Genomic DNA, 57252 nt, shown 5'->3' with positions numbered 1-57252 from the left:
GGACGCGCCCGCGGAGGCCATCCAGCCGCTGCTGGAGGCGGGGCAGGCGGCCGTCGAGGCGGAGGCGCTGCTGGAGGCCACGCTGCTCCTGAAGGAGGCGGCGGCGCTCCTGGAGTCCGCGCCGGACTACCCCGGGCGCTCGGAGCAGCTCCTGCGCACGTGGGTGTCGCTGGTGGAGGTGGGCTACTCCAGCGACCCGCCGACGTCGGTGGCGTACGCGGAGCGGCTCTTCGCGCACTGGGACGCGACGGTCGACGTGGCGGCCGGACGCAGCGAGGCCCTCTCCCGGCTTCAGTCCGCGCGCGCGGCCACGCCCGCGGAGCGCGCGGAGCTGCTGATCCCGCTCTTCCGAGAGGTGGCGGCGGACTCGCGGATGACGCCGGTGGACGTCTTCTGGAAGCGCTCCGAGCTGCAAATCCTCCAGGGCATGGCGCTGGCCATCCTGGGGCGCACGGAGGCGCTGGAGGCGCTCATCGCGCGCGTGGTGGTTGAGCACCCGGAGGACTCGCCGTACCGGGCGGGGCTGTCCGTGGCGCGCTCGACCTTGTGCGCGTACACCGGCCGCTGGTCGGGCGGGGTGGAGGATCAGCGCGAGCAGGTGCGGCGGCTGCGCGAGTTCCGCGACGCGGTGGGGCGTCCGCCGCGGCGGCTGGCGTGGGCGCTGGGCATGGGCGGCTACCTGCTCAACGTGAACCTGGCCCTGCGCGGCGAGCCGCTGGACGAAGCGCTGCTGCAGGACGGGCTCAAGCTGGCGGAGGGACAGGGCTTCACCGACGTGCGCGCCTACCACCTCTTCGCGCAGGTGGTGCGCGCGGCCTTCACCGGCGACGGCTCCGCGTTCGCGTCCGCGCTCGCGCAGAAGACGGAGCTCATCCGGCGGCTGGGCAACCCCCGGCTGATGGAGCGCAACCTGGCCCTCTTCACGCCGCCGTACTACCTGGAGCGCGGCGAGCACGAGCTCGTCGCCGCGGTGGTGTCGCGCGGCGAGGCGCTGTCGCGCGTGCTGCCCGAGGACCGCTGGCTGCGCGCGCACGTCCAGGTGTACCAGGCGTGCCGCGACGTGCTCTTCGAGGACGCGGCCGCCGCGCGCGAGTCGCTGCCCCGCGCCCTGGAGGCCGCGCGGAAGGGCGGGCTGCGCATGGAGACGCTGGTGCACGTGTACCAGTCGCGCTTCGAAAGGGAGCAGGGCCGGCTGCCCGCCGCGCTCGCCGCCGCCGAGGCCGCGCTGGAGCGCGCGCTGGACCCCCGCTTCGCCAACCCCTGGGATGAAATCCTGGCCCGCCGCGCCCTGGCGCCGCTGGTGTCCCAGGAGGAGGGGGACGCGCACCTGCGCCGCGCGCGCCTGCTGGCGGAGTCCACCGCCAACGTGCTCCAGATGGGCCTCGTGTACATGCAGCACGCGGAGCGGCACGGCACGCCGGAGGAGGCGATGCTGGAGCTGGAGATCGCCGAGCGGGCCTTCGCCGCCGCCCGGGCCACGCACCTGCAATCGCTTGCCCAGTCGCTGCGCGGCCCGCTGTCGCGCCAGAGCGAGGATGTGAAGCAGAGCGCCTGACGGCCGGGTCGTGCATAGGATGGGGGCCATGGCCTCCTCCCCCCTGCGCTTCTGCCTGGACTACCTGTCCCCGTACGCCTACCTCGCCTGGCTCCGCATGCCCGCCATCGCGGCGCGGCACGGCCGGACGGTGGAGCCCGTGCCGGTGCTGCTCGCGGGGCTGCTCAACGCGGTGGGCTCCATTGGCCCGGCGGAGATTCCCGCCAAGCGCGTCTATGTCTTCAAGCAGACGTTCCGCATCGCGCACGAGCAGGGCGCGCCCTTCACCCTGCCGCCCTCGCATCCGTTCAACCCGCTCTTGTCCCTGCGCGTGACGGCCGCGGTGGACGACGTGGCGGAGCGCTCCCGGCTCACCACCGCGCTCTACGCGGCCGCGTGGGGCCAGGGCCGGGGCATCGAGACGCCGGAGCAGGTGGGCGCGGTGCTGACGGAGGCCGGCTTCGACGCGCGGGCCTTGCTCGAGCGCGCGCAGCTTCCGGAGGTGAAGGACCGCGTGCGCAAGAACACGGAGGACGCGCTGGCCCACGGCGCCTTCGGCGTGCCGTCCGTGCTGGTGGACGACGAGCTGTTCTGGGGCGTGGACTCGCTGGGGCACCTGGAGCTCTACCTGGAGGGCCGCGACCCGCTCACCCCCGCGGACCTGGCGCGGTGGATGGACCTGCCCGCCACCGCCAACCGCCGCCCGGACGGAAAGCCGCGCCCGTGAACGTGCTCGGGCAGCTGGGGGTGGCCGTCGCGGGGCTGGTGCTGGCCGGCGTGCTCCTGTTCCTCAACTTCTGGCGCGCGGTCCTCTACCTCTTCCCCCACAGCGTCCGGGTGGAGCCGGAGGCCCCCGCGGACCAGATGGACCTGCCGGATTCCTTGCGCCCCCTGGCGGGCCAGCTCCAGGCGCTGGGCTTCACGCCCCTGGGCAGCCACGAGGAGAAGCCGCGGCTCCAGAAGGCCACCCGCTCCTACGACTGGGCGCACGCGGACGAGCGCGTCTTCGCCACCCTCTACGAGGGGAGCGACCTCCTGCCCCGGCTCTACCTGCTCACCCCCCTGGCCTCCGGAGGCTTCGTCGTCACCGCCAGCTACCGGCGCCCCGCGTTGGAGCTGCCCGGCTACCGCTCCGGCTCGCTGGAGGACGCCGCACCGGAGCGCCTGTTGCGCGCGCATGTGCGACGCCTGGAAGGGCTGGACCGGGCGGGCCCGGAGGGGTTCACCTGGGAGGGGCGGGTCCAGACGGCCAGGGCCTGGTACGAGGGGTTGGGCCGCAAGGAAATCCGCCGGCAGAACCTCCAGGGCCTGTTGTGGACGGCCATCGCGCTTGCCATGGTCGCCAGCGCCTTCCTGGGAAGGCGCGCGGGCTGACAGCCCCCCGGATGCTTCTTCCACGTCACGTCATGCGTGCACCGCGCGCCCTGGAAGAGTAGGGAGACGAGCACCATGAAGAGCGTGTCCAAGAACGAGGAAATCTACTTCCTGTCCGGCAAGCGCACCCCGTTTGGGACCTACGGCGGCAGCCTCAAGGACCTGAGCGCCACCGACCTGGCCGTGGAGTCCGCCAAGGCGGCCCTCGCCCAGTCGGGCGTCTCCCCGGAGCAGATCGAGCACGTGGTGTACGGCAACGTCGTCCAGACGAGCGCGGACGCCATCTACCTGCCGCGCCACGTGGGCCTGCGCACGGGCGTGCCGGTGCCGGTGCCCGCGCTGGGCGTCAACCGGCTGTGCGGCTCCGGCTTCCAGGCCTTCGTCACGGCCGCGGAGATGATGCTGACGGGCGGCGCGGAGGCCGTCCTCGCGGGCGGCACGGAGTCCATGAGCCAGGCGCCCCACGTCATCCGCGGCGCGCGCTGGGGCCTCCCGCTGGGCAAGGGCGGCCTGGAGGACATGCTCTGGACGGCCCTCACGGACAGCTACACGGGCAACGCCATGGCGCTCACCGCCGAGCAGCTGGCGGTGGACTACGGCATCAGCCAGGACGACGTGGACCAGTACGCGGTCCTCACCCAGAAGCGCTTCGCCGCGGCGCAGGAGGCGGGCCGGCTGGCGGATGAGATCGCGCCGGTGACGCTCAAGGGCAAGAAGGGCGACACGGTGGTCTCCAAGGACGAGCACAACCGCCCGGAGACCACGGTGGAGGGCCTGCGCAAGCTGCCCAAGGTGTTCAAGAAGGACGGCGTGGTGCACGCGGGCGCGGCCAGCGGCATCTGCGACGGCGCGGGCTCCATGGTGATGGCCACGCGCGGCTTCGTGGAGAAGCACGGCCTGAAGCCCGTGGCGCGGCTGGTCAACTGGGGCATCGCCGGGTGCGATCCGCGCATCATGGGCATTGGCCCGGCGCCGGCCATCCGCAACCTGCTCAAGCGCGCGGACGCGAAGCTCTCCGACGTGGACCTCTTCGAGGTCAACGAGGCCTTCGCGCCCCAGTACCTGGCGGTGGAGAAGGACCTGGGCCTGCCACGCGACGCCACCAACGTCAACGGCGGCGCCATCGCCGTGGGCCACCCGCTGGGGGCCTCCGGCGCGCGCATCACCATGACGCTGGCGTACGAGCTGAAGCGCCGGGGCGCCCGCTATGGTATCGGGTCCGCCTGCATCGGCGGCGGCCAGGGCATCGCCGTGCTGATCGAGGCGCTCTAGGCGCGCGGGCGACGGGGTACGGGGCAGACGACTTCCGGACGGGACGTGAGATGAGCAACGAGGTGGACGCGAAGACGGCCCGCGAGCGGGCCAAGGCCATCGCCGAGCAGCGCCGCGCCGAGCGCCGCAACCGCAAGCGCCGCTGCGTGGTGTGCGGCGTGGAGGAGAGCGACAAGACGCCCCTGACGGCCCACCCGGAAGGCATTGGTCCCGCCTGCAAGGACGAGGTCAACTGCCAGGCCCGGCGCGCCGCCGCCGGCCGCTGAAGCACCGGGCCGAGCGCCCCCGCCCCCCGCCGCACTGTCGGCGGGTGGACGGTGGCCGGGCCGGTGCTGCGTCAGCGGATGCCCGGCGGGGTGGGACACGCGTCCGGGGCCGGATTGTCGGGCCCGTTTCTTGATGGCGCCCCCGACTCGGGGTAAACATTTGTAATCTCTGGTGACACGAGGGTTGGAATGGGCGTTATCAGCTTCACGGGAGTCAAGGTGTTCTCCACCACGCTCGCGCGCGATCGCGAGAACATGGGTGAGAACATCACCAAGTGGCTGAAGGAGAACTCCTCCGTGGAGGTCGTGGACAAGATCGTCACGCAGTCCTCGGACAAGGAGTTTCACTGTCTGACCATCACGCTCTTCTACCGCCACAAGGCCTGACGGCCTGTCGGCCGGACCGAAGAAGGCGTGGGATGCGAGGGCGCTTCTCCCGGGTGACACCCGGGCGGGGCGCCCTTCATCGTTTCAGGATTTGGGGTTGCGGACCGGGCGGTGTTCCACCACCTTTGGGCCTCTATGCGACCCATGCGGGGCTACAACCGGGGTGGAGGCGGCTTTGGCGGCGGCTTCCCCGGCCTGGATTCGATGGCCGCCAAGCTGGCGGTGGCGCTGGTGGCGTTCTCCGCCCTCTTCCTGGCGACGCAGCAGGGGCAGGGCGTGCTGTTGCTGCTCAACCCGAGGGACGTGCTGAGCCTGCGCGTGTGGCAGTTGCTCACCTACGCGTTCGTGGCCGTGGATCCGCTGGGCATCATCTTCGGCGGCATCATCATCTGGTCCATTGGCGGCTTCCTGGAGTCCACCTGGGGCTCCAGGCGCCTGCTGATGGCGTCGGTGGGCATCACGGTGCTGGCGGGCCTCATCACGGTGCTGCTGTCGCTGGTGATGCCCATGGGCAGCCACTACGCCGGCGGCACGGTGATGACGACGGTGCTGTGGGTGGCCTACGGCCTGGTGATTGGCCGGGGGCAGACGAACTTCTGGGGCATCCCGCTCACGGGCAACTGGTTCGCGGCCATTGGCGCGGGCTTCACCGTGCTGCGGCTGCTCACCGTGCCGGCCTGGCAGCTGCTGGCCCCGGAAATCATCAGCCTGGTGCTCGTCTTCGCGTACGTGCGCGGCGCGAGCCCCAGGCGGCTGATGCTCCACTTGCAGCACTGGCGCCTGCAGCGGCAGCTGCGCGGCCGCTCCAAGCACCTGCGCGTGGTGGACCGCAACCGTCCGCCGGACCGCGACCAGTACCTCAACTGAAGAAGGACCCCGAGGGGCCGCGCCCGCTTCAGTGCGCGGCCTCCGGGTGGCCGTACTGCTTGAGCTTCCGGTAGAGCGTGGCGACGCCGATGTCCAACTGCTCCGCGGTGCGTGAGCGGTTGCCGCCGTTCTGCGCCAGCACCGCGAGGATGTACTCCTTCTCCATGTCCTCCAGCCGGCGCGGGTTGCCGGTGGGCGTCAGGCTGGGCGGCGCGGCGCGCACCTCCTCGGGCAGGTCGTCGCGCTCCACGCGCGGGCCTTCGCACAGCACCACCGCGCGCTCGATGGCGTTGCCCAACTCGCGCACGTTGCCGGGCCAGGGGTAGCGCAGCAGTTGATCCGCCGCGTCCGGGGACAGGCCGTTCACCCGGCGCCCCAGCCGCTCTCCGGCCTCCGCGAGCAGCAGCCGCGCGAGGGGGAGGATGTCCTCGCGGCGCTCGCGCAGGGGCGGGATGCGCAGCTCGATGACGCGCAGCCGGTAGAAGAGGTCCTGGCGGAAGCGGCCCAGGCGGACCTCCTCGGCCAGCTCGCGGTTGGTGGCCGCCACCACGCGCACGTCCACCTTGCGGCTGGCGTTCTCCCCCACGCGGCGCACCTCGCGCTCCTGGAGCACGCGCAGGAGCTTCGCCTGCATGGCGGGAGGCACCTCGCCCACCTCGTCCAGGAAGAGGGTGCCGCCGTGCGCCGCCTCGAAGAGGCCGGGCCGGTCGTGCGTGGCGCCGGTGAAGGCGCCCCTGGCGTGGCCGAACAGCTCGCTCTCCAGCAGGCTCTCCGTCACCGCGGCGCAGTTCACCGCGATGAAGGCCTTGGGGGCGCGGCCGGACTCTTCATGGATGAGCCGGGCGATTCTCTCCTTGCCCACGCCGCTCTCGCCGGTGACGAGCACCGTGGTGTCCACCTTGGCCGAGCGCCGCGCCAGGTTGAGCACGCGCTGCATCGCCTCCGAGCGGGCCACCATGCCCGCCGGGTCCTCCGTCACGCCGGACACGCGCGCCAGTGACTGGCGCTTCGCGCGCAGCTTGCGCTCCGCCTGCCGCAGGGCCTCCGTCACCTGCCCGAGCACGCCCTCCATGCACTGCGTTTCATAGAAGCGCAGGAACTCCGTGCACTCGGTGCTCCACTCCTCTTCGGGGCGGCCCACGATGTGGCAGAGGGCGTCCCCCTTGCCCACGCACTTGAGCTCCGTGCAGTAGATGGGCTTGCCGTTGCAGTAGCTCAGGTAGCCGGACGCGAAGCCGGTGAGGCTCCAGCAGACGGGCTCGTCCGCCTGTCCCAGGTGGAGCAGGTGCTGCTCGGCCTCATAGGAGTCGCTCCACTGGGCCTCCGCGAAGGGCTCCGGGCCGTCCTTGTCCGTGCGCTCGATGCGCTCCACGCGCACCTGGCCCATCAGCGTGTGCAGCCGGCCGCCCGCGCGGCGCCACTCCGCTTCGTCGTTCCACGGCACCGCGGACTTCATCGCCTCCGCCGTGCGCCAGCCGTGCGCGTAGCCCAGCCGCGTGAAGATGCCGCGCGCGGCCGTCATCCCCAGCATCCCGATGAGCTCCTTGCGCAGGAGCCCCAGCGCCACCGGGTCCATCAACAGCGTCCGCTGCCCCGCGAAGCGGATGACCCCGCCCTTCGGCTCGAACGCCAGCAGCTCCCTCAAGTCCAACGCTTCCAGACCCGCCAAGGTGTCTCCCGTTGCCTTTCAGACTGATTCACCTCTCTATCAATCTGAGAGGGTTTTCGCAGGGCTGTAACGCCAATCCTCGTTATTTCAGGGGGTTGTCATGTCCGCTGCGCTGGTCCCGGGGTTGCAGTACAAGGCGCCACGATGGCTTCCGGGGTGGACAGACGCAGGGTGCTGCAAGGTGCCGCGGCCGCTGGGGTGGTGGGGGTGATGGGCGCCGGGGCCTCGGTTGCCCGGGAGGTGGCTCCGGCCCTGTTCGTGTCGCACGGCTCGCCCATGACGGCGCTGGACTCGGACGCGTATCCGCAGGCGCTCCGGCGCTTTGGTGACGGCGCGGGCGCGGTGAAGGCGCTGGTGGTGGTGTCGGCGCACTGGGAGACAGACTCGCGCGTGCACGTCACGGCGATGGACGCCCCGCCGCTCGTCTACGACTTCTACGGCTTTCCCGAAGAGATGTACCGGCTGCGGTACGCGCCGCCGGGCGCGCCTTCGCTGGCGCAGGACGTGGTGGCGCGGCTGTCCTCGGCGGGCGTGCCCGCGGTGACGGACGGTGCGCGCGGCCTGGACCACGGCGTCTGGGTGCCCTTGCTGCATGCGTTCCCGGAGGCGCGCGTGCCCGTGTTGCAGGTGGCGCTGCCGGCGGACGCGACGCCCGCGCAGGTGGCGCGCATGGGCGAGGCGCTGCGGCCGCTGCGCGCGGACGGCGTGCTGCTCATGGGCAGCGGCGGCGTGGTGCACAACCTCCGCCGGGTGAATTTCAGATCCAAGCTGGCGTCCGTCGAGCCATGGGCCGCCGAGTTCGACGCGTGGGTCGCCGGAAAACTTGCCGCACGTGACTTCCTCGGGCTTCAGTCCTGGATGGATGCACCGAATGCGCGGGTCGCGCATCCATCGCCCGAGCATTGGTTGCCCATCTATTTCGTCCTCGGAGCCGCCCTCCCCGAGGACCGCATCACCCCCGTGTTCGAGGGCTTCCATCACGGAACCTTGTCCATGCGCAGCTTCGCGCTGCGCGCCTGAACCTCGCAGTCCGCAATCTCAAGGAGTCCACACCATGAAGATGTCGCTCAAGTCCGCCATCACGCTGCTCGCCGTCGCCGCCCCCTCGTTTGCCTTCGCGTCCACGTGGGAGCTCGACTCGGCGCACTCCAGCGCGCAGTTCGCCGTGAAGCACATGATGGTGTCCACCGTGCGTGGCGCCTTCAGCAACGTGAAGGGCACCATCAACCTGGATGACAAGGACATCACCAAGTCCACCATCGAGGCGACCATCGACGCGAAGACCATCAACACCAACGAGCCCAAGCGCGACGAGCACCTGCGCAGCGCGGACTTCTTCGACGTGGAGAAGTACCCGACCATCACCTTCAAGTCGACGAAGGTGGCGAAGGCCGGCAAGGACAAGCTGAACGTCACGGGCGACCTGACCATGCACGGCGTGACCAAGCCGGTCGTGCTGGCCGTGGAAGGCCCGACGGCGGAGACGAAGGACCCGTGGGGCAACGTGCGCCGCGGCGCCACGGCGACCACGAAGATCAAGCGCAGCGACTTCGGCCTGACCTGGAACAAGGCCCTGGAGGCCGGCGGCGTGGCGGTGGGCGATGAGATCACCATCACCCTGGACCTGGAGACCACGAAGAAGGCCGAGGCGGCTCCGGCGGCCAAGGAGACGAAGTAGTCTTCGTCCGCGTGTTGAAATGAAGAGAGGGGCCTCGGGTGACCGGGGCCCCTCTTTTTTGTGCGGGGGCGGAGCGGGCGGTGCCGCTCCCTCGCGATGAGGCTCAGCCCTCGGCGACGGCCTGCACGCTGGCGCGGTAGATGAAGATGCGCGCGGTGTTGGTGCGGGTGTCGGCGGGGATGACGAAGAAGCCCGGGGTGGGGCCCTTGAAGTCCTGGGAGAAGCCGGCCACCTGGCGGCCGTCGTTGAAGGTGACGCGGATCTTCGAGCCCTCCGCCTGCGGCTGACGCGCGCCCGCGGCGAGCATGAAGAAGATGGCCTTCACGCGCTTGCCGGGGATGCGCTCCGGGGCGAAGCCGCTCTGCTGCTCCAGGGAGATGGTGTCCTCCAGGAGGTCCGCGTCGCGGATGGTGCCGCGCTTCACCTGGCCTTCGACGGTGTGGATGATGACGCGGTGCTCGCCTTCCACGAAGGAGTTGGTGGAGGGCGTGAAGCCGCCCGCCGGCATGTCGAAGAGCGCATCCTCCGCGGGGCGGAGGTGGTTGGCGGCCACGGGCGCGGCCTTGAGCGGCGCGGGGGAGACCGCGGGAGCCGGGCGGAGGGGCGGGCTCGCGGGCGCGGCGGGCGTGAGCCGGGCGATGGGCTGGGAGGGGGCGGCGGAGAGTGACAGGGCCGGCGGGGGCGGCGGAGGCGGAGGCGGAGGCATGACCGCGACGGGCGGGGCGGGCAGCTCCTCGACGAGCTCGATGTCGGCCACGGGCTCGGACTCGGGCATCACCTCTTCGACGTCGAGCGCGGGCGTGGCGTCGAGCTCCTCCGCGTCCACGTCCACGGCGGGCTCTTCCCAGCCGGCGGACGGGGTGGGGGCGGTGATGTCGGTGAGGGAGACCTCTTCCTCGGCGACGGGCTCGCTCCACTCAGCGGCGGGGGCCGGGGGCGCCTGCCAGGTGGACGGGGCGGGGGCGGCGTCGGCCATCCAATCGGGCTGGGCCTCCTGGGGCGCGCCCCAGGCGGAGCGCGCGGCGGGGGCCTGTGGGGAGTTCCATTCCGGCGCGGCGGGAGCGGACTCCCAGGTGGAGGCGGACGCTTCGGCCGGGGCATCCCACGGCTGCTGGGCGTCGGCGGCCGGCTGGGCCCACGCGGCTCCGGCCGTGGTGTCCGCGGTGGCGGCCCAGCCCGGCTGCGCGGCGGCGTCCGTGGTGGACCACGGCTGATCCGCGTCCGGAGTCACGGCCTCCGGCGTCGCCCATTCCGGCTGGGCTTCGATGGGGGCTTCTTCCGCGGCGGCCCACTCGGGCTGGGCTTCGATGGGCGCGCCTTCTTCCGTGGCCCACTCGGGCTGCGCCTCGATGGGGGCGGCCTCTTCGGACGCGGACCATTCAGGCTGCGCGGCGACGGGAGCGGCTTCCTCGGTGGCCCACTCGGGCTGTGCTTCGATGGGCGCGGCTTCGCCGGAGGCGGACCACTCAGGCTGCACGGCGACGGGTGCAGCCTCCTCCGTGGCCCACTCCGGCTGGGCTTCGATGGGGGCTTCTTCCGCAGCGGCCCACTCCGACGAGGCTACGCCAGGCGCGGCGGCTTCGCCGGTCGCGTTCCATTCGGGCTGAGTGGCGACAGGCGCAGCTTCCTCCGTGGCCCATTCCGGCTGGGCCTCGATGGGAGCCTCTTCGGCGGCGGCCCACTCCGACTGCGCGACGGCGGGTGCGGCGGGTTCTGCCGCCGTCCACTCGGGCTGCGCGGCGACGGGGGCAGCCTCCTCGGTGGCCCATTCAGGCTGTGCCTCGACGGGCACGGCTTCTTCCGTGGCCCATTCAGGCTGTGCCTCGATCGGCGCGTTTTCGGCCGTCGCCCAGTCGGACTGCGCGGCGACCGGTGCCATGGCTTCCGCGGCGGACCACTCCGGCTGCGCAGCAACGGGCGCGGCCTCTTCCGTGGTCCATTCCGGCTGCGCCTCGATGGGCGCAGCCTCTTCTGTCGTGGCCCACTGAGGCTGAGCCGCAACGGGGGCGGCCTCAGACGTCGTCCACTCAGACTGAGCAGCGACGGGCGCGGCTTCCTCCGTGGCCCATTCCGGCTGGGCCTCGATGGGAGCCTCTTCGGCGGCGGCCCACTCCGACTGTGCGACGGCGGGCGTGGCGGTTTCTGCCGTCGCCCACTCGGGCTGCGCGGCGACTGGAGCGGCGGCGTCGGTCGTTGCCCACTCAGACTGAGCAGCGACGGGTGCGGTCTCTTCGGGCGTGGTCCACTCCGGCTGCGCTTCGATTGGAGCGGCTTCGGTGGTGGCCCATTCAGACTGAGCCTCGACGGGCGCGGCCTCTTCAGGAGTGGCCCACTCGGGCTGCGCCTCGAGCGGTGCGTCTTCGGCGGTGGTCCACTCGGACTGGGCCTCGACGGGCGCGGCCTCCTCGGCTCCCCACTGCGGCTGCGTGGGAACGGTGGTTGCGCCTTCGGTGGTGGTGGGCCACTCGGACGGAGCTTCGGCGGGCGCGGCCTCCGCTGTGGTCCACTCGGCTTGCGTCGCTACGGGCGCGGTGCCTTCCTCCGTCGCCCACTCGGGCTGCGCTTCGATGGGCGCGGCTTCTTCCGTGGCGCTCCACTCCGGCTGGGCCTCGATCAGCGGAGCCTCTTCGGCCGGGGGCGACCAGGCGCCCTGCGCATCAACGGCGGGCGCCGTCGTGGACGCGGCCCACGCGGACTCAGAGGCCGGAGCGTCCCAGGCGGGTGTGGCGCTCGGGGTGGGCTGCTCGGACGACGCGGCGGACCACGCCTGCGCCGGACCGGTTGCCTCCGCCGTGTCCGCGGAGGCGGCCCATTCGGGCTGGAGCTCGATGGGAGCGGCGTCCTCGGGCGGCTGTGTCCACTCGGTCGCGCCAGCGGCGGGCTCCACGGCGTCGGCGGCCCACTCGGGCTGGAGCTCGATGGCGGCCGACTCATCCTGCAAGCCCACGGTGGCGGTGGCGTCGGAGGGCTCGCCCTCGGCGGACCATGACTGCGCGTCCTGACCCGACGTGTTCCACGCCGAAGCCTCGGTGGACTGCGCTTCGGCGAGCGACTCCGCCGCGGTGGCCAGCGGCACGGCATCGTCGGCACTGCCGCTCAGCTCGCCCCACTGCGCCGAGGCAGGGGCCACTTCGGCCGCGGGTTCGACATCGTCGGAGCCGAGCTCCAGCGTGTCGGCTTCGATGTCCGGGCCGACGGGGATGCTGCGGATCCGCAGCGACGGAATGCCCGTCGCGTTCGCGAACGGGGAGGGCGGAGGCGTGAGCTGCTCCTCTTCGGCGCCCAGATCGGCCACGTCGAAGGTCTGCGCCTCGACGCCGGACGCGACCGCCGGGGCCGCGTTTCCGTCCGCGGTGCCGTCCTGGGCGACGTCGTTCGCGTCGAGGGCGATCTCCTCCGCGGGAGCTTCCGCAGAGGAAGCACTCACCGCGGGCTGACCACCGGACTGCCACTCCGCGGCGACATCGCTCGCGTCGAGCGCGATCTCCTCCGCGGGCGTTTCCGCGTCGGCCTGCCACGTCGCGGCGGCGGACGCAGCGCCATCGGCGGCGGCGCTCGTCGGATCATCGCCGGAGGACTGCCACTCCGCCGCGACATCATTCGAGCCGAGCGCGATTTCGTCAGCCTGTGCCGCCACATCGCTGCCGGCCTGCCACCCCGTGGCGACGTCATCCGTGCCGAGGGCAATCTCCTCGGCGGACGCCTGCGCCGGAGCCGAGCTGTCGGCCTGCCACTCCGTCGCGACATCGCTCGCGCCGAGCGCAATCTCCTCACTGGAGGACTGCGCCGACGCGGCGTTATCCGACTGCCAGTCCGTGGCGACGTCAGCTGTGCCGAGCGCGATCTCGCCTGAGTCCTGCGCCGACGTGGCGTTGTCTGCCTGCCAGGCCGTTGCGGTGTCAGCCGTGCCGGTAGCGCTCACGTTGGCGGCAGCGTCCGCCTGCCAGTCCGTGGCGACATCGCTCGAATCGAGCGCGATCTCCTCGGCGGCGACGGCGTTGTCCGCCGCCCACTCCGTCGAGGCATGGCCCGCGCTCTCGGCCGGGGATGCCGCAGTGTCCGACTGCCAGTCCGTGGCGACGTCAGCTGTGCCGAGCGCGATCTCTTCGGCAGGGGCTTCCGAGGTGCCTGGAGCGCTGGACTGCCAGTCCGTGGCGACATCCTCGGATCCGAGGGCGATCTCCGCCGAGCCTCCCGCCGCATGTGCCTGCCACTCCGTGGCGGCGTCGTTCGTGCTCAGCGCGACAGCATCAGCAGCAGGCGCCTCACCGTCGGCCTGCCAGTCGGTAGCGACGTCATTCGTGCTCAGCGCGACCGCGTCGGCCGCTGCCTCGGCCGAGGTGCCGGCCTGCCACTCCGTCGCGACGTCAGCTGCACCGAGCGCGATTTCCTCCGCAGCCGGAGTCTCGGCCGCGGCCTGCCAGTCGGTGGCGACGTCGTTGGTGCCAAGCGCAATCTCTTCCGCCGCCGCACCACCGGTCTGCCAATCCGTGGCGACGTCGTTGGTGTCGAGCGCAATCTCTTCCGCCGCGGCGCCACCGGTCTGCCAATCCGTGGCGACCGCGCTCGCCTCCGCCTGAGTCTCGCCGCCAGCCTGCCACTCAGTGGCGACGTCGTTCGTTCCGAGCGCGGCTGCATCGGCAGCCGGAACTTCGCCAGCCTCGCTCCACTCCGTGGCGACATCGCCAGCGCCGAGCGCGATCTCTTCAGCCGCCGGAGCCTCCGCGCCGGCCTGCCAGTCCGTGGCGACATCGCTCGTGCTGAGCGGGATCTCCTCCGCCTCCGGAGTCGCCTGCCACGCAGCCACGGCCGCGGCCGTGCCAGTCGCCTCGGCTGCATCACCGGACTGCCAGGTGCCGGCGCTGGCCGTCTCCGGCTGCCACTCCGTGGCGACATCGCCCGTGTCCAGGGCGATCTCCTCCGCGGGCACTTCCGTGGCCGCGGCGCCGTCGGTCCATGTCTCCGCGGTGTCACCCGAGCCGAGCGCGAGCTCCCCACCAGGCTCCGACGCTCCAGCGACAGGGGCCGCATCCGTCCCCCACGCTTCCGCCGTCTCCGTGACGACCGGCTGCGCCTGCTGCACGGGCTCGGCGGGCTCCGCCGTCGCGACGTCGCTCCAGTCCCACTCCGCGGCGGTGCCATCGGCCGGCGCCGTCGGTTCCACCGCGAGCGGCGCGGTATCCAGCGCGCTGATCCGGGACTCCTCGGACTCCACCGCCAGCGGCGCCGCATCCCACGCCGCGTCCACCGGCGCGGATGACAGGTCCTCGGCGAGCACCGCCTCGGGGATGGGCTCGGCCTCCAGCAACTCCGCGTCGTCGGCCGCCTGCTCCGCGGAGGCCAGCGCCTCGGCCATCGGATCCAGACCGGACGTCGCCGGGGCCTGGGCCTCCGCCTCGACCTCCATCGACAGGTCCGCGAACGAGTCCTCCAGCGAGGGCTCAGGCTCGGCGGGCACCGGGGCCGGCGTGCCCACCGACAGCCCGGAGAAGTCCTCCTCCGCGCTCGCCGCCCACGTCTGCGCGGCCGGCTCGGGAGCCGCCACGGGTGCCTGCGGCATCCACGGCGCGGGCTCACTCAGCGAGGGGATGTCGATGTCGTCCGTGCTGAGGCTGAGGCTGTCCGGTTCGGTGGCCGCCTCCAGGGCGTACCCACCAGCCTGCGGATCCACCGGGGCCGCGTAGCCCGCCGCCGCGTTCGGGTCATACGCCGCGTTCGGGTCGTAGCCCTGCTGCGCCCAGGCCGCCGCCGCGTTCGGATCATAGGCCGCGGCATTGGGATCATAGGCCGCCGCGTTCGGGTCGTAGCCGGCGGGGTAGGCGTACCACTGGCCATCCTCGCCGTAGTAACCCTGGGCGTTCGGGTCGTAGCCGGCGGGGTAGGCGTACCACTGGCCATCCTCGCCGTAGTAACCCTGGGCGTTCGGGTCGTAGCCGGCGGGGTAGGCGTACCACTGGCCATCCTCGCCGTAGTAACCCTGGGGCTGCTGCTCCGGCTGGGCCCACGCCTGGGCCGCCGCCGCGGTGTCCGCCGCGTCCTGGATGCCCAAAAGGCCGCGCAACTCGACCCAGCGAGCCTCCTCGACAGCGGACAGGCTTCCCAGCTTCCGCTTCTCATCCAGGAAGCGGAACTCTCTCATCGCGGCGCGCGTATCGGACATCCGTCACCTTGCTGCGCCAGCGTCCAACAGGCGGACCGTCGCAGCGAAAATCTTGAGGCCCGCGAGTGTAGGGGACTCCCGCCAGGGGGTAAACCAATCCGCCACGCCCGACCGCCCGCTACCTCCCCGAGAGGGCGGTACGCACGGCCTGGTCCAGGCTGGCGAAGTCCTTTTCGTACGTCGACTTCAGGACCTCCTGGAAGGATCCGGCCTGGCCCACCTTCTGGACGAAGTCCAGGAGCCGCTCCTGGCCTCCCAGCCGCACCAGCTCCCGGACCGCCATGGCGGAGGTGCCGTAGGCGACTTCCGGGTCGGCCATGGAGATGGGCGCCCGCGAGTCCATGTCCGCCAGGCTCGGCAGGGAGCCCTGCTTCGCGTAGCCGCGCATCCGGTCGCGCAGGCCACGCGGGGGGCCATCCAGCCCCAGGTAGCGCCACTCGATGTACTCGGCCAGGCCCTCGTTGAACCAGCGGGGCAGGGCGTCGCCGCCGCGCGGGCAGATTTCGTCCAGCGCCGCGTGGACGTACTCGTGGACGAGCGTGGCCTTCGTACCCTGGGTCAGCTCCGCCGCGTCGTTCATGCGGATGGCGTTGTCGTGGTACAGGCCGGCCACCCGGGCCGCGTAGGTCTCGCCGAGGTGCGTGGCGAACTCGTCGCGGGTGTAGAGCACCACGTTCAGCTGCCGCTCGCGGGCCCTCCCGAGGGTCCGCTGGGTGAAGTCATAGGCCTCGTCGAGCGCCGAGACGACCTTGCCCTCGTACTCCGCGCGCTGGCCGAAGTCCCGGTCGCTGTTGAAGTAGCGGATGGCGAAGCGCCGGTTCTGGCGCACGCGCATGCCGTCCTTGCCCTCGCTGGACTCGTAGCTCAGCCCGGCGGACACCACGTTCCCACCCGCGGACCCCTTCGCCTGGCGCGTGTCCCCCGGCGTGGGCTCGCCATTCATCCGCTGCTCCAGGCGCTCCGCCTCGCGCCGCGCGGCCCCTTCCTCCGACACCTGCGAGCGCGCCAGCTGCATCAGCTTGCGAGCCTCGCCGGCCTCCTTCGACTTCGCGGGCACCTTCTGCAGCGTGGCCAGCGCCCCCGCCGAGTCCTTGTCCTGCAACTGCAGCCGCGCCAGCTCCAGCGCGAACGCGCCGTCCTTGGGGAAGCGCTCCAGGCCCTTGTTCAGGACCTCCTCCGCGGTGGCCCGTTGATCCGTCTTCAGCGCGGAGCGCGCCAGGCACCGCAGCCCCCCCGCCGTCTCCTGGAAGGCCACGGCGCGCTCGCCCAGCGAGTACGCCATCACCGGGTCCTCCGCGAGCAGCGCCTCGCAGCCCTTGAGCAGCGGCCCCGCCACCTGCGGCCGCTGCGGCTCCGGGTAGGCGGCTGGATCCGCGGCCGCGAACGCGAGGTACAGCTCCTCCCACTCCTTGTGGGCGGCCAGCTCCTTCGCCTTCTGCGCGGGTGGGGCGGCGGCGAGCAGCAGCACGGCGATGAGGGGCGTGTTCATGGGCTCGCGGAGTATCGCCGAAGCCCCGAGCACCCGCGCAAGCCTCCCCGGCCTACGTCCGGGCGACCTGCCAGCCCTGGGACTCCAGCGCGGACATCAGCTCCTGGATGTGGCCGTGTCCGGTGGTCTCCAGCATCACCTCCACCGTGGCCTCGCCCAGGCCCGCCTTGGAGAAGGCGCGGTCGTGGTGCAGGTCCACCACGTTGGCGCGCATCTCCGCGATCTGCGTGGTGAGCCGCGCGAGCATGCCGGGCCTGTCCGGCAGCCGCACCTCCAGCTGCACCAGGCGGCCCGCCTTCACGAGGCCGCGCTCGATGATGCGGCTGATGACGTTCATGTCGATGTTGCCGCCGCCCACGATGATGGCGACGCGCTTGCCCCTGGCCTGCGGAATCCGGCCGTTGACGAGCGCCGCCAGGCCCGCCGCGCCCGCGCCCTCCGCCACCGACTTCTCCTGCTCCAGCATCATCAGGATGGCGGCGGCGATCTCCTCCTCGTCCACCGTCACCACCGCGTCCACGTACTTGCGCACATGCTCGAAGGTGAGCTCCCCCGGCACCTTCACCGCGATGCCGTCCGCGATGGTGGTGCCCGCGGTGGTGAGCTCCGTGCGCTTCCCCGCATCCAGCGACGCCTTCATGCTGGCGATGGTGGAGGCCTGCACGCCCACCACCTGGATGCGCGGGTTCGTCTCCTTGAGCGCCACGGCCACGCCGGAGATGAGCCCGCCGCCGCCCACCGGCACCACCACCAGCTCCAGGTCCGGGCACTGCTCCAGCAGCTCCAGCGCGATCGTTCCCTGGCCCGCGATGACGTGCGGGTCGTTGAAGGGGTGCACGAAGACGAGGTCCTCGGCGGCCTGGATGCTCAGGGCCTCCGCGTAGGCCTCGTCGTAGTTGGCGCCCTTGAGCACCACGCGCGCGCCGTAGTCATCCCGCGTGCGCGTCACCTTGATGAGCGGCGTGCGCTCCGGCATCACGATGGTGGCGCGGATGCCCAGCCGGCGCGCGTGGTACGCCACGCCCTGCGCGTGGTTGCCGGCGGAGGCCGCGATGACGCCCCGGCGCTTCTCCGCGTCCGTCAGCGTCAAGAGCTTGTTGAGCGCGCCGCGCTCCTTGAAGGCGCCGGTGCGCTGGAGGTTCTCCAGCTTGAAGTACACCACCGCGCAGTCGGTCTTCTCCGTGAAGGAGTCCGACGCGGGGCACGGCGTGGGGCGCAGCGCGGAGCGCAGCCGTTCGCGCGCTGCCTGGATGTCCTGCAGGGTGACCATCATGGGCGGCCGTGTAGCGGAAGCGCGCCCCGCACGGAAGCGGCCCGGCGCCCACGCGCGTCTGGACGCGATGCGGCAGCGTCCGGACGCCTGCCCTCCGTCAGATGCCGCGCAGCACCGTGGCCTTGCCCACCCGGCCAATGGCCAGGATGTAGGCGGCCGTCCGCATGGAGACCTTGCGCGAGCGGGCAATCTGCGCCACCCGGTCGTAGGCCTCCTTCATGGTCTTCTCCAGCTCCGCGTTGACGCGGTCCTCCTCCCAGGAGACGTGCTGGAGGTTCTGCACCCACTCCAGGTAGCTCACCGTCACGCCGCCCGCGCTGGCCAGGATGTCCGGCACCACGAAGATGCCGCGCTTCTCCAGGATGTCGTCCGCCTCCGGCTGGGTGGGGCCGTTGGCGCCCTCCACCACCAGGCGCGCGCGCACGCTGTTGGCGTTGTCGCGGGTGAGCACGTGGCCCAGCGCGGCGGGGATGAGCACCTCACAGTCCGCCGCGAGCACGTCCTCGTTGGTGCACGGCGTGCCGCCGGAAAAGCCCGTCACGGTGCCGGTGCGCTTCACGTGCTCGAAGAGGGACGGCACGTCCAGGCCCAGCGGGTTGTACATGCCGCCGAGCACGTCGGACGCGGCCACCACCACGCCGCCGTCGCCCCAGATGAGCTGCGCGATGTGGCTGCCCACGTTGCCGAAGCCCTGGATGGCGAAGCGCGTGCCCTTCACCGGCATGCCCAGGTCCCGCAGGATTTCGCGGCACACGTAGAGCAGGCCGCGGCCGGTGGCGGCCTCGCGGCCCTTGGACCCGTACAGCTCCAGGGGCTTGCCCGTCACCACCGCCGGCGAGTGCCCGTGGTAGCGCGAGTACTGGTCCATCACCCAGGCCATCACCTGGGGGTTGGTGTTGACGTCCGGCGCGGGGATGTCCCGCGTGGGCCCGATGACGTCTTGGATCTGATCCACGAACTTGCGCGTGAGCCGCTCCACTTCCTTGAGGCTCATCTGCGCGGGGTCGCACGCCACGCCGCCCTTGGCGCCGCCGTAGGGCACGTTCACCACGGCGGTCTTCCACGTCATCAGCGACGCGAGCGACACGCACTCGTCCTGGTCCAGGGCGGGGTGGTAGCGCAGGCCGCCCTTCATGGGGCCGCGGCTGTTGTCGTGCTGGATGCGGTAGCCCAGGAACGTGCGGATCTCTCCGGAGTCCATCTCGATGGACACCTGCACCTTCACCTCGCGCAGGGGCGTGGCCAGGAGCGTTTCGATGGGCGTGCCCACGTCCATCACCCGCGCGGCCTTGCGGAAGTAGTAGTTGGTGCCGTCGACGGCGTTCATGGCGGGCTTCACTCCTGGAGACAGGCGGAGAACCTTAACAGAAGGGCTGCGCTACGATGGGACGTCCATGCGCCCCCACTCCCCGGACGACAGCGACGCCGGTTCGTCCCTCCTGGGACTGGCGCGGCGGATCCGCACGCTGCGCGAGCGCCGGGGCCTCACGCAGGAGGACTTCGCCGCCCGGTGCGACATCTCCGTGAGCTTCGTGTCCCTGCTGGAGCGCGGCGAGCGCAACCCCAGCTACGACACGCTCCTCCAGGTCGCGGCCGCGCTGGAGCTGCCGCTGTGGGAGCTGTTCCGGCTGGAGGACGCGGAGGACGCGGGGGCTCATCGGCTGGTGGAGTGGGTGCGGCTGAAGGGACTGGGCCGGGAGGACGTGGAGCGCCTGCTGGCCGTGGCGGAGGCGATGTTCAGCGGTGGGCCGGGCGCCGCGACGGCTCCGGCGAAGGCGGGGGCGGCCTGCGCGTCACCGGAGTGTGGCCGGCCCGTGCTGGCCCGGGGGTTGTGCGTGGCGCACTACCACCGGGCCCGCAGGAAGAAGGCGGCCCCGGAGCCTTGAGCTCCCCGGAAGCCGCCCGTCAGGCGAAGCGAAGCGCTACTTGCGCTTGGCGCGCTCGACCTTGAGCGTCTTGCCCTCGCCGTGGGGCTTGCCGTGGGTGGCCTCGAAGCCCGCCACGTCCTCCTCCGCGACGAAGACATACGCGTACGTGGGGCGCAGGTCGGTGCGCAGCACCTTGCCCGCCGGAGCGCCCGCGGCCTCCAGCGCGGCGGTGACGCCCGCCTCGTCCAGGCCCTCCTGGCGGCCCAGGCCCACCCACAGGCGCGCCTGGCCGGGGACGTCCGGCAGGGCCTCGTGGCGGGGACGGCGCTCTTCACGCTGGCCGCGCGGACGGTGCCGCTCCAGCTTCAGCGGCTTGTCGTTGTGCGCCTTGCCGTTGAGCGACTCGAAGCCCGCGGCGTCCGCCTCCGGCACGTAGACGTAGCCGTAGGTGGGGCGGGTGAGGGCCTTGATGACCTTGCCGGCCGGGGCGCCCAGGGACTCCAGCGTGGCGGGCAGCTTCGCCTCGTCCATGCCGTCGTCGGAGCCCAGGTTCACCCAGAGCTTCACCTCGCCGGGGCCCGCGTCCGGGGACGGGGGCGGGCGGGCGCCGGAGGTGTCGCGCTCGCTGCGCGGCTTGCTCTTCTCCACGCGCAGCGTCTTGCCGCCGTGCTGCTTGCCGTTGAGGGCCTCGAAGCCCGCGGAGTCCTCCTCCGCCACGAAGACGTACGCGAACGTGGGGCGCAGTTCCGCGCGCACCAGCTTGCCCACCGGCGCGCCCGCCTCCTCCATGGCCGTGGCGATGCTGCCCGGCCCCAGGCCGTCCGCGGTGCCCAGGTTCACCCAGAGCTTCGTCTCACCCGGGCCCGCCTCCAGCGCGGCGGCGGAGCCACCCCCCCGGCGCTCGCCGCGGTCCTCACGGCGCTCGTCGCGGCGCGGACGGCGCTCGCGCTCCGGGTGCTCCTCGCGGCGCGGACGCTCGGAGCGCTCGCCCCGGTCCTCGCGGCGGGGGCGCTCACGGTCGCGCTCGCGGTCCTTGCCCCGGCGCTCGGGGGCCTTGCGCTCCGGCGCGGGCTCGCGCTTCTCCGCCTCGCCGGCGGCCTGGGCCTTCTCCATGCGCAGGCGGCTGAAGAAGTACTTGATGAGGAAGGCGATGAGGTCATCCGAGTCCGGGCGCTGCTTGAGCTGCGCGGCCAGGGGCAGGAAGCCCTCGAAGATGCTGGAGCCCATGCCCTCGCGGATCTCCCGCACGTGGCGCTCGGTCCACAGGCGCATGGCCTCTTCCGGGGCGGGCATCTCGCGCATCTCGAACTTGATGCCGAACTTCTTCTCCAGCGCGGTGAACGTCGCCAGCTCGCGCCCGGAGAAGAGGTTGATGGCCGTGCCCTTGTTGCCGATGCGGCCCGTGCGGCCCACGCGGTGCAGGTAGACGGCGGGGTCCTCCGGCAGGGAGTAGTTGATGACGTACTCCAGCCCGGAGATGTCGATGCCGCGCGCCGCGATGTCCGTGGCGACCATGAAGGCCACCTCGCCGCGCTTCACCTTGGCCATCACCCGCTCGCGCTCCTTCTGCGGCAGGTCTCCGTTGAGCAGCTCCGCGTCGAAGCCGTTGCGGTTGAGCACCGCGGTCACCAGCGCCGTGTCATCCCGCGTGTTGCAGAAGATGATGGCGTTGGAGGGCTCCTCCTTCTCCAGCACGTAGATGAGGTTGCGCGGCTTGGGGAACGCGTCCGACACGTCGTAGCGGATGTGGTGGATGTGCTCCACCGTGAAGACGTCGCCGGACAGCAGCAGCGTCTCCGCGTTCGTCGTGTAGCGCGCGATGAGGTTCTGGATGTCCGTGGGGACGGTGGCGCTGAAGAGCAGCACCTGGCGCGTCTTCGGGAGGCGGTCGAGGATGCGGGTGACCTCCTCGTAGAAGCCCTGGTTGAGCATCTCGTCGGCTTCGTCCAGCACCGCGTGGTCGCAGCCGTCCAGCTTCAGGTTGCCGCGGTTGATGTGGTCGAAGACGCGGCCCGGGGTGCCCACGATGATGGGCGTGCCCTCTTCCAGCGCGTCCTCCTGCTGCTTCATGGAGGCGCCGCCGTAGATGGCCGCCACCTTCACGCCCTTGTGCTTCCCCAGGCTCGTGAGCTCCTCCGCCACCTGGAGCGCCAGCTCGCGCGTGGGGCAGAGGATGAGGGCGCGCACGCGCTTCTCGTCGGCGGGAATCTTCTCCAGCAGGGGCAGGCCGAAGGCGGCCGTCTTGCCCGTGCCCGTCTTGCTGCGGACGATGAGGTCCTTGCCGGCGATGGCGGGACCGAAGGCCTTGGCCTGGACGGGGGTGGGGCGGGTGTAGCCGCGCTCCGCCAGTGCGCGGCGGAGGGGCTCGGAGAGGTTCAGTTCGTCGAAGCTGACGTCCGCGATGTATTCGGCGGGACGCGTCGAGGCTTCTTCAGGCGCCGGGGCTCCCGGCGTGGGCTCTTGGATGTCGCTCATCGGGCATGGGCATAGCCCCTGCATTACCCTCTGGCAACAATCGCGGCACTTTGCGGTATGGAGCGCGCATGGCGAATGGGAGGAAGAGAACCAATGGTCCGGCCGCCCCCCGGCCCCGCGCGAAGCGCCCCGCGGCCTCCGCCCGTCCCGGGAAGGCCCGGGAGACGGCTCCGGAAGCTCCGGAAGCCCTGGACGAGGAGGCGGAGTCCTCCTCCCAGGACCCGGACGCCCTGGAGCCGGACCTGGCGGAATTGAACGAAGCCGAGGCGGAAATCGAGGAGGTGCCGTCCCCGGCCCGCGCCGCCCGCCCTGCCGCCCTGGTGCGCTCGGAGGGCACGGCGCTCACCCCGCGGGACCCGCTCCAGGCCTACATGGCCGAGGTGACGCGCCACCCCCTGCTCACCCGGGAGGAGGAGCACAAGCTGGCCAAGGAGTACCAGGCCACGGGGGACGTGCGGGCGGCCTACCGCCTGGTGGCCTCCAACCTGAGACTCGTGGTGAAGCTGGCCCACGAGTACCACCGCAACCCCCTGTCCCTCCTGGACCTGGTGCAGGAGGGCAACATCGGGCTGATGCAGGCCGTGAAGAAGTACGACCCGGACCGGGGCGTGAAGCTCAGCTCCTACGCCGCCTGGTGGATCCGCGCGTACATCCTTCGCTACATCATGGACAACTGGAAGATGGTGAAGCTGGGGACCACCGAGGCCCAGCGGAAGCTCTTCTTCAAGCTGCGCCAGGAGCAGGAGAAGCTCATCGCCCAGGGCTTCGAGGCCAGCCCGCGCCTGTTGGCGGAGCGGCTCAACGTCTCCGAGCAGGACGTGGTGGAGATGGACCAGCGGCTGGGGCACGACGAGGTGTCCATCGACGCGCCGCTGGGCCACGACGAGGACTCGCGCGCCACCCGGGCGGACCGCTACCTGCCGTCCGGCGCGGTGCCCGCCGACGAGCGCCTGGGCTCCGAGCAGCTCAAGGCCCTCTTCCGGGAGAACCTCAACGCCTTCGCCCAGACGCTCGAGGGCAAGGAGCGCTACATCTTCGAGCACCGCCTCACCGCGGACGAGCCGCTCACGCTCCAGGACATCGGCGACAAGTACGGCGTCAGCCGCGAGCGCGCCCGGCAGATCGAGGCGGCCCTCATCAACCGGATGCGCGAGTTCATGCGCGAGCGCATCCCGGACTTCGACATGGTGGCGGTGCCCAAGGGCTGACGCCGAAGGGGCTCGTGCCGGCGCCGGAGTCCGAGGCGTCCGCGAAGGACCCGTGAGGGGCCCTCCGCGGACCGGGAGGGTTCCCGGCTACTTCCAGGGCCGGGAGATGACGCAGGCGTTGATGCCGCCCACGCCCATGGACAGCTTGCCCGCGCAGCCCACGGGCGCCGCCACCTCTTCGTTGAAGACGAAGCGGCCGTGCACCTTGGCGATCTGCTTGTTGAGCTCCGTGGAGGCGAGCGGCGTGGGGAACACCTTGCCTGCCTCCGCGCCCAGGTACTGCGCGGTGAGCTCCCAGCCTCCGCCCGCGGACATGCCGTGGCCGAAGGTGCCCTTGCGCGCGGTGATCAACACGGACTCCGGCAGCACGTCGCGCAGGTTCTGCACCTCCAGGAAGTCGCCCGGGGTGGCGGTGGCGTGCAGGTCCCAGCTGCCCACGTCCTCGGGCTTGCAGCCGGCGGCGCCCAGCGCCTCGCGGATGGCCAGGGTGGGGCCTTCCTTGGACGGGGTGATGATGTGGTCCGCGTCCGCGGTGACGCCTACGGCAACGGGCTCCAGGCCCAGCGCCTTGAAGCCCTTCTGCGTGAAGTGCTCGTAGTCGCCCACCACCCACACCACCGCGCCACCGGCGATGTGCGTGCCGCGCAGCGCGGTGAGGGGCTTGGACACTGCGGCGTCCGCGGAGATGACGCGCGCGTTGTAGAAGCCGCCCACCACCAGCGGGTTGGGCGCCGCGTCCGTCATGCCCAGCACCACGGCCTTCGCCTCGCCCAGGCGGATGGCGTTCATGGCCAGCTTCAGGCCGTAGCCGAAGGACGAGCACGCGGCCACCGGCGCGAACGTCATGCCGGTAATCTGGCCCAGCATGGACACCTGGGACGCGGGCGTGTTGTGGATGTTCCACAGCACGTTGGAGGACACGGCGTTCCACGGCGGCTCGGGCGCGTTCCACTTCTTCTGCAGGCGCCCGTTGCGCGTGCGCTTCTCCTTGATGACGGCCAGCTTGGCGGACTCCACGTCGCCCTCGTCGGGCACGCCAATGGCTTCAATCTCGCGCAGCTCCTCCAGGTACTCGCGCAGCTCCGGCGAGCGGCCGGCCCAGAAGTGCCACCAGTCGTCCTCCGCCTTGTCGCGCTCGGCCTCCTCGATGGTGGAGGGCTCCGGGGGCAGGCCGGGCAGGGGCTCGCGCGTCTCGCGCCACTGGCGGAGGGCGCCGTTGCGCTCCGGCGAGGCCCAGAAGCGGTCCCACCGGCGCTGGGCGCGGTAGAGGTCCAGGGAGATGTTCTGGATGGTGGGCAGGTCGCCCAGGCCGGTGCCCACGTAGACGTGGGCCTTCGTGCCCAGCTCCTGGAGCTCCTTCTCGATGCCCGGGTTCTGCGACAGCGACTGGATGAACGCGCCGATGGCGTACTGCGTGGGCTGCCCCATCTTCCGCTCCAGCTGGGAGAAGCGGTTGGCGGGGAAGCGCTCATCGATCCACGGCTTGTACGCCGCCAGGTCGAACTCGGGCGTGCCGACGAGGAAGTTGTCCGGACCGAAGCCGTTGAAGGGGGTCAGCCAGGTTTCGGATGAAGCGAGGTTCCTGGCGAAGGCCTCGATGTTGGGGGAACGCGGGGCGACCACGCCCCAGCCGAAGATTCCGACTCTGCGCACGGGTGTTTCCTCCGCCGCCCGGGGGAAGGCTACAGCGGCTGGATCTTGAGGTTGTCGAAGTGGACGCGCGTCTGCCAGCCGGAGAAACCGAAGTACTGGTTCCGGGGGCCGTAGAGGGGGGACGCGTCCTGGAGGGTCAGGAAGGGCTTGCCGTCCACTTCCCACGTCAGCAGGCCATCCCGCCGCGTGATTTTGAAGTGGTAGCGCTGGCCGGGCACCACCGCGGCGCCGTCGCGCACGGCGCGGTCGTTGGTGTGCTCGTGCTGGCGGGCGATGATGGACTGGGTGTTGCGCCAGCCGCCGAAGATGAAGACGTAGCCGGTGGCGGTGTACTGCAGGCGCGGGTCGCCCGCGTAGAAGGAGCGGCCGTCGCCCCACGCCTCCACCTTCATGTCGCCGTCGGGGCTGTCACCCCAGGCGTCGAACTCGATGACGGCGTTCTGGGGGATGGGCTTCTTCAGCCACACCGGGCGGTTGCCCAGGCCCTGCACCACGAGCGCCCCGTCCTCCAGCTTCACCGCGCTGGGGTGGGTGACGTTCCACGCGTCGCCCAGCGTGTCGCGGTTGAAGTCGTCCTCGGAGGGGCCGGGGGGCAGGACGGGCTCCTGCTTCGCCACCAGGGTGGCGGGCATGGAGTCCGGCGTGCCCACGCGCAGGTTGTCGAAGAAGAGCTGGGACTCCCAGCCGGACAGCCCCAGCCGGTCCTGGCCCTTGCCCTTCAGGGGGAACGGGTCGTCCAGCTCCGCCACCAGCTGGCCGTCGATGGCCCACTTGAGGACGTTGCCGCGCCGCTCGACGCGCCAGTGGTACGTGCGGCCGGACTGGATGGGGGCGCCCACGCGGGACTCCACGCGCACCCGGGTGTCCTTCTTGAAGACGCCGGTGGCGACGAGGTCCGCGCCCTGGCCGCCGCCCTTCTCCGCGATGCGCGCGGCCCTGCGCTGGAGCGCTTCCAGGGCGGGGGCGTTGATGTCCTTGCGGGCGAGGACGGACAGGCTGTTGTTCCACCCGCCCTGCACCAGCACGTAGCCGGAGGCCGGGTCGCGTCCGTTGCCGAACAGCTCCACCCGGATGTCGCCCTCCGGATACTCGGGGCGCACGTCGAACTCCACCGCCACGTCGTCCGGCAGCGCGGCCTGGAGCCACAGCGGGTTGTTCTTGGGGGCGGGGCCCAGCAGCTCCCCGTTGGTCACGCGCCAGTAGGCGCCGGTGGAGAAGAAGTCGCGCGCGACGACGCCCGGGTCGTTGAAGGACTGCTGGTAGGGCACCGTCGCGGTGATGTCCGCCTGGCCCCGGAAGAGCGCGTAGTGGATGAGCGGGAGCTGGATGAAGGCGACGGCGCCCGCGAGGATGGCCCACCCCTTGCGTCCCATGCCGGCGGGCTTGCGCCACGCTTCATGGGGAACGGCCGGCTGGGAGGCCTCCGGGGAAGACGGGACGGCGGCCGCCGGCGGCGACCCGTCCTGCTTCTGCGTGTCCTTGTCCTTGCGGCTGGCCTGGCCCATCGATGCTCGAGGAGGGGAGGGAGAAAAGCCGGCGGAATCTACGCCCCGGCCCCCCCGGCGTAAAGGATTGCCGGGACAGGGGTTACTTGACCCCCCATCGCTTCTCGAGCGCCTGCTGCTCCGCCAGGCGCTGCTTCAGCCGCTGCTTCTCCGCCTTCTGCTGCTCGGACTCCTCCGGCGAGGGGCGGACCGCGAGCTGGTAGACACTGCCCGCCAGGGCGAAGAGGAGCGCGGCGATGATGACGCCCCAGGGGCGGCTGGCCACCGCCTCCACCACGCCCCCGAACTGGTGCAGCGCCGCGAGCGCGCCAATCACCAGCAGCCACGCGCCCACCGCCGACGCGACGATGCCGCTCACCTGGTGGTGGAGGAAGGCGCCCACCAGGCCGCCGATGATGAAGCCCGGCCCGAAGCCGAGCAGGAAGTCGGCGGGGCCGGCGATCTGCCCCGCGAGCAGCCCCAGCGGCACGCCCACGCCCACGAAGGTGATGGCGGGCGGAAAGAGGAAGCCCAGCGCCATCAGCGCCGAGGCCACCAGCGTGGGCAGGCGCGGGTCCAGCTCTCCCATGTTCAGCCGCAGGGTGACGGCCGAGGTCCACACCAGCCCCAGCGCCGCGCCCACCGGGCCCGCCACGACGCGGAAGAGCTTGCCGCCCCCCGCGAGCAGCAGCACCAGCCCCACGAGCGCCACCACCCCACCCACCCACATGGGCAGCATCCGGTAGATGCCCACCCAGCCGGAGGGGTTGTAGGACTGATAGGACTTGAGCGCCATGAGGAAGCCTTCCATGGCGCTCCATCCTAGCGGCAACGGCCGTCAGGAATAGCGGGTCAGGGCGAGCCCCAGCAGCACCGCCAGGATGACCGCTCCCAGGAGCGCGTAGCCGTAGAGCGCTCGAGGCGTGGCGGTGGCGCGCAGCAGGTCTTCCGCGCGTTCGCGGTCTTCCGGAGAGGGGCCTCCCGCGAGGATGCGCCGGGCGTCCTCGCGGGCGCCGGCCACGTCACCGGCGTCCTTGCGGGCCCAGGCGGCGCGCACTTCATCGGAGCCGGGAGCGGCGCCGGGGGCCGTGGAGCCGCCGCCGGGCGCCGGGGGCGTCTGTCCGCCTTTCGCCATGGGGCGCGTCTATACCAGGGAATGCAGGCACCCGCCGACGGTATAAGCGGGTCCCCATGCCCGTGCGGTCCCTCTCGCGTCGAAACCTCCTGCTCGCCACGTCCGCGCTCGTCCCGCTGCTGTCCCGGCGTGCGGCGGCGTTCGGTGAGAAGAGCCGCTTCATCCCCGCCGTGGCCCGGCACGGGGGCCGCTGGGATGGCCGGCTGTCGGGCCTGCGCCGGCTCGCGTGGGAGCTGCAGCGGCGCACGTCCGTGGAGGTGGTGCCGGATGCGCGGCCGTTCGCGCTGAGCAGCCCGGACCTCTTCGAGTATCCATTTCTCTACTTCGGGGGGGACGGGGCCTTCCCGGCGCTGAGTGACGCGGAGGTGTCCAACCTGCGCCGCTACCTCACCTATGGCGGCTTCGTGTTCGGGGACGCCAACGACGGCAGCGACGGGGACGGCTTCGACGCCAGCTTCCGCCGGGAGATGGCGCGCGTGCTGCCGCAGAGCCCGCTGAAGGAGGCGCCGGGCACGCACGTCGTCTTCAAGTCCTTCTTCCTCCTGGACGCGGCGCCGGGGCGCCTCTTGCACAAGCCGCTGCCGCTGGTGGCGAGCGTGGGCAAGCGCGCGGCGGTCCTCTATTCGCAGAACGACGTGGCGGGCGCGTGGGCCCGCAGCGAGTCCGGCGACTACGAGTTCGACGTGTCCCCGGGCGGCGAGCCGCAGCGTGAGCTGGCCATCCGCCTGGGCATCAACCTGTGCATGTACGCGCTCTGCCTGGACTACAAGGACGACGCGGTACACCTGCCCCTCATCCTCAACAAGCGGCGCTGACCCTCCTCCTCGCGCGCACGACCGAATGAACGCCCCGTCCTTCAACGCGTGGAAGCTCGTCAGCCTCTCGCCGCTGCCCGTCTGGGCGCTGGTGCTGTTGGGCGTGGGGCTGGTGCTGGGCATCGCGCTGGCGGCGTGGGGCGTGCGCCGCGAGCCGTCCCGGGGCCGCAAGCTGCTCCTGTGGGGCCTGCGCCTGGGCGCGGGCGTGGCGGCGTTCTTCTTCCTGGTGGAGCCGGGCATCCGGCACCTGCAGGTGGCGCGGATGAAGAACCGGGTGGCGGTGCTGGTGGACCGCTCGGCGTCCATGAACTTCCCGTCGGAGCCGGGCGGGCCCACGCGCAGCGCGCAGGTGGCGGCGTTCCTGGAGAAGGCGGCGCCCACGTTCGCGTCCTGGCAGGACCGCTTCACGGTGGAGGTGTACGGCGTGGATCCGGAGCTGGCGCCGGTGACGGCCGCGCAGCTCGCCCAGGAGCCCGCGCGGGCGGGCTCGACGGACCTGCTCGCGGCGCTCAGGTCCGCGGCGTCCGGAGGGCAGGGGGCGCGCAAGCTGTCCGGCGTGCTGTTGTTCAGCGACGGCGCGGACAACGCGGAGCTGAAGGCCGGCGCGGTGGGCCGGGCGCGCGCGGCGCTCTCGGATTTGGGCGTGCCGGTGTCCACGTTCCTGGTGGGCCAGGAGGCGCTGAAGGATTTGTCGGTGGAGGGGCTGAAGGTGGATGACTTCGCCTTCGTGCGCAACTCGCTGACGGTGGAGGTGGAGATCCACGGCCGCGGGTTCGGTGGCCAGGACATCCCCGTCGTCTTGAGCCAGGAGGGCAAGACGGTGGCGAGCAAGCTGGTGAAGATGGCCACCGACGACGACGTGAAGCCGGTGTCCTTCACCTTCACGCCGGACCAGACGGGCCGCTTCGTCTACACGGTCACGGTGCCCACGTTCCCGGACGAAGCGGTGAGCGACAACAACAGCCGCTCGTTCACGCTGAAGGTGATTCGCGACCGCGTGCGCGTGCTGCTGGTGGTGGGCCGGCCGTCGTGGGACGAGCGCTTCCTGCGCGGGCTGCTCAAGCAGGACGCGAACGTGGACCTGGTGTCGTTCTACATCCTGCGCACGCTGTCGGATGACCCGGGCGTGTCGAACGAGCGGGAGCTGTCGCTCATCCCGTTCCCCATGGAGGAGATCTTCGACACGAAGCTGCACACGTTCGACGTCGTCATCTTCCAGAACTTCGGCTACTCGGATCCGTCGCTGTCCATCGCGGAGTACGAGCGCAACCTGGAGCGCTACATCCACGAGGGCGGCGCGTTCGTGATGATTGGCGGCGACAGCGTGCTGGGCGAGGGCCGCGCGGCGATGCCCACGCTGATGGAGGCGTTGCCGGTGGAGGCGGCCGGGCCCGCGAACGCGGAGCCGTTCAAGCCGCGGCTGACGCCGGAGGGCCTGCGCCACCCGGTGACGTCCATTGGCACGGGCGCGGCGAGCACGGAGGGCGCGTGGAGCGAGCTCGCGCCCATTCCGGGCGCGAACCTGACGCGGGCGCGGCCGGGGGCGACGGTGCTGATGGACCACCCGTTCATGACGGTGGACGGGAAGAACGCGCCGCTCGTGTCGGTGTGGGACTACGGGCGGGGGCGGGCGATGGTGGTGGCGACGGACGCGACGTGGTCGTGGGCGTTCACGGCGCACCGGGAGGGTTCGCCGAGTCGTGCGTATGACCGCTTCTGGGGCAACGCGCTCCGGTGGCTGGTGAGGGATCCGGACCTGACGACGCTGAAGGTGACGGCGGATCCGCCGTCGGTGGAGCCGGGGCGTCCGGTGGGCGTGGTGGTGCAGGCGCGGATGGCGGACTACCAGCCGGCGGAGGGCGCGCAGGTGCGGGTGGAGCTGTTCTCCGTGGCGACGCAGAAGCCGGTGGCGGTGCAGACGGGCACGACGGGAGCGGACGGCGTGGTGCGGCTGGAGTTCGCGCCGCCGGCGCCGGGGCCGTACAAGCTGCTCGCGTCCGCGAAGAAGGGGGAGACGGACCTGGGCAAGGGCGAGGACGCGGTGGCGGTGCGCGCGGTGGGCCCGGAGCTGTCGGACGCGTCGGTGCGGCCGGAGCTGATGGAGCAGATCGCCAGCGTCACGGAGGGCAAGGCGTTCAAGCTGCCGAAGGACGGGATGCCGGACGTGCCGCTGTTGGATCCGCCAGTGGTGGAGGTGGGGCGCGCGAAGGACCAGCCGCTGTGGGACCGCTGGTACTACCTGGTGGCGCTCATTGCCCTGCTGGGCGCGGAGTGGTTCGCGCGGCGGCGGTTCGGGTACGTGTAGCCTGTCGGTGAAGCGCTTGATTCACGGGTGTGCCAGGGGCTGCCTCGAGCCATGGCATGGCGCGGGGATGCGAGCGAGAGACGCTGAAGCGGAGTGAGACCGGCCGATGCCTGACGCACAGGCATCGGCCGTGACGCGCGTGACTACTCCGCCTTCTCCACCACGCCGCAGGCGATGCGGCCGCCGGCGTCGCCGGTGGGGTCCGTGTGGTAGTCGTCCAGCTTGGCGTGGACCACGACGGCGGAGCCGTCCTTGTCGAGCAGCGACTTCACCTTGAGGTCCGGGATGATGACGTCGAACTGCACCTTGCCGTCCTGCCCGACGTGGAGGTTCGGCATGTCACCCGCGTGCTGACCCTTGGGCGACAGCGCGCCGTGCTGCTTCTTCGTCGGGTTGAAGTGGCCGCCCGCCGTCTTGAAGTCCGGCGCGTCGCACTTGCCCGTCTCGTGGATGTGGAAGGCGTGCTCGCCCGGGGGCAGGTTCATCAGCGCGCCCCGCACCAGCACGCCCCTGGGCGCCTGCTCCATCGTCACCTCGCCCACGTCCTTGCCCTGGGCGTCCTTCAGCGTCGCCTTCACCGTCTCGCTCTTCTGGGGAGCGGGCTTCGCGCCCGCGTCCGCGGGGGCCGGCGTCCCGGCGTCCTGGGCCAGGGCGGGCGTGGAGAGGAGGGCGGCGGCAACCAGCAGGGAACGGATCGTCATGTCTTGAAGGCTCCAGGGATGGGGTGACCCAGCGCGCGCACACTACCCGCCGCCCCTGCTCCCCGCTGGAGAATGTCCACCGCCACACGCGTCCGGTGATGGGGAGTCATCACTCCGGCAGCAGGCCGTCCAGCGGCACCGGCACCACCCGGGACGCCCCGAACGCGGGCGCCCAGACACGCTGCACGGACGTCCCGTTCAGGAATCGCACCACCGCGCGGAACGCCGCCTCCGGCCCGCCCAGGCCCTGCGCCCACGCGATGCCCCGGGGCGACAGGTTCGGCACCGGCGGGCCCAGGGCGTCGCGGGACCTGGCGCCCCGGGTGATGCCCAGCCCCTCGTCCCGCACGCGCTGGGGCACGTACAGCGGCGCGAACCGCGCGTGACGGTGGTCGTGCACGCAGCCGGGCTCCTCCAGGAGCGCCGCGGACAGGGGCAGCTCGCGCACGTTGAACAGGAGCTTCACCGCTTCCGCGTGCGGATCATACGGACCGCGCAGCCGGTGGTCCCCTCGGGGAATCAGGCGGCGGTCCAGGTAGCAGAAGGCCTTCGTCTCCGGAGGCAGCGCGCCCCGGTGCCTCGCGCCGCCGTAGCGGAAGAACGGGCGCACGTGGTCTGCGTCCACCTCCAGCGCCGGCCCCTGCTTCAGCGCGCGCAGCTTGGGCAGGAGCGCGGGCTCCAGGCCGTGCGCCTTGGCGAAGTCCTCCACCGTGTCCTGTGTCGCTTCGCAGAAGGCCTGGAGCCGCGCGAGCAGCCGCTCCCGATCCGCGTCCACCAGCAGCTCGTCGAAGCGCGTCTTCACCCCGGGCAGGCTCACCGGGATGAGCGTGGTGAGCAACTCGCCCCGCGCGCGCCAGTCCGCGTCCAGCGCGGCGGCCTCCTGCGCGATGGGGGAGAGCCGCCACTCGGGGGGCTCGGGCGTGAAGCACTGGCCCACGCCCTTGCGCTCATAGCGGGGCGAGGGCATGTCGGCTCCGGACTTCGACGTCCACACCGTGATGCACGTGCGCACCTGCGTGCCCGTGAAGATGCCCGGGCCCAGGTCCACCACTTCGCGCAGATGGAGCGCTTGCAACAATGCGTGGCGCAGCGGCGCGTAGATGAACGACTCCAGCAGGCTCGCGGGCGTGATGAAGGCCAGCACTCCCGGGCGCGCCGTCAGCCGCTTCATGGCGACGAGGAGGAAGAACGCGAAGTCATCGCGGAGGCTCGTGCCCGGCGGCATCTCCAGCGGCACCAGTGCGCGCAGCCTCGCGTAGCAGGCCGCGTCCTTCAGCACCGCCGACGTGCCGTTGTAGGGCGGGTTGCCCACCCATAACTCCGCGTGCCCCTCCGGCGTCCCGGCGAGCAGCGGCTCCAGCCCGTCCCGCAGCGCATCCCCCACGCGCACCTCCGCGCCCGGCACGCGGGCCTGGCACAGGCGCGCGACGCCGTCATCCAGCTCCAGCCCGCACAGCCTCGCGTCCGGTCGGTGCCGCGCGGCGGCGGCGAGGAAGGCTCCGGCGCCACAAGCCGGATCCACCACCGTGAGCGGCCTGTCGCCGACATGCGCCAGCGCGAGCGCGAGCGTGCGCTCCACGATGGGCGCGGGCGTGTAGAACGCGCCCACCGCCTTGCGGTCGATGCCGGGGAACTGGTGGACCAGCAGTTCCTCGTCCAGCTCGGGCGTGTCGATGGCGCGGGCCATGCGCGGCCATCCTAGACAGATTCACCCGGGGGGCCGCGAGGGGGCCCCGTCCAAGGCCGCGCCGCAGCGTTTGCAATCGCGCGCATCCAGGTCATGACCCTGTGCGCCACAGCCCGGACACGCCTGGGGATTCAGCGGCTGACGCGGGGCGGTGGCGAGCTCCACCGACACGCCGTCTTGGGCGTGAGGTCCCCGAAGCCCACCATCGGCATCGTCACGATGGCCCGGTTCACAGGCCGCGCAGCTTGGGCGCATCCCCCTTGGGAGCGTTCAACAGCGTCCCTGGCCCCTGGACCCGGGGCTGCATTGCCCGCGGCGGCTCCCGGTCCAACGTTGCTGGCGGTCCTGTCCCTGGCGCGGAGCGGCTTTGGGCGCATGCTGCGAATCCTCGACGTCATCCCCGTGAAGCTGCTGGCCCTGATAATGATGGGCCTGCTCTTCCTGTGTCTGGAGATCGGCTACCGGCTCAGTCACCGGAAGCAGGGCCTCGGCGACGTGTCGGCGCTCCAGGCGTCAGTGCTGGGGCTGGTGGCGCTCCTGCTCGCATTCTCCTTCTCCATGGCCGAGGAGCGGTACTCGCTGCGCCGCTCCCTCGTGGTGAAGGACTCGAACGCCATCAGCACGCTCTACCTGCGCATCGGCTTTCTTCCCGAGCCCTCGCGCGGCCAGATGCGCGCCTCGCTGCGCCGCTACATCGACGTGGTCCTGGAGGGGCACGAGGCCGCGAATGAGCCGGCCCTCTTCGCGAAGAAGTTCCAGGAAGCGGAGTCGCTCCAGGCGGGGCTCTGGTCGCGGCTGGAGGCGCTGGCGCCCCAGGTGCAGGCCCCCGTGCTCCTGCTCGTCACCCAGGCGATGAACGACGTGTTCGACGTCGGCGACGAGCGCGTGGCGGCGGCCCACAACCTCATCCCGACCTCCATCTTCGTCCTGCTGCTCGTCGGGATGCTCGGCTCCGGGGTGCTTCTGGGATACCAGCCGGAGGCGCGCGTGCGCGGGTCTCTCTCCTGGTTCCTGTTCGTGGTCATCCTGACCGCCGTGATGTTCACCCTGCTGGACCTGGACCTCCCCACGCAAGGACGCATCCGCGTGGACCAACAGCCCCTGCGCTCGCTCCAGGAGCAGCTGCGCACCCATCCCTGATGCGCTGCGTCCCGGGAGGGCGCGTGACCGTCCTGGCAATGGGCGCGGGGGTCGTCCGTTCAAGGGGCATGCGAACCTCCAAGGACCTTCCGAAGCGCGCCGTCTCTTCTGTCCTGGGGCTGGGCCTGTCGCTGGCGGCCCTCCCTGCCGTGGCGGACGAAGCACCCACGCCCCAGGCGGTGATGCGCGAGGCCCGCCGCGGCGTGCTCAAGGACGGCATCGAGAAGGCCGGAGCCGTGCGCATTGGCGGCATCGACCAGTGGATTTCCGTGCGCGGGCGCCACAAGGACAACCCGCTGCTGCTCTTCCTGCATGGCGGGCCGGGCTACACCGCGCTGCCCACCGCGTACTTCTACCAGGGGGAGTGGGAGGAGTACTTCACCGTCGCGCACTGGGATCAGCGCGGCGCGGGCAAGACCTATGCCCTCACCCCCGTGGACAAGGTGAAGCCCACCTTGACCGTGGACCGCATGGTGGCGGACGCGGAGGAGGTGGTCGCGTACCTGCGCAAGACGTACGGCAAGAAGCGCATCGTGCTCGTGGGCCACAGCTGGGGCACGGTGCTGGGCGTGCGGCTCGTGCAGAAGCACCCGGACTGGTTCGACGTCTACGTGGGCATTGGCCAGGGGGTGGACGTGCCGAAGAACGAGGTCCTGGGCTACGAGGCCACGCTCCAGGCCGCTCGCGCGGACGGCAACAAGCAGGCCATCGCGGACCTGGAGTCCATGGCCCCGTTCCCGGACCCGAAGGACCCCGCGCGCACGCTGGCCAACCTGCACAAGGAGCGCCGCTGGCTCTCGTACTACGAGGGCCACGGCTGGCGCGCGCCGGACTGGCACGGCGCCGAGGTCTGGCGCTACAGCCCCGACGTCACCGACAAGGACATGGACGCGCGCGACGAGGGCCTGGACCTGAGCCTCGCGGCCTTCTGGGAACCCATCACCCAGCTGAACCTCACGAAGGAGAACCGCTTCGCCGTGCCCGTCGTCTTCTTCCACGGCCGGCACGACCGCACCACGTCCGCGCAGCTGTTGGACTCCTGGTTCACCACCGTCCAGGCGCCGTCGAAGAAGCTCGTCTGGTTCGAGGACTCCTCGCACATGGTGTTCCAGGAGGAGCCCGGCAAGGTGCTCGTGCACCTGGTGACCGACGTGCTCCCGCTCACGCGCGGGAAGTGACGACGGAAGAAGAAAGGCGGAACCCGAGCCCCTTTGGAAACTCCCGGGTTCCGCCCTGTCCTCCACGCCGAGGATGAATCCGTGGAAGACGGCCGAGCAGCCTCAAACCTCTTGCGGAGCCTCTGGAACGCCCGGGGGCACCGCGCCCGCGACGCCCGCGGGGACCGTCACCGGGGGCGCCACCCCCGCGCCCACGTGCATGCGGTGCTCCACCTCCGCGAACCGCGCCGCGGCTTCCGCCTCCGGCGCCAGCAGCGACACCACCCAGCCCACCACGAAGGACAGCGGGATGGTGACGAGCCCTGGGTTCTTCAGCGGGAAGAGCGCTGACGCGTTGCCCAGCAGTTCCACCTGCACCGTGGGCGACAGGACGATGAGCACCACCGCGCTGATGGACCCGGTGAGCATGCTCGCCACCGCGCCCCTGGTGGTGAAGCCCTTCCACAACATGGAGAGGAGCAGCGCGGGGAAGTTCGCGCTCGCCGCGATGGCGAACGCCAGGCCCACCATGAAGGCCACGTTCTGGTTCTTGAAGATGACGCCCAGGATGATGGCCAGGATGCCCAGCGCGAGGCTGGCGAGGCGCGCCACCTTGAGCTGCTCGGCTTCTGGCGCGTGGCCCTTGCGCACCACGCTGGACCACAGGTCGTGGGACAGCGCCGCCGCGCCTGACAGCGTCAGGCCCGCCACCACCGCGAGGATGGTGGCGAAGGACACCGCGGAGATGAAGCCCAGGAAGCCCGTGCCGCCCAGGGCCTCCGCCAGCATGGGCGCCGCCATGTTGCCGCCCTTGTCCACGCCCACGATGGCCTGGCGGCCCACCAGCACGGACGCGCCGAAGCCGAGGATGAACGTCACCAGGTAGAAGAAGCCGATGAGGCCCGTGGCGTAGAACACGCTGGTGCGCGCCGCCTTCGCGTTGGGCACCGTGTAGAAGCGCATCAGGATGTGCGGCAGGCCCGCCGTGCCGAACATCAGCGCCAGGCCCAGGGAGACGGTCTCCAGCGGGTTGGACACCAGCTTGCCCGGCGCCAGCGCCTCCGGCCCATAGCGGTTCACCGCCTCGCTGAAGAGGGCGGAGGGGCTGAACCCGAACTGCCACAGCACCGCCACCGCCAGCGCCGTCGCGCCGCCCAGCAGCAGCACCGCCTTGACGATCTGCACCCACGTGGTGGCGATCATCCCGCCGAAGAGCACGTAGAGGATCATCACCGCGCCCACGATGACCACGGCCGTCTCATACGAGAGGCCGAAGAGCAGGCGGATGAGGTTGCCCGCGCCCACCATCTGGGCAATCAGGTAGAAGACGACGACGGTGAGCGTGCCCACCGCGGCGGACAGCCGCACCGGGGTCTGCTTCAGGCGGTAGGCCACCACGTCCGCGAAGGTGTACTTGCCCAGGTTGCGCAGGGGCTCCGCGATGAGGAAGGTCACCACCGGCCAGCCCACCAGCCAGCCCACGGAGTAGATGAGCCCGTCGAAGCCGGACGTGGCGACGAGCCCCGCGATGCCCAGGAAGCTGGCGGCGCTCATGAAGTCGCCCGCCAGCGCGAAGCCGTTCTGTCCGGCGCTGATGCCGCCGCCCGCGGCGAAGAACTCGGACGTCGTCTTCGTCTTGCGCGCGGCCCAGTACGTGATGGCCAGCGTGATGCTGACGAAGAGGAGGAAGAAGACGATGGCCGTGGTGTTGGGCTGGCCAATCCGCGTGCCCGGGGTCGTGGGATTCATGGGAACCTTTCAGCGGCGCAGCGCGTCGAGGGCGCTGTCGTATTTGCGGTTGGCCCAGCTCATGTAGACACCCGTCAGCACCCAGGCGAAGAGGATGGTGAGCGCCCCCAGCACGATGCCGACGGACAGCCCCGGCACGAACTGGTGCCCCATCAGCGGCCGGTTGAAGGCCACCAGCAGGATGAAGCCCAGGTAGGCCACCAGCATCGCCACCGTCAGCGCGCCGGCCACCCGCCAGCGCTTCGCGGCGAGCGCCTTCAACGCCTCGTCCTTGGAATTGCCGTGCATCGGTGTTCCTCCTTGCGAAGCGTGAAAGGGACCGCGTTCAGCGGCGGGCGTCCGGGGGCAGGCCCTTGGCGAGCAGCTCCTCCAGCACGGCGGGGTCCGCGAGCGTGCTCGCGTCACCCAGGTTCTCCGTCTCGCCGCCGGCGATCTTGCGGAGCATCCGGCGGAGGATCTTCCCGGAGCGCGTCTTGGGCAGGCCCGACACCAGCACCACCCGGTCCGGCGTGGCGATGGGGCCAATCACGTGCCGCACCTGTTCGCGCAAGCTGCCCACCATCTTCTCGTCCGGGGTGCGCACGAAGTCCGGCTTCACCGTGACGAAGGCGCACACGCCCGTGCCCTTCAGGTCATGCGGGAAGCCCACCACCGCGGCCTCGGCGACGGCCTCGTGGGCGACGAGCGCGCTCTCCACCTCCGCGGTGCCCAGGCGGTGGCCGGACACGTTGAGCACGTCGTCCACGCGGCCGGTGATCCAGTAGTAGCCGTCCTCGTCGCGGCGGCAGCCGTCGCCGGTGAAGTACAGCGGCAGGAAGCGCGCGTAGTACGTCTCCACGAAGCGCGAGTGGTGGCCGTACAGCGTGCGCGCCTGGCCCGGCCATGAGCGCGCGAGGCACAGGTTGCCGCTGACGCCGTTGCCCGTGAGCTTCTTGCCCTCCTCGTCCACCAGCACCGGCTCCACGCCGAAGAAGGGCAGGGTGGCGCTGCCGGGCTTGCACGGCGTCGCGCCCGGCAGCGGGGCGATGAGGATGCCGCCCGTCTCCGTCTGCCACCAGGTGTCCACCACGGGGCAGCGGCCCTCGCCCACCACGTCGTGGAACCAGCGCCAGACCTCCGGGTTGATGGGCTCGCCCACGCTGCCCAGCAGGCGCAGCGACCTGCGCGAGGCCCGGGTGACGAAGCCGTCGCCCTCCTTGATGAGCGAGCGCAGCGCGGTGGGCGCGGTGTAGAGCGTGGTGGCCTTCAGGTCGTCCACCACCTGCCAGAGGCGGCCCGCGTCGGGCCACGTCGGGGTGGACTCGAAGAGGACCGTGGTGGTGCCGGTGCTGAGCGGGCCATAGACGAGGTACGAGTGGCCCGTCACCCAGCCCACGTCCGCGGTGCAGAAGTGCACGTCGTCCGGCTGCGTGTCGAAGATGTAGCGGAACGTCGTGTTCGCGTAGACGAGGTAGCCGCCCGTGGTGTGCAGCACGCCCTTGGGCTTCCCGGTGGAGCCGGAGGTGTAGAGGATGAAGAGCGGGTCCTCCGCGTCCATCCACTCCGCGGGGCAGACGCCCCGGTGCTTCTTCACCTCTTCATCCAGCCAGTGGTCACGTCCCTCGCGCATGGGCACGTCCCTGGGCGTGCGGCGCGCGACGAGCACGGAAGTCACCTCGGACAGGCCGTCCAGGGCCTCGTCGGTGATGGCCTTGGTCGCCACGCTCTTGGGGCCGCGCGGGCCTTCATTGGCGGTGATGACCACCTTCGCGCCCGAGTCCAGCACGCGCTCGCGCAGCGAGTCCGCGGAGAAGCCGGCGAACACCACCGAGTGCACCGCGCCGATGCGCGCGCACGCGAGCAGCGAGTACACCAGCTCCGGAATCATGGGCAGGTAGATGATGACGCGGTCGCCCTTGCGCACGCCGTGCGCCTTGAGCACGTTGGCCAGGCGGTTCACGTGGTGGGCGAGGTCGCGGAAGGTGATGGTCTCGTATTCGCCGGGCGTGTTCTTCGCCCAGAGGAGGGCGGCCTTGTCCGGGCGCGCCTTCGCGTGACGGTCCACGCAGTTGACGGTGACGTTGAGCTTTCCGCCCACGAACCAGGCGAAGTCGGCGGCCTGTTCGTTCACCTCGCGGATGGACTCCGGCGGGTGGAACCAGGTGAGCTGCCGCGCCTGTTCACCCCAGAAGGACTCCGGGGCGTCGAGGCTCTGGCGGTAGAGGCGCTGATACTCCTCCAGGCTCTTCACGTGCGCGGTGCGGCGGAAGGCTTCCTGGGGCTGGAAGAGCGAATCCGTGTCGGTGGCCATGGAGGAGTCCTCAGTAGAAGAGCTGGAGCTGGGCGGTGCCGGTGATGCCCGTGGTCGTGTGGGCGATGTTCCCCACGCGCGACACGGCCACCTCCGTCTTCAGGTTGAAGGTGTGCTTCTGGAACCAGAGGTTGAGGCCGGGGCGGAACGTGAGCAGGTCCTGCGCGGTCACGCGTCCGTTGAAGTACTCGCTGGAGAAGACGGGCTCGACGCTGCCGAAGCGGTAGCCCAGCTCCACGAAGAAGCCGGTGCCGCTGCGCGTGTTGTCGAAGCCCTGCTGCCAGGAGAAGACGTTGCTCTGGAAGACGAACTCCTGGTCGTTGCCCAGGGGCACGTCCAGGAACACGTCCGCCGCCACGGCCACCGCGGAGTGGATGCCGGAGGCGGTGGCGATGGCGCCGTACTGGAAGTCCCCGCCCAGGCCGAACGACAGCATCGGCTGGTCCGTGAAGTAGATGCCGCGCAGGAACTGGTCGTACTCGTGGCCCCAGACGTTGTAGCGCACGTTGGCCACGGCGCGCGGCAGGTCGTCCGCGTTGACCACCTGTCCGTTGTCCAGCTTCGCGCCCTCCACGCCGTTGAGGATGGCGGCGCGGTACGCCCAGGGGCCCGCGTAGCCGCGCACCTGCACGCCCATGTCGCGCCACACCTTGCCCACGCCTGGCGGGTAGCGGATGAGGTCGGAGTGGAAGTCCACCGTGTTGAGCGCGACGGCGCCCTGCAACACGTGGTGCGACAGCGGCGCGAGGAAGAAGCCCGCCTCCACGAAGGTCTTCCCCGGGAACTCGTAAGAAATCGTCGCGTCCTGGATGTAGAAGGCGACGTTGTAGTCGCCGTTCTTGCCGAAGTTCGGCTGGTCCGTGTCGATGAAGAACGTCAGCTTCTTCGTGATGGAGCCGAAGACGAGCAGCCGCACGCGGCGCAGGAAGAAGTCCGTCCCCACGCCGCCCGTGGGCGCGCCGCCCTTGACGAGCTGCATCTGCGGCTGCAGCAGCACGTCCACGTTGAGGACCGAGTCCTCGGAGAGCTGGATCTTCCCCGCGGCCGCCGGAAGCGCCGCCAGCAGGGCCGTGAGCACCAACAACCGCGACAGGAGAGGGAGGACGGGGGGCATGGGTCCCCGTCCCCTGAGCAACGCCCGTTCCACCCGGACACGCTCCGGGTTTCAGGACCTTGGGGGTTGGCTCGCCGCGTCAGGATGTGGCGGAAGGTGACAGGGCGTTACCGCCCGTAACGATTCGTGCAGCGCGTCGTAACACCGGGGTGACGGTTCGTTTCCTCCGGTGTGGCTGCTCACCGCGGCGCGGCGAGCGTGCGTGCGGGCGGCGTGGGCTGGGGCGGGAGCGAGTCCGGGAGGGTGACGGGGGACTGCTTCGCCAGACGCCAGGGCGTCTGGGCCTCGCCCCGGCGCTGCGCGCGGACGCAGCGCCACAGCTCGTTGGCGTAGGGCAGCGCGAGCGTGGCCACGATGGCGCCGAGGATGCCCTTGAGGTAGCCGCCCGGCAGTCGCTCCTTCTTGAGGCGCAGCCGCCACTTCCCCTTGCGGCCGCCCGCGCCCCAGATGGCGAGGAACTGGTCCCAATGCAGACAGATCATCGAAGACACGGCCATGAAGGGGAGCACCTCCAGGAAGCTGTGCGTGTGCTGTTCGCGCGGGAGCACCTGACGCTGGTGGTTCGTGGCGTAGGCCACGTCCCAGAAGGCAGTGGCTTCGTGCACCAGCGTATGGCCCAGCATGAGGGAGAGCGTGAGCGGGTTGATCTCCAGCACCAGCCCCATCACCACGGGCACGCCGACCTCGGACATCATCAGGCAGTGGATGAGGGACTCGCCCGCGCCGCTGGTGTGTTCGATGTCCGTCTTCTTGTGCCACACCCAGTCCACCACCCCGGGGATGAGCCAGGCCGGCAGCATGAAGTAGAGCAGGAAGCGGCGCGTGGCCGTCTCCACGTCCGTGGCCTTGGGCGACAGGTCCATGCGCGGGCGGCGCAGGTAGCCGCGCGCGGCGCGCTCCAGCCGCAGCATCCGGGCGCGCCGGCTCCAGGGAGTGGTGACTTCGCGGAACAGGGAGATGCCGGCCATGCGCGCTCCTGGTCTGGGCCCCGGGGGGGGCGTGTCGCACTGGAAGCTGCGCACGCGCCCCGGGCAGGACAGGGAGGCCCGGGCCGCCAGCCGGGCCCTGGCCTCTCTGGCGTCCTATGACTCGTAGAGGGAGACGTCGCACTGGGTGCTGACGAACTGGCACTGCATCTCCTCCGCGGAGCCGTTGACGAAGAAGTAGAGCGTGTTGCCCGCGTCCGGCGAGGAGAGCGTGCAGTAGAAGTTCTGCTTGCACTGCCAGAGCTTCCCGTTGGCGTCCTCGAACTGGATCCACCAGTAGTCGTGGCCGACGGCGCCGGTCCAGAAGATGACCTGGAAGGGAGTGCTGGTCGCGTTCTCCGCCAGCGAGGGCCAGTTGCCCTGCTGCTGGTATTCGGGGTTGTTGCTGTAGCGGTGCCGCAGCGTCACGTTGGTGATGGTGGCGCCCCAGTGGTTGACGACCACGGCGTTGGCGGTCTGCTGCGTGGACTGCGGCGCGCCGACCTTCGCGGTGGAGCGCGTCTTGTCAGGGGAGAGGCGGGTATCGAAGCCGGACAGCGGCTGACCATCGAGACCGAGGCGGGTAGGGCTGCACATGAGGTGTTCTCCTGGACCACCGGGGTTGGCGTTGTGTCGCCGGTGGACGCCAGGACCCATGAGCAACCGCCGTGCCTGGGGCCCCTCCCTCTGGAGCGGGGCGCGGGGGCGGGCCTTCGACGGATATCGACGCGTCGAAGCGGGGGCGCGTCGACGCGTCGGGCGCCTCAGGCGCGGGTGCGGGGGATGCCCAGCCGCTGGCGCTTCTCCCAGAGCGTCTTGCGGCTGATGCCCAGCCGGCGCGCAAGCTCCGTCTCGCCCATGCGGTCCTGGTGCTCCAGCACGAAGCGGCGGAAGTACTCCTCCATGGAGTCCGGCGAGCGGGGGTCCTCACTGGCCGGGACGGGCGGGAAGTCCGTCTCCTCCAGCGCGGGGGGGCCGCTGTCCGCGCCCGGTCCGCCGGGGGGCTCCAGCGCCAGCAGGTCGGCGGTGATGAGTGGCCCGTCCGCGAGGATGACCGCGCGCTCGATGGCGTTCTCCAATTCGCGCACGTTGCCGGGCCACGGGTGCTGGGCGATGGCGGCCAGCGCGTCCGGAGACAGCGACGCGGGTGGGCGTCCGATGCGGCGGCTGGCGCGCTCCAGCAGGTGCTTCGCCAGCGCGGGCACGTCCTCGCCGCGCTCGCGCAGGGGCGGCAGGCGGATTTCGACGACGCGCAGGCGGAAGTAGAGGTCCTGGCGGAACAGGCCCTCTTGAACGCGGCGGGGCAGGTCGCGGTGCGTGGCCGCGAGGATGCGCACGTCCACCTTGCGCGAGCGCGTGGCGCCCACCCGCCGCACCTCGCCGTCCTGGAGCATGCGCAACAGGCGCGCCTGCGCGGGCGCGGGCAGTTCTCCAATCTCGTCCAGGAAGAGCGTGCCGCCGTGCGCGGCCTCCACCAGGCCCGCGTGCGCGGCCTGCGCGCCGGTGAACGCGCCCTTCTCATGGCCGAACAGCTCGCTCTCCAGGAGGCCCTCGGGGATGGCGGCGCAGTTGACCGCGACGAGGGGCCCTTCCGCGCGCGGGCTCTGCGCGTGGACGGCGCGGGCGACCAGCTCCTTGCCGGTGCCGGACTCACCGAGCACCAGCACGGTGGCGGCGGACGGGGCCACCTTGCGTACGCGCTCGAACACGTCGCGCATGGCGGGGGAGTTGCCCACCATGCCGCCCGGATACCAGGTCTGCTCCACCTCGCGCTTGAGGGCGGCGTTCTGCCGGGTGAGGCGGCCCTCGCGCAGCACGCGCTCCACCTGGAGCAGCAGCTCGTCGTGGTCGAAGGGCTTCGCGATGTAGTCCACCGCGCCCAGCTTCATCGCGTCCACGGCGGACTTCACCGTGGCGAAGCTGGTCATGATGAGCACGGGCACGCCCGGACACAGCGCGATGATGTCCGTGCCCGGCGGCCCGGGCAGCCGCAAGTCGGAGATGACCAGGTCGAAGGCGTCGAGCGCGTGCCCGGCGGCGGCCTCCGGCACGGCGCCCGCTTCCGCCACGTCGTGGCCCGCGCGGGTGAGCAGCCGTCGCAGCTCCGTGCGGATGATGGGTTCGTCCTCGATGACCAGGATGCGGCTCATGCGGAGGCCTCCTGCTTCAGCGTTTCCGCGCGGGGCAGGGTGAGCGTCACGCGGGTGCCGCCGCCCTGGCGGCCCTCGATGCGCAGCGCGCCGCCGTGCTCGCGCACGATGCCCTCCACCAGGGGGAGGCCCAGGCCGGTGCCTTCGCCGGGCTGCTTGGTGGTGAAGAACGGCTCGAAGATGCGTTGCGACAGCTCCGGGGCGATGCCGTGCCCCCGGTCCTCCACCTGGATGCGCACCTGGTCTCCCGAGGCTTCCGCCCACAGCTCCACGCGCGAGCCCGCGGGCGACGCGTCGATGGCGTTGGTCAAGAGGTTCACCAGCACCTGCTCCAGCCGCTGCGCGTCCCCGCGCACGTCCAGCCCTTCTGGACTCTGGTGCGTGCAGGCCACGTCGCGTGCCTTGCGCGACAGCCGGGCCAGCTGCGCGGCCTCCGCGAGCAGCGGGCCCACCGCCACGCGCGTGAAGGGCCGGGACTCGCCGCCCACGGTGCCCGCGTGGCCGAAGCCCACGAGCGCCCGGACGATGGCGTCGATGCGGCGGCACTGCTGGAGGATGAGCCCCACGCGCTCGCGCACGGCCTCCGGATCCTCCAGCTCGTACTTGAGGTTCTGGCTGATGCTGGCGATGGCGGTGAGCGGGTTGCCAATCTCATGCGCCACGCCCGCGGCCACGCGGCCCAGCGACGCGAGCCGGTCCTGGTGCGCGAGCCGCGCGTCCACCGCCTTGCGCTCCGTCCAGTCCTCCACCAGGAACGTCATGCCCGTCTCCCCGCCGCCGGCCCCCTCCGCGGGCGCCAGCCGCGAGCGGTGCAGCCGCAGCGAGCGGGGCCTGCCGCCCACCGTGACGCGCGCCTCGTCGTCGCCGCTGGGGGCCCGCGCGAGCTCCGAGAACAGGGGCCCCCAGGGCTCCGGTAGCCGGGCGAGCGGCTGCCCCCGCGCGGAGTCCATGGGCACGCCGGACAGCGCCTCCAGCGCGGCGTTCCAGATGACGACCTCGCCGTCCGGGCCCATGGCGCACACGCCCAGGGGCAGGTCCTCCAGGATGCGGTAGAGGTAGCGGCGCACGACCTCCAGCTCGCGCAAGGGGCCGCGCATGTCGCGCGCGTCGCGCAGCCGCTCCTCCACGAAGCGCAGCTGATCCGCCAGGGCCGTGCGCGCGCCCGGGTCCAGCCGCAGCGCTTCCCCCACCGCGAGCCGCGCCAGCACCGGACCGATGAGGCCGGAGAGGTTGCGCTCCACGCCGTCGCGCAGGCGGCGCAGCTCCGCGGGGCGGCGCTCGTCGGGGGACAGCTCCAGCGCCTCGCGGGCGCGGTCCACCTCCGCGGCGGCCACCTGCGCGCCCAGCACGGGCTCCAGCTGCCGGCGGAACTCGTCGGGCGAGCTGGCCGCCACGCTGCCCTCCGCGAGCCCCGGCGCCTCGCGCGCGCACACCCGCGCGGCCTCCCGCTCCTCCGCGGACTGGCGCGTGGTGAGCGACACCGCCACGAAGCACAGCCCGTTGAGCGCCAGCGAGGTGAAGGTGGCGAAGCCCCAGGGCTCTTCCGCGCTGAAGCCCAGCTTCACGGAGAGCTGGTTGGTCCACGCCACCAGCGAGGGGGGCTCCCACAGCGGGGCCAGCAGCGTGAGGGCCCACGTCGTGCCGCCCGCGAAGAGCCCCGCGAGCAGCCCCGCGCGCGTGGCCTTGGGCCAGGTCAGGAGCCCCAGCACGCCCGGCGCGAACTGCGCGGTGGCCACGAAGGACACGAGCCCCAGGTCCACCAGGCCCGTCGTGCGCGTGTCCAGCAGCCGGAAGAAGCCGTAGCCCGCGAGGATGACGGCGGCGATGAGCACGCGCCGGGCCCACAAGAGCCACCCGTAGAGGTCGTCCCGCCCGCGCGCGGTGCCCAGCGGCAGCACCAGGTGCGTGAGGCACATGGGCGCGAGCGCCAGCGTGGTGACGATGACCATCGCGCTCGCCGCGGACACGCCGCCCAGGAAGGCGATGAGCGCCAGCAGCGGCGCGCCCTTCGCGGCGGGCACGGAGAGGACGTGGAAGTCCGCGGGCCAGGGCAGGCCCAGCGCCTCGCCGGACCACAGCAGCACGGGCACCGCCACGTTGATGAGCAGCATCAGCAGCGGGAAGGCCCACGCGACGGTGGCCAGCCCGTCGCGCTCCGGCGCCTCGGTGAAGGCCACGTGGTACTGCCGCGGCGTGAGGAAGGCGGCGATGGTGGAGAGCACCAGGAGCGGCGCCCAGGACGCGTCGCGCGCGGGGCGCTGGAGCGCCTCCACCGCCTCCGGGTGGCGGGTGAGCCAGGCATCGAGCCCGCCCAGGCCGCCGAAGACGGACATCACGCACCAGCCCGCGACGATGAGCAGCGCCAGCAGCTTCACGCCGGACTCGAAGGCGATGGCCAGCATCAGCCCTTCATGCCGTTCGCGCGGAGCGGGGTGGCGCGCGCCGAAGAGGAGGGAGAAGACGATGAGCACGCCGCAGAAGCCCGGCCCCACCAGCGCGGGGGCCGCGGCGGGGCTCAAGAGGCGCGCGGACTCCACGACGGCGCGAATCTGGAGCGCCAGGTAGGGCAGGCTGCCGGCCAGCGCGAACAGCGTCACCGCCGTGCCCGTCACCTGGCCGGGGTAGCGGAAGGCGAGCAGGTCCGCGAGCGACGTGAGCTGCAGCTCGCGCGTCAGCCTGAGCAGCGGGCGCCACAGCACGGGGGCCAGCAGGCACGCGAGCGTGAGGCCCAGGTAGATGCCCAGGTAGCGGAAGCCGTGGCGGGCCGCGTAGCCCACGCTGCCGAAGTAGGACCAGGACGTGGCGTACACGCCCAGGGCCAGCGCGTACGTCAGCGGGTGCTGGGTGATGCGGGAGGAGATGCGGCCCTTCTCCGCCGCGTAGGCCACCAGGAACAGCGCGCCCAGGTAGGCCACGGAGGCGATGACGAGCGGGCCCAGCCCCAGCGTCATGGACGCAGGCTCCGGTGCGCCACCCATCCGCCCAGGGCGATGACGCCCAGCCACACGACGAAGGGGAGCGCGGCGGGGGCTCCTTCCGCCAGCCACAGCCGGCGCAGCGGCGAGCCGAACAACAGCACCGCCACGGCGAACACCAGCAGCGACGGCATGGCGGGAGGGTCCGCGGGAGGCCGCGACATGCCTGGGAGGATAGCAGCCCCGGGCGGCCGCGAGGGGGCACCATGATAAGCCGGCGGGTCATGGCTCCCCCGGACGTGCCCCCGTTCTCCGAACTGCCCCAGTTCACGTTGGACCGCGACTCGCTGCGCCTGCTGCCCGAGTCCTTCTGCCGGCGCCTGGGGGTCGCGGTGATGGGGAAGGTGGACGCGGGCAACGACACGGAGGCCGTGACGGTGGCGATGCTGGACCCGGAGGACCTCTCCGTGCGCCGCCGCATCGAGGACTTCCTGCGCCGGCCGGTGCGCGCGGTGAAGCTCAACCGCTATGAAATCGACTCCGCGCTGGAGGTGGGCTTCGGCGCGGGCGTGCACGCGTCGGTGGACGTGGTGCTGAAGGCGGGCACGCCGCTGTCCCACGCCCCCACGGCCGTGGAGCTGGTGAACCACGTGCTCACGGTGGCGGTGACGCAGAACGCGTCCGACATCCACCTGGAGAGCTACACGGACGACGTGGACCTGCGCTATCGCATCGACGGCATCCTCCACCAGACGTACACGGACATCTCCCCGGACTCGCTGCCGGAGGTGGTCAGCCGCATCAAGGTGATGGCGGGGCTCGACATCGCGGAGAAGCGGCGGCCCCAGGACGGCCGCGTGCGCGCTCTTTACGAAAGCGAGGCGGGGCGCAAGTTCGTGGACTTCCGCGTGAGCGTGGTGCCCGCTCCGGCGGGCGAGGACGTGGTCATCCGCCTGCTCGACGCCACGGTGGGCCTGGTGCCGGTGGAGAAGCTGGGGATGACGCCGGAGGTGCGGGCGACGGTGCTGCGGCTGTTGGGCAACCCGGAAGGGCTGGTGCTGGTGACGGGCCCCACGGGCAGCGGCAAGACGACGACGCTGTACGCGGCGCTGGCGCGGCTCAACGACGGGCGCAAGAAAATCATCACCGCGGAGGACCCCATTGAGTACGTGGTCCCCAAGGTGAACCAGAAGCAGGTGTCGCCGCAGATGCCGCACCTGACGCTCTTGCGCGCGCTCCTGCGGCAGGACCCCAACGTGATGCTGGTGGGGGAGATCCGCGACCTGGAGACGGGCAGCACCGCGTTGATGGCGGCGGCCACGGGGCACGTGGTGCTGGGCACGCTGCACACGGCGGATGCCATTGGCGCGGTGAGCCGCCTGCGCGGGCTGAAGCTGGAGGACGGCGACATCGCGGAGGCGCTGCTCGCGGTGCTGGCGCAGCGGCTGGTGCGCCGCATCTGCCCGGGGTGCTCCGCGCCCGCCACGCCCACGGCGGACCAGCTGGCGCTGCTGGGGCCGCTCCTGGACGGCGTGCGGCCCCGGGCGGGGCAGGGCTGCGATGCGTGCCGCCACACGGGCTTCAAGGGGCGCGTGGGGCTCTTCGAGCTGCTGGTGGTGGATCCGGAGCTCCAGCTGCTCATCGCCACCGGGGCGCCGGGCGTCCAGCTGCGCCAGCACGCCCGGTCGAGGGGCTTCCGCACGCTGGTGGAGGACGCGCTGGCGAAGGTGGCGGACGGGGTCACCACGCTGCACGAGCTGACGCGCGTGGTGCCCTATCGCTACATCGTCACGGCTCGGGAGGAGCGCCAGGGTCAGGGTCGGAAGGCGTCTCCGGCTCCGGGGTGACGTCCGGCTCGGTGACCGGCCCCGGAGGCAGCATCATGGTGAAGGTCGCGCCCTCGCCGGGGACGCTGCGCACCTGGACCACGCCGCCGTGGGCCTCGACGATCTGCTGGGTGATGAAGAGGCCCAGCCCCAGGCCGCCGTAGTTGCGCTCGGAGACGGCGCGCACGAAGCGCTCGAAGACGCGCGGCTGGTCCTCGTGCGGAATGCCGATGCCCTCGTCGCGCACGCTCAGCACGGCGAGCCCCGACTCCATCCGCACGCGGACGTGGATGGGCTTGCCAGCGCCGTACTTGATCGCGTTGGTGAGCAGGTTGGTGATCACCTGGTCCACCCGGGCGCGGTCCCAGATGCCCTCGATGGGCGCGGGGGCGTCCACCGTGACGGTGCAGCCCACCTGCGTGGACTGGGGCGCGTAGCGGGCCACCACCTCTCGCGCGAGCGAGGCCAGGTCCATGGTCGCCCGGTTCAGCCGCAGCTGGCCCATGCTGATGCGCGACACGTCCAGCAGGTCCTCGATGAGGTCGGACAGCTTGCGCACCTGCCGGCGGGCCACCTCCAGGTCGCGGGCGATGCGCTCCACGGGCAGGGTGGCGGAGGGATTGTTCTCCACGGTGCGCAGGAGGGCCGTGAGCTTGAGCTGCAGCGGGGTGAGCGGCGTCTTCAGCTCGTGCGAGGCGACGGAGAGGAACTCGTCCCGGGCGCGCACGGCGTCGCGGAGCATCTCCAGCTCGCGCCGCTCCTGGTTCTGTTTGCGCTCGGTGATGTCGCGCGTCACCTTGGCGAAGCCCCGGAGCTGGCCCTTCGTGTCGTACAGCGCGGTGAGGACGACGCTGGCCCAGAAGAGGCTGCCGTCCTTGCGGATGCGCCACGCCTCCTCCTCGAAGTGGCCCTCGCGGGCGGCCACCTGGAGGGCGTGCCAGGGCTTGCCCCGCGCCACGTCCTCCGGGGGGAAGAAGCGGCTGAAGTGCTGGCCGATGATCTCCTCGGCCTTGTATTGCTTGAAGCGCTCGGCGCCGGCGTTCCAGGTGGAGACGCGGCCATCCGCGTCGAGCATGTAGATGGCGTAGTCCTGGATGTGCGCGACGAGCAGGCGGAAGCGCTCCTCGCTCTCCCGCAGGCGCTCCTGGGCGAGCTTGCGCTCGGTGAAGTCGCGCGTCACGTGGCCATAGCCCAGGAGCTGGCCCTCCGGGTCGCGCATCGCGGTGATGACGACATTGGCCCAGAAGAGGCTGCGGTCCTTGCGGACGCGCCAGCCCTCCTCCTCCAGGCGGCCCTCGCGGGTGACGATCTCCAGGTCCTGCTCGGGCTTGCCGCCGGCGATGTCCTCGGGCGGATAGAAGAGGCTGAAGTGCTGACCGAGGATCTCCTCGGACCGGTAGCCGTTGATGCGCTCGGCGCCGGCGTTCCAGCTCATGATGTGGCCCGCCGGGTCCAGCGTCAGGATGGCGTAGTCCCTCACGCTGTCGATGAACAGGCGCAGCTGTGCGCTCGTGTCCCGGGCCACGTGGGGGGCTGCGTACGCGATGTCGCCACCGCTGGCGGACGCAGGATGCTGACTGTCGTCCAGGGGACTCCTCATAGACTGTCCAGCGTAACGCACCGTGCGGGGGCTTCGGGGAGGATCTGTGTGCGGATCCATCCACCATCCAACCCTGCTGGGAGACCGGGCTTCCGAGCGGGGAGGAAGGTCACACCCAGTGTGGAGAACGCGCCATTGCCGGGTGCCGCATTGGTCCCAGGTCCAATACGGGACCCGACGCTGGCAAGCCGGAAGGAGGGGCGGCGGGCCCGGCTAGGGCTCGCGCCGGACGTAGCTCAGGCGGACGACACGTTGTCGAACGTGCGCGTGCCTTCTCCTTCCGGCCTGGGCTGGCAACGCGTGCGTGGAGGCTCGTGAATGAACGACAGCTTTGCGGTCCCGAAGCCCACGAAGTGATCGCGGATCCTCCGGTCTTCCGCGCCTCCATCCGCTGCGCCATGCTGCGCCCCCGGACGCCAGCAAGGGGATGCGGGATGGAGAAGGACGACTACGGGCCGCCGAGGAGTGAAGAGGAGCTGACCGCCGTCGCGGACATCACCGCGCAGGCGTTCGCCCTGCCGCTCGCGGACTCCGAGACCGTGGTGCGCAAGAACTTCTCCGAGTCCTCCCTGCGCATCCTGCGCGTGAACGGCGACGTGGCCGCCTCGCTCACCCTCATCCGAATGGGCCAGTTCCTCGGCGGCCGCGCGGTGCCGCTCATCGGCGTGGGCGGCGTGGGCGTCGCTCCCGCCCACCGGGGCGCCGGCGCCGCCACGCGCCTCTTCCATCGCTTCCTGCGCGAGATGCGCGACGAGGGCGCCCCCCTCTCCGTCCTCTACCCCGCGACCCAGCCGCTCTACCGTCGCGTAGGCTACGAGGTCGCCGGCGCGCGCTACGAAATCCACGTCGACGCGGCCTCGCTGGAGCTGGGCGAGCGCTCGCTGTCCCTGCGCCCCATGCGCTCGGACGAGGACGCGGCGGTAGAGGCGTGCTACCGGCGCTTCGCCGCGCAGCACCACGGCTGGCTGGACCGCGGGAGCTACATCTGGCGGCGCGTGCGCACGCCGCGCAACGACACCGCCTACGGCTACGTCGTGGAGGGCGCCTCCGGGATGGAAGGCTACGTGTACCTCGTGCGCAGCCTCGCGCCCCAGGGCGCCGTGCCCAGGCAGGTGCTGAAGCTCACGGACCTCATCGCCAACACCCCCGCCGCCGCGCGAAGGCTGCTGCGCTTCCTCGGCGACCACCGCTCGCTGGCCCAGGACGTGATGTGGTTCGGCGGCGCGGACGAGCCGCTCCTCGCGCTGCTGCGCGAACAGACCTACCAGGTGAAGCTCTCCCTGCACTGGATGACGCGCCTGCTGGATGTCCCCAAGGCCCTGGAGGCGCGCGGCTTCGCCCCCGGCCTCTCCGGCGCGCTCCACCTGGACGTGGAGGACGACCTCCTCCCGGAGAACCAGGGGCGCTTCGTGCTGGAGGTGGCGGACGGAGTCGCCCGCGTCCGGCCCGGCGGCGAGGGACGCATGAAGCTGCACGTGCGCGCCCTGGCCCCGCTCTACACCGGCTTCCTCACGCCCCGCGCGCTCCAACTCGCGGGCATGCTGACCGCGGACGCCGCCTCGCTCGACGCGGCCAGCGCCCTGTTCGGAGGCCCGGCTCCCTCGCTGCGCGACATGTTCTGACGCGTGGGCGCGGACTACCCGGCCCCTGCCGGGAGTGGTAGGAGCGGCGTCCTCGAACAGGGGAGGCTTCACACGTGCGCGCGTTCGTCACCGGTGGCTCGGGGTTCGTCGGAAGGCACCTGCTCGCGGCGCTCGCGAAGCGCGGGGAGCCGGCGCGTGCGCTGGCCCGCTCTCCCGAGGCCGCGCAGGCCGTCCAGGCCGCGGGCGGCGAGCCCTGGGAGGGCGACCTCACCGACCCGGAGCGCCTGCGCCCGGGCATGGAGGGCTGCGATACCGTCTTCCACGCCGCCGCGCACGTGAAGATGTCCGGCCCCCGCGCGGCCTTCTATGAAACCAACGTGCGCGGCACGGAGGCCGTGCTGGAGGCGGCGCGCGCGGCCGGCGTGAAGCGCTTCGTGCACGTGAGCACGGAGGCCGTGCTCGTGGACGGCGGCCCCATGGTGAACCTCCGCGAAACCCACCCGCTGCCCCAGCGCCCCGTGGGCCCGTACCCGTCCACCAAGGGCGAGGCCGAGCGGCGCGTGCTCCAGGTCAACTCGCCGGAGCTCACCACCGTCGTCGTGCGGCCCCGGATGGTCTGGGGGCCGGGGGACACCACGGTGCTGCCGCAGCTGATGGCCGCGGTGAAGTCCGGGCGCTTCCGCTGGATGGGCGGCGGGCACTACCTGACGTCCACCTGCCACGTGGAGAACGCCGTGGAGGGCATGCTCCTGGCCGCGGAGAAGGGGCAGGGCGGACAGGTGTACTTCCTCACCGACGGCCCGCCCGTGGAGTTCCGCGCCTTCGTCACCGCGCTCCTGAGGACGCAGGGCGTGGAGCCCGGCGACAAGTCCATGCCCACCGCGCTGGCCGCGACGGTGGCCGTGGTCAGCGACTTCGTCTGGGACCTCCTGGGCCTCAAGGGTACGCCGCCCCTGTCGCGCACGGAGCTCCTGCTCGTGGGCCAGGAGGTGACGGTCAGCGACGAGAAGGCCCGGACGGAGCTGGGCTACACGGGCCATGTCTCGCGCGAGGAGGGTCTGCGCGCACTGGGTGCGAAGGTGGGGTAACCTCCGCGTCCATGCGCAGGTTCGAATTCGTCGACGGCAACAGCTCCAAGTTCTGGATGCCCGAGCTCCAGGGCACCACCTTCATCGTCACCTACGGCCGCATCGGCACCGCGGGACAGCGCAAGGAGAAGGCCTTCCCGGACGAGGAGGCCGCCCAGCGCGAGTACAACAAGAAGGTCGCGGAGAAGGTGCGCGAGGGCTACGCCGAGGTGACCTCCGGCGAGGCCCCGCCCGCGCCGCCCCCGAAGGCCGCCGCCGCGCCTCAGCCCCCCGCGCTCGTGCTGCCGCGCCGCGTGGCCCCCGCCACGCCCGGTCCGGAGGCCGTGGCCGCCGCCGCGTCCGCGCTCGCGCTGCTCCAGTCGAAGCTCAAGGGGCCCAGCTGGAAGGTGACGCGGCTTGCGCGCAAGGCCCGCCACGCGCTCCGCGCCCTGGGCGGCGTGGACCCCGCGGCGCACCCGGCCCTGGCCGCCCCCTTCGCCGCGCTGATGGCCCACGTGGTGGGGCCCAAGGCGGAAGGCCGGCTGCCGGTGCGCCACGCGCTGGGGCTCTTGTCCCAGGTGGACGTGGCGGCCTTCCAGCGCGCGGCGGAGATGTGGAAGGCCGCGCCCGCGGGCTCGGTGCCGCCGGGGGTGGCCGCCGCGCGGACGCTCAACGACCCGGAGCTGGCGCTGCGCGTGACGGCGCTCCTCACCGAGCGCCCCGACCTGCGCGACGGCTCCGAGGACGCATGGACGAAGCGCTGGGCCGCGCTCAAGCCGCACGTGGAGGCCCACCTGTCCGGCGTGGGCCAGTCCCTCGCCGCCTTCGTGGGCGGCGTGGACGCGAGCGGAGACGCGCACCTGTCGAAGCGGCTCGCCCGGCTGGGAGCGTGACGGCGGAGGTCCGCGCGTCACGCCCCTGCTCAGGGGGCGCCTTCCGCCGCGCTGCCGTCCGTGGACGCGGCGGGCTTCTGCTGGAGGGAGGCGGCCGTGGGCTCGCGGTCCATCTCCTCCGCGGGGTAGGCCAGCGCCGCGTCCAGGTACTTCTTCGGCTGCACCCGGCGGCGGTCCGCCTTCGACAGCCCCTCCGGGCTCAGCAGCGTGGGCTCCGCGTCGCCGGCCTTCTCCACGACGTGGCCATCGCAGAAGAACCACTCGGTGCGTCCGCCCTCCGGCAGCTGCCGCGCGAAGTAGAGGTCCGGCTGCCCCACCTTGGCGGGCTTCGGGCACCAGGTCTCCTTGGCCTTCGCCTCGCGGGCCGGGCCCTGCTCGCGCCACTGCTTCTGGGCCTCGCGCAGCGCCTCGGCCGCCTGGAGCTGGGGCCCCAGCGCCATCCGCTCGCGCGCCTCCGCCAGCAGCGCCGCGCCGCGCTGGGCCAGGTCCGGGAACGCGCCCGCGCGCCGGAAGCCACAGGACTTCAGCGCCTGGAGGTTGTTCTCGTGCACCTTCAGCACCGGGGGCAGCGTGCGCAGGCCCTCTTGCAGCAGCTCCAGCTGCTTCTCGTGCTCCAGCCCCTTCGGGTCCAGGGCCTGCTCCGTCTCCTTGACGAAGCGCGCCAGCAGGCCGTTCACCGCCGTCAGCTCGTCCTGGAACCAGCGCGGCTCCGAGTCGCAGGGGCTCGCCTTCGCCCCCGTGTAATCCCGATACTCCGCCCGGGACATGCCCAGCGCGTAGCGCTGGACGGGAGGGGCCTGCTTCGCGGCGCAGCCCCCGGACACCGCTCCCAGTCCCAGGAGCGCGATGCTTCGTGCCAGTGTCTTCATCCGGTCCATTCTGCCAGCCCGATGAGTCCCTACAAACCCGCTGGACGGTCCCTGGAAGGCGAGCGGCCGGGGGAGAGGTCGTGAGTGACAGCGTTGTGACAAAAGTACGGCCGGGCTTTCCGGGGCCGCGACCCAGGGTACGAGGGGGAGCATGAAGCCCCGGATTCTCCTCCTCATTGGAGTGCTGGCCGCGGCGCTGGGGGTGTCCTACCTGCTGGCGACGCCGGAGACGCCCGACCTGGCGGCGCCGGAGCAGGCGGACTCCGTGCCGCCGTCGCGCCGGCGCGTGACGGACATCACCTTCCTCTACAGCACGGAGAAGCGGGCGTGGGTGGAGGCGGCGCTCGCGGACTTCCAGCGGACGCACCCGCACGTGCGGGTGACGCTGGTGGGGAGTGGCTCGCTGGAGGCGGCGCGGGCCATCCTGGAGGGGCGGGAGAAGCCCACGGTGTGGAGTCCGGCGGACAGCGCCGTCCTGCGCATGCTCGCGGCGGACTGGGAGACGGACGACTCGCACGGGCCGCTGTTCGCCACGCAGGGGGACGCGGCGCCGCATCCGCTGGTCATCACCCCGCTGGTGTTCGTGGGCTGGCAGGACCGGATGGAGGTGCTGCGCAAGGCGGGCGGGGGCGCGGCCCTGTCGTGGAAGACGCTCCAGCGCGCGGTGGCGAGCGACCGGGGCTGGCCCGCGGTGGGCGGCCCGCCGGAGTGGGGCTTCGTGAAGCTGGGCCACACGGACCCCACGAAGTCCAACTCCGGCCTGCAGGCGCTGCTGTCCGCGACGCTGGAGTACCTGGGCCGCCGCGCGGGCGTGAAGGAGGGCGACCTGCTGAACCCGGCCTATCAGGCGTGGCTCCAGGGGCTGGAGCGGGGCGTGACGCGCTTCGAGCCGTCCACGGGCACGTTCATGACGGACCTGGTGCGCTACGGCCCGTCCCGCTACGACCTGGCGCTGGTGTACGAGAGCCTGGCCATCGCGCAGCTGGGCCAGGCGGAGGGGCGCTGGGGGCCGCTGCGGGTGGACTATCCGCCGGTGACGCTGTGGAGCGACCATCCGGCGGCGGTGCTCCAGGCGGACTGGGTGACGCCCGAGCAGCGCGAGGCGGCGCTGGAGTGGGTGGCCTTCCTGCGCAGCCCGGAGGTGCAGGCCCGGGCGCTGTCGTTCGGCTTCCGGCCGGCGGACCCCTCCGTGCCGCTGAGGACGCCGGACGCGGACAACCCCTTCACGCGGCTGGCGGCGCAGGGCATCCGCGTGGACGTGCCGCCCGCGGCGGACGTGCCAGACCCGCCTGTCTTGCGCACGCTGCTGGATTTGTGGACGCGCATGGGCGTGGGGCGCTGAGGGACGTACTCCAGGGCCGGTCGTTCACGCGCCAGGAAATCGGGCTGTCAGCGTATGCCTTCCATGAAAGGGAGGGAGCGTATGACATTGCCTGGAAGCCGTTCATTCGTGGGAAGCGTCTGGAAGACAGCGGGTCTGGTATTGCTGGGGGCGGGGCTGGCCGCCTGTCGGTCGGACCCGGGCGGAGGGGGGGACGCGGGCACGGAGGTGGACGCGGGGGCTCCGGTCCAGACGGTGGCGCAAGGTGCGACCCTGCTGGAGGTGGATGCGCGACAGACCTTCCTCCTGTCCGTCCGCGCGGACGGCACCTACGCGCAGCCGCTGCCCGAGGGCGCGCCCTCGCGGATTTCCGACAAGGCCGAGCGGGCCGTCATCGCGAGCGATGGCGGCGCGGTGGTGCTCTGGAGTCCACAGCAGGACCATGGGCTGACCCGGAGCGTCTGGCTTTGGCGGCCCGGGACGGACGCGGCCCTTGCCCTGACCTCCAGGGCCTGGAATGTGGCCTACGACACGGGCGTGTCCTTCGTGGCCTTCAATGAATACGACGATGCGTCGGGGACGAACTCCGTGCGCGTGGTCCAGACCGACGCGTGCACGCCGCAGTCCTGTTCGCCCCGGACCGCCATCGAGCGTCCGTCCCGGGACGTTCGTTTCCAGGCGGGGGGAAGGTCCCTGCTCGTCTCGGAGGGCCGTCAGGCCTGGCTCGTCTCCGACGTGTCGTCCGGCGGCGTCACGGCGCTGGGGACCACGGAGGCCGAGCCTGTCCTGTCTCCGGATGGTGCCCGCCATGTCCTGTTCGACGCCGCGAACCACCTCCAGGTGTTCGACACGGCCACGCGGGCACTGCTCTGGGAACAGGCCTGGCGGGACGAGGCCACGCGGAAGGACTGGCATGTCTCCAGCGCCTTCATGACGGGCGCGGGAACGGTCATCGTGAACATCCAGGCGGACCGCACGCCGGAGACCGGCTCGGTCGCCTGCGATGCGACGGGCTGCCGGGACGTGGAGGGCGGTGTCTGCCGGAGCTGGGAGGGCAGCCCGGGCGCGGTGGTGTGTCTCATCAACCGATGCCCCTCGCCGGACTTCTGCCGCTCGGAAGCGGCGTACCTGGATGGTTTGGGACGCACGCTCATCGACACCGCGACGGCCAGTCAGTCCTCGGTGTACCCCGCCTTCAGCGCGGACCTCCAGCGCCAGGCCTGGACCACGCGCGAGACCCGGGACGGCGCGAAGGTGGACACGCTGTGGTGGCGGTCGCCGGAAGGGACGCTCCAGTCGCCGTTGGAAGGACT

General features: G+C 71.6%; 45 protein-coding genes (2 of these 45 cut by a window edge). 22 read left to right on the top strand and 23 right to left on the bottom strand.

The genetic code is table 11. The features are described from left to right. The 7 genes from KYK13_RS31095 to KYK13_RS31065 form a co-directional block, all read left to right on the top strand. A protein-coding gene (locus KYK13_RS31095) for a serine/threonine-protein kinase (protein WP_223637128.1) crosses the window boundary here: on the top strand, positions 1-1555 show its end. It extends 2096 nt beyond the left edge of the window; 1555 of the gene's 3651 nt are visible here — the last part of the coding sequence; its start codon lies off the left edge, out of view; it ends in the stop codon at positions 1553-1555. Positions 1556-1583: 28 nt separating this feature from the next. After that, positions 1584-2261, top strand: coding sequence for a 2-hydroxychromene-2-carboxylate isomerase (locus tag KYK13_RS31090; RefSeq protein WP_223637125.1), 678 nt, complete (start codon positions 1584-1586; stop codon positions 2259-2261). Then, on the top strand, positions 2258-2908 hold the full coding sequence (locus KYK13_RS31085; protein ID WP_223637122.1) for a hypothetical protein: 651 nt from the start codon (positions 2258-2260) through the stop codon (positions 2906-2908). Before KYK13_RS31090 ends, KYK13_RS31085 begins: the two co-directional genes overlap by 4 nt. Before the next feature lie 75 nt (positions 2909-2983). Further along, positions 2984-4180: an acetyl-CoA C-acetyltransferase gene (locus tag KYK13_RS31080; RefSeq protein WP_223637118.1), complete on the top strand. Its 1197-nt coding sequence runs from the start codon at positions 2984-2986 to the stop codon at positions 4178-4180. A 50-nt stretch (positions 4181-4230) separates the two neighbouring features. Continuing rightward, positions 4231-4446, top strand: coding sequence for a hypothetical protein (locus tag KYK13_RS31075; RefSeq protein ID WP_223637115.1), 216 nt, complete (start codon positions 4231-4233; stop codon positions 4444-4446). 189 nt (positions 4447-4635) lie between these two features. Continuing rightward, positions 4636-4833, top strand: coding sequence for a hypothetical protein (locus KYK13_RS31070; RefSeq protein ID WP_207047995.1), 198 nt, complete (start codon positions 4636-4638; stop codon positions 4831-4833). Positions 4834-4968: 135 nt separating this feature from the next. Continuing rightward, positions 4969-5700, top strand: coding sequence for a DUF1751 domain-containing protein (locus KYK13_RS31065; protein ID WP_223637112.1), 732 nt, complete (start codon positions 4969-4971; stop codon positions 5698-5700). A gap of 28 nt (positions 5701-5728) precedes the next feature. Here KYK13_RS31065 and KYK13_RS31060 read toward each other — a convergent pair whose 3' ends face one another. Further along, positions 5729-7369: a sigma-54-dependent Fis family transcriptional regulator gene (locus KYK13_RS31060; protein WP_223637109.1), complete on the bottom strand. Its 1641-nt coding sequence runs from the start codon at positions 7367-7369 to the stop codon at positions 5729-5731. Between the two features lie 144 nt (positions 7370-7513). Here KYK13_RS31060 and KYK13_RS31055 point away from each other — a divergent pair, with 144 nt between their 5' ends. Both KYK13_RS31055 and KYK13_RS31050 read left to right on the top strand, forming a co-directional pair. Then, positions 7514-8389 carry a class III extradiol ring-cleavage dioxygenase gene (locus tag KYK13_RS31055; RefSeq protein ID WP_223637106.1) on the top strand — a complete coding sequence of 292 codons (876 nt, stop codon included), beginning with the start codon at positions 7514-7516 and terminating at the stop codon, positions 8387-8389. 34 nt (positions 8390-8423) lie between these two features. Beyond that, positions 8424-9047, top strand: coding sequence for a YceI family protein (locus tag KYK13_RS31050; RefSeq protein ID WP_223637103.1), 624 nt, complete (start codon positions 8424-8426; stop codon positions 9045-9047). Positions 9048-9150: 103 nt separating this feature from the next. Here KYK13_RS31050 and KYK13_RS31045 read toward each other — a convergent pair whose 3' ends face one another. From KYK13_RS31045 to KYK13_RS31030, 4 genes are all read right to left on the bottom strand, one after another. Continuing rightward, complete coding sequence (locus tag KYK13_RS31045) at positions 9151-15207, bottom strand: hypothetical protein (RefSeq protein WP_223646965.1); 6057 nt, start codon at positions 15205-15207, stop codon at positions 9151-9153. Positions 15208-15325: 118 nt separating this feature from the next. Continuing rightward, positions 15326-16696, bottom strand: a complete 1371-nt coding sequence (locus KYK13_RS31040) for a tetratricopeptide repeat protein (protein ID WP_223637100.1) — start codon at positions 16694-16696, stop codon at positions 15326-15328. A gap of 52 nt (positions 16697-16748) precedes the next feature. Continuing rightward, complete coding sequence (locus tag KYK13_RS31035) at positions 16749-17966, bottom strand: threonine ammonia-lyase (protein ID WP_223646849.1); 1218 nt, start codon at positions 17964-17966, stop codon at positions 16749-16751. Positions 17967-18066: 100 nt separating this feature from the next. Then, positions 18067-19296, bottom strand: a complete 1230-nt coding sequence (locus tag KYK13_RS31030) for a Glu/Leu/Phe/Val dehydrogenase (protein ID WP_171420820.1) — start codon at positions 19294-19296, stop codon at positions 18067-18069. Positions 19297-19363: 67 nt separating this feature from the next. Here KYK13_RS31030 and KYK13_RS31025 point away from each other — a divergent pair, with 67 nt between their 5' ends. Next, positions 19364-19855: a helix-turn-helix domain-containing protein gene (locus KYK13_RS31025; RefSeq protein WP_223637097.1), complete on the top strand. Its 492-nt coding sequence runs from the start codon at positions 19364-19366 to the stop codon at positions 19853-19855. Between the two features lie 36 nt (positions 19856-19891). Here the strand turns inward: KYK13_RS31025 and KYK13_RS31020 are convergent, their stop codons facing one another. Beyond that, the gene (locus tag KYK13_RS31020) at positions 19892-22312 is read right to left on the bottom strand and encodes a DEAD/DEAH box helicase (protein ID WP_223637095.1); all 2421 of its coding nucleotides are present in this window, start codon (positions 22310-22312) and stop codon (positions 19892-19894) included. Between the two features lie 68 nt (positions 22313-22380). On the opposite strand from KYK13_RS31020, the gene KYK13_RS31015 reads away from it, so the two are divergent. Continuing rightward, the gene (locus tag KYK13_RS31015) at positions 22381-23520 is read left to right on the top strand and encodes an RNA polymerase sigma factor RpoD/SigA (RefSeq protein WP_223637092.1); all 1140 of its coding nucleotides are present in this window, start codon (positions 22381-22383) and stop codon (positions 23518-23520) included. A gap of 87 nt (positions 23521-23607) precedes the next feature. On the opposite strand, the gene KYK13_RS31010 is transcribed toward KYK13_RS31015, so the two are convergent. From KYK13_RS31010 to KYK13_RS30995, 4 genes are all read right to left on the bottom strand, one after another. Further along, positions 23608-25173 (bottom strand): beta-ketoacyl synthase N-terminal-like domain-containing protein, encoded by a 1566-nt coding sequence (locus tag KYK13_RS31010; RefSeq protein WP_223637090.1) that lies wholly within the window; start codon positions 25171-25173, stop codon positions 23608-23610. A gap of 29 nt (positions 25174-25202) precedes the next feature. Continuing rightward, on the bottom strand, positions 25203-26678 hold the full coding sequence (locus KYK13_RS31005) for a hypothetical protein (protein WP_223637087.1): 1476 nt from the start codon (positions 26676-26678) through the stop codon (positions 25203-25205). Between the two features lie 82 nt (positions 26679-26760). Continuing rightward, a complete protein-coding gene (locus tag KYK13_RS31000) occupies positions 26761-27468 on the bottom strand; it encodes a hypothetical protein (protein WP_223637084.1) in 708 nt (235 codons plus the stop codon). Positions 27469-27495: 27 nt separating this feature from the next. After that, the gene (locus KYK13_RS30995; protein ID WP_223637081.1) at positions 27496-27792 is read right to left on the bottom strand and encodes a molecular chaperone DnaJ; all 297 of its coding nucleotides are present in this window, start codon (positions 27790-27792) and stop codon (positions 27496-27498) included. A 56-nt stretch (positions 27793-27848) separates the two neighbouring features. Between KYK13_RS30995 and KYK13_RS30990 the strand changes: the two genes are divergently transcribed. Next, positions 27849-28607, top strand: coding sequence for a DUF4159 domain-containing protein (locus KYK13_RS30990; RefSeq protein WP_223637078.1), 759 nt, complete (start codon positions 27849-27851; stop codon positions 28605-28607). 25 nt (positions 28608-28632) lie between these two features. After that, entirely contained in the window at positions 28633-30912 is a 2280-nt protein-coding gene (locus KYK13_RS30985; RefSeq protein ID WP_223637075.1) for a glutamine amidotransferase, read from the top strand. Positions 30913-31055: 143 nt separating this feature from the next. On the opposite strand, the gene KYK13_RS30980 is transcribed toward KYK13_RS30985, so the two are convergent. Together KYK13_RS30980 and KYK13_RS30975 are read right to left on the bottom strand one after the other, a co-directional pair. Beyond that, positions 31056-31613 carry a superoxide dismutase family protein gene (locus KYK13_RS30980; RefSeq protein ID WP_223637072.1) on the bottom strand — a complete coding sequence of 186 codons (558 nt, stop codon included), beginning with the start codon at positions 31611-31613 and terminating at the stop codon, positions 31056-31058. A 109-nt stretch (positions 31614-31722) separates the two neighbouring features. Then, positions 31723-33300, bottom strand: coding sequence for an N-6 DNA methylase (locus tag KYK13_RS30975; RefSeq protein WP_223637069.1), 1578 nt, complete (start codon positions 33298-33300; stop codon positions 31723-31725). 375 nt (positions 33301-33675) lie between these two features. On the opposite strand from KYK13_RS30975, the gene KYK13_RS30965 reads away from it, so the two are divergent. Continuing rightward, positions 33676-34440, top strand: coding sequence for a hypothetical protein (locus KYK13_RS30965; RefSeq protein WP_223637066.1), 765 nt, complete (start codon positions 33676-33678; stop codon positions 34438-34440). Positions 34441-34508: 68 nt separating this feature from the next. Further along, positions 34509-35618 (top strand): alpha/beta fold hydrolase, encoded by a 1110-nt coding sequence (locus tag KYK13_RS30960; RefSeq protein WP_223637063.1) that lies wholly within the window; start codon positions 34509-34511, stop codon positions 35616-35618. Between the two features lie 102 nt (positions 35619-35720). On the opposite strand, the gene KYK13_RS30955 is transcribed toward KYK13_RS30960, so the two are convergent. The 5 genes from KYK13_RS30955 to KYK13_RS30935 all read right to left on the bottom strand — a co-directional run bounded on the left by KYK13_RS30955 (position 35721) and on the right by KYK13_RS30935 (position 41718). Beyond that, positions 35721-37346, bottom strand: coding sequence for a sodium/solute symporter (locus KYK13_RS30955; protein ID WP_223637060.1), 1626 nt, complete (start codon positions 37344-37346; stop codon positions 35721-35723). A 9-nt stretch (positions 37347-37355) separates the two neighbouring features. Further along, entirely contained in the window at positions 37356-37634 is a 279-nt protein-coding gene (locus tag KYK13_RS30950; RefSeq protein ID WP_223637057.1) for a DUF485 domain-containing protein, read from the bottom strand. A gap of 37 nt (positions 37635-37671) precedes the next feature. Then, positions 37672-39636, bottom strand: a complete 1965-nt coding sequence (gene acs / locus KYK13_RS30945; RefSeq protein ID WP_223637054.1) for an acetate--CoA ligase — start codon at positions 39634-39636, stop codon at positions 37672-37674. Between the two features lie 10 nt (positions 39637-39646). After that, positions 39647-40750: a hypothetical protein gene (locus KYK13_RS30940; protein ID WP_223637051.1), complete on the bottom strand. Its 1104-nt coding sequence runs from the start codon at positions 40748-40750 to the stop codon at positions 39647-39649. 179 nt (positions 40751-40929) lie between these two features. Then, positions 40930-41718, bottom strand: a complete 789-nt coding sequence (locus KYK13_RS30935) for a hypothetical protein (RefSeq protein ID WP_223637048.1) — start codon at positions 41716-41718, stop codon at positions 40930-40932. Here KYK13_RS30935 and KYK13_RS38945 point away from each other — a divergent pair. Further along, entirely contained in the window at positions 41717-41845 is a 129-nt protein-coding gene (locus KYK13_RS38945; protein WP_255654061.1) for a hypothetical protein, read from the top strand. The two genes, KYK13_RS30935 and KYK13_RS38945, sit on opposite strands and share 2 nt — an antisense overlap. On the opposite strand, the gene KYK13_RS30930 is transcribed toward KYK13_RS38945, so the two are convergent. From KYK13_RS30930 to KYK13_RS30915, 4 genes are all read right to left on the bottom strand, one after another. Continuing rightward, entirely contained in the window at positions 41833-42312 is a 480-nt protein-coding gene (locus tag KYK13_RS30930) for a hypothetical protein (protein WP_223637046.1), read from the bottom strand. The genes KYK13_RS38945 and KYK13_RS30930 overlap by 13 nt on opposite strands. Positions 42313-42479: 167 nt before the next feature. Beyond that, positions 42480-43865 carry a sigma-54 dependent transcriptional regulator gene (locus tag KYK13_RS30925; RefSeq protein ID WP_223637044.1) on the bottom strand — a complete coding sequence of 462 codons (1386 nt, stop codon included), beginning with the start codon at positions 43863-43865 and terminating at the stop codon, positions 42480-42482. Next, a complete protein-coding gene (locus KYK13_RS30920; protein ID WP_223637042.1) occupies positions 43862-46816 on the bottom strand; it encodes a sensor histidine kinase in 2955 nt (984 codons plus the stop codon). Before KYK13_RS30920 ends, KYK13_RS30925 begins: the two co-directional genes overlap by 4 nt. Then, positions 46813-46974, bottom strand: coding sequence for a hypothetical protein (locus KYK13_RS30915; RefSeq protein WP_223637040.1), 162 nt, complete (start codon positions 46972-46974; stop codon positions 46813-46815). Before KYK13_RS30915 ends, KYK13_RS30920 begins: the two co-directional genes overlap by 4 nt. Positions 46975-47064: 90 nt before the next feature. Here KYK13_RS30915 and KYK13_RS30910 point away from each other — a divergent pair, with 90 nt between their 5' ends. Beyond that, the gene (locus KYK13_RS30910; protein WP_223637038.1) at positions 47065-48627 is read left to right on the top strand and encodes a GspE/PulE family protein; all 1563 of its coding nucleotides are present in this window, start codon (positions 47065-47067) and stop codon (positions 48625-48627) included. On the opposite strand, the gene KYK13_RS30905 is transcribed toward KYK13_RS30910, so the two are convergent. Then, the gene (locus KYK13_RS30905; protein ID WP_223637036.1) at positions 48569-50206 is read right to left on the bottom strand and encodes a PAS domain-containing sensor histidine kinase; all 1638 of its coding nucleotides are present in this window, start codon (positions 50204-50206) and stop codon (positions 48569-48571) included. The two genes, KYK13_RS30910 and KYK13_RS30905, sit on opposite strands and share 59 nt — an antisense overlap. Before the next feature lie 434 nt (positions 50207-50640). Between KYK13_RS30905 and eis the strand changes: the two genes are divergently transcribed. The 3 genes from eis (at position 50641) to KYK13_RS30890 (ending at position 53749) form a co-directional block, all read left to right on the top strand. Continuing rightward, entirely contained in the window at positions 50641-51828 is a 1188-nt protein-coding gene (gene eis, locus KYK13_RS30900; RefSeq protein ID WP_223637034.1) for an enhanced intracellular survival protein Eis, read from the top strand. Positions 51829-51902: 74 nt separating this feature from the next. Then, positions 51903-52877, top strand: a complete 975-nt coding sequence (locus KYK13_RS30895) for an NAD(P)-dependent oxidoreductase (protein ID WP_223637031.1) — start codon at positions 51903-51905, stop codon at positions 52875-52877. 11 nt (positions 52878-52888) lie between these two features. Next, positions 52889-53749, top strand: a complete 861-nt coding sequence (locus tag KYK13_RS30890) for a WGR domain-containing protein (protein WP_223637029.1) — start codon at positions 52889-52891, stop codon at positions 53747-53749. A gap of 29 nt (positions 53750-53778) precedes the next feature. On the opposite strand, the gene KYK13_RS30885 is transcribed toward KYK13_RS30890, so the two are convergent. Continuing rightward, the gene (locus KYK13_RS30885) at positions 53779-54618 is read right to left on the bottom strand and encodes a hypothetical protein (RefSeq protein WP_223637026.1); all 840 of its coding nucleotides are present in this window, start codon (positions 54616-54618) and stop codon (positions 53779-53781) included. A gap of 151 nt (positions 54619-54769) precedes the next feature. Here KYK13_RS30885 and KYK13_RS30880 point away from each other — a divergent pair, with 151 nt between their 5' ends. After that, positions 54770-55960, top strand: coding sequence for a substrate-binding domain-containing protein (locus tag KYK13_RS30880; RefSeq protein WP_223637023.1), 1191 nt, complete (start codon positions 54770-54772; stop codon positions 55958-55960). A gap of 108 nt (positions 55961-56068) precedes the next feature. Then, positions 56069-57252, top strand: the 5' portion of a protein-coding gene (locus tag KYK13_RS30875) for a hypothetical protein (protein ID WP_223637019.1). 262 nt of this gene lie beyond the right edge of the window; only the first 1184 of its 1446 coding nucleotides appear in the window; the start codon lies at positions 56069-56071; its stop codon lies off the right edge, out of view.

This window comes from Corallococcus sp. EGB, assembly GCF_019968905.1.
In the GTDB taxonomy this organism is placed as follows: Bacteria; Myxococcota; Myxococcia; order Myxococcales; family Myxococcaceae; genus Corallococcus.
The sequence above is the reverse complement of the archived record's forward strand: the minus strand, read 5'-3'. Positions and strand labels throughout refer to the sequence as shown.

Coding starts and splice junctions, on each gene's coding strand:
- KYK13_RS30980 (WP_223637072.1), bottom strand. CDS start 31,613: ATGACGATCCGTTCCCTGCTGGTTGCCGCCGCCCTCCTCTCCACGCCC.
- KYK13_RS31090 (WP_223637125.1), top strand. CDS start 1,584: ATGGCCTCCTCCCCCCTGCGCTTCTGCCTGGACTACCTGTCCCCGTAC.
- KYK13_RS30965 (WP_223637066.1), top strand. CDS start 33,676: ATGCTGCGAATCCTCGACGTCATCCCCGTGAAGCTGCTGGCCCTGATA.
- eis (WP_223637034.1), top strand. CDS start 50,641: ATGGAGAAGGACGACTACGGGCCGCCGAGGAGTGAAGAGGAGCTGACC.
- KYK13_RS30920 (WP_223637042.1), bottom strand. CDS start 46,816: ATGACGCTGGGGCTGGGCCCGCTCGTCATCGCCTCCGTGGCCTACCTG.
- KYK13_RS30930 (WP_223637046.1), bottom strand. CDS start 42,312: ATGTGCAGCCCTACCCGCCTCGGTCTCGATGGTCAGCCGCTGTCCGGC.
- KYK13_RS31025 (WP_223637097.1), top strand. CDS start 19,364: ATGCGCCCCCACTCCCCGGACGACAGCGACGCCGGTTCGTCCCTCCTG.
- KYK13_RS31075 (WP_223637115.1), top strand. CDS start 4,231: ATGAGCAACGAGGTGGACGCGAAGACGGCCCGCGAGCGGGCCAAGGCC.
- KYK13_RS30880 (WP_223637023.1), top strand. CDS start 54,770: ATGAAGCCCCGGATTCTCCTCCTCATTGGAGTGCTGGCCGCGGCGCTG.
- KYK13_RS30975 (WP_223637069.1), bottom strand. CDS start 33,300: ATGGCCCGCGCCATCGACACGCCCGAGCTGGACGAGGAACTGCTGGTC.
- KYK13_RS30910 (WP_223637038.1), top strand. CDS start 47,065: ATGGCTCCCCCGGACGTGCCCCCGTTCTCCGAACTGCCCCAGTTCACG.
- KYK13_RS31005 (WP_223637087.1), bottom strand. CDS start 26,678: ATGGGCCAGGCCAGCCGCAAGGACAAGGACACGCAGAAGCAGGACGGG.
- KYK13_RS31020 (WP_223637095.1), bottom strand. CDS start 22,312: ATGAGCGACATCCAAGAGCCCACGCCGGGAGCCCCGGCGCCTGAAGAA.
- KYK13_RS31070 (WP_207047995.1), top strand. CDS start 4,636: ATGGGCGTTATCAGCTTCACGGGAGTCAAGGTGTTCTCCACCACGCTC.
- KYK13_RS30935 (WP_223637048.1), bottom strand. CDS start 41,718: ATGGCCGGCATCTCCCTGTTCCGCGAAGTCACCACTCCCTGGAGCCGG.
- KYK13_RS30955 (WP_223637060.1), bottom strand. CDS start 37,346: ATGAATCCCACGACCCCGGGCACGCGGATTGGCCAGCCCAACACCACG.
- KYK13_RS30915 (WP_223637040.1), bottom strand. CDS start 46,974: ATGCCGTCGCTGCTGGTGTTCGCCGTGGCGGTGCTGTTGTTCGGCTCG.
- KYK13_RS31040 (WP_223637100.1), bottom strand. CDS start 16,696: ATGAACACGCCCCTCATCGCCGTGCTGCTGCTCGCCGCCGCCCCACCC.
- KYK13_RS30925 (WP_223637044.1), bottom strand. CDS start 43,865: ATGAGCCGCATCCTGGTCATCGAGGACGAACCCATCATCCGCACGGAG.
- KYK13_RS31015 (WP_223637092.1), top strand. CDS start 22,381: ATGGCGAATGGGAGGAAGAGAACCAATGGTCCGGCCGCCCCCCGGCCC.
- acs (WP_223637054.1), bottom strand. CDS start 39,636: ATGGCCACCGACACGGATTCGCTCTTCCAGCCCCAGGAAGCCTTCCGC.
- KYK13_RS30950 (WP_223637057.1), bottom strand. CDS start 37,634: ATGCACGGCAATTCCAAGGACGAGGCGTTGAAGGCGCTCGCCGCGAAG.
- KYK13_RS31050 (WP_223637103.1), top strand. CDS start 8,424: ATGAAGATGTCGCTCAAGTCCGCCATCACGCTGCTCGCCGTCGCCGCC.
- KYK13_RS31055 (WP_223637106.1), top strand. CDS start 7,514: ATGGCTTCCGGGGTGGACAGACGCAGGGTGCTGCAAGGTGCCGCGGCC.
- KYK13_RS38945 (WP_255654061.1), top strand. CDS start 41,717: ATGCGCGCTCCTGGTCTGGGCCCCGGGGGGGGCGTGTCGCACTGGAAG.
- KYK13_RS31035 (WP_223646849.1), bottom strand. CDS start 17,966: ATGGTCACCCTGCAGGACATCCAGGCAGCGCGCGAACGGCTGCGCTCC.
- KYK13_RS30990 (WP_223637078.1), top strand. CDS start 27,849: ATGCCCGTGCGGTCCCTCTCGCGTCGAAACCTCCTGCTCGCCACGTCC.
- KYK13_RS30995 (WP_223637081.1), bottom strand. CDS start 27,792: ATGGCGAAAGGCGGACAGACGCCCCCGGCGCCCGGCGGCGGCTCCACG.
- KYK13_RS31045 (WP_223646965.1), bottom strand. CDS start 15,207: ATGTCCGATACGCGCGCCGCGATGAGAGAGTTCCGCTTCCTGGATGAG.
- KYK13_RS31065 (WP_223637112.1), top strand. CDS start 4,969: ATGCGACCCATGCGGGGCTACAACCGGGGTGGAGGCGGCTTTGGCGGC.
- KYK13_RS30985 (WP_223637075.1), top strand. CDS start 28,633: ATGAACGCCCCGTCCTTCAACGCGTGGAAGCTCGTCAGCCTCTCGCCG.
- KYK13_RS31030 (WP_171420820.1), bottom strand. CDS start 19,296: ATGAACGCCGTCGACGGCACCAACTACTACTTCCGCAAGGCCGCGCGG.
- KYK13_RS30940 (WP_223637051.1), bottom strand. CDS start 40,750: ATGCCCCCCGTCCTCCCTCTCCTGTCGCGGTTGTTGGTGCTCACGGCC.
- KYK13_RS30890 (WP_223637029.1), top strand. CDS start 52,889: ATGCGCAGGTTCGAATTCGTCGACGGCAACAGCTCCAAGTTCTGGATG.
- KYK13_RS31080 (WP_223637118.1), top strand. CDS start 2,984: ATGAAGAGCGTGTCCAAGAACGAGGAAATCTACTTCCTGTCCGGCAAG.
- KYK13_RS30885 (WP_223637026.1), bottom strand. CDS start 54,618: ATGAAGACACTGGCACGAAGCATCGCGCTCCTGGGACTGGGAGCGGTG.
- KYK13_RS30960 (WP_223637063.1), top strand. CDS start 34,509: ATGCGAACCTCCAAGGACCTTCCGAAGCGCGCCGTCTCTTCTGTCCTG.
- KYK13_RS30905 (WP_223637036.1), bottom strand. CDS start 50,206: ATGAGGAGTCCCCTGGACGACAGTCAGCATCCTGCGTCCGCCAGCGGT.
- KYK13_RS31000 (WP_223637084.1), bottom strand. CDS start 27,468: ATGGAAGGCTTCCTCATGGCGCTCAAGTCCTATCAGTCCTACAACCCC.